Below are 57,671 nucleotides of genomic sequence, written 5' to 3'. Positions count from 1 at the left end.
CCTGGCGCAGATCACCCGCGACCGGTGCCTGCAGGGCCAGGAGTGCGAATGCCCGCTCCTCGGCGAGCGTGATCATCTCGGCGATCCGGTCGGACTCGGTGATCACCTGTTCGGCGAGTGCCAGATCCGCCTGCAGGAGCGACTGCGTCGCCCTGTCCATGGCCGAACCCGCCATACCGGCCATTTCTCCCAGCATGGTGGCGAGTTCGCCCATTTGCTCGTTGTAGATGACACGCATGAAACGAAACACTAGCTCTCGGCGCTGACCAAGTCACGAACGGTGGATGAATCACTGGTGATTCCCGCTGTCATGACATCTGTGCAGGTAGCGGCATCTCAGCGGCAGTTGTCGTCCGCGGCGTTGACGTGTTCGAGATCGCTGGGAAGTGTGACCGAATTCGCCGGGTCGGCACTGTCGGGCGGGGCCGAGGCGATGGTCGGCAGGGGAGTGCCGAACGTCGGCGGGGTGCGCACCCGGCCGGTGAAATCCTTGCCGAGCGCGACCTGGATGATACTGCCCAGATCCGAGGTGACCTGCAGTTTCGCCCCCGGAAGCGTCGCGGCCACCGTCGCGGCCTCGTCCTGGTGGCCGCTCGAATACCGCACCAGCGTCGAGGACAGGGTGCCCTCTGGGTAGGTGTCGACGCTGTAGATCTGGAAACCCGGTGCGGCCAGTTTCCTGGCGGTCGAGCTAGCCGCGCCCGAGAGGCCCGAGGCATTGGACACCTGCACCGATACCGTCGTCGGGTCGACGGCGGTGAGCTGGGGCGGCGCGGGCGCGCCCGAATCGGGGGCCGGATCGGGCGTGTGGTGTTCGCCGGGCAGCGGATCGTCGTCGATGATGGCGCGGAAGATCGACTTGATATCCGATTCTCGGGGGATCTCGTTGCCGTAGGAGGTGGTGCCGGCCGTCGGCACGGTCAGGAACGTGATCGCACCGGCCGCCACCTTCTGCAGCGACCGGCCCAGCATCAGCAGATCCTGGGTGTCCACGTTGTCCATGAAGGCGTGCGAGGTGAACGCCGCGATGAATCTGTTCAGCTTGACCGGGTCGAACAGCACCCGATTCGACAGCGCGCCGCGCAGCAGGGAGGACAGGAACAGCTGCTGCCGATGGATGCGGTCGTAGTCGCTGCGTTCCTCGCCGATGACGTGCCGGGCGCGCACGTAGTCCAGCGCGGTGACGCCGTTGAGGACCTGACGGCCGGGGTTGGCCAGCACGGTGCCCAGTTCGGTGTCCACGAGCGGCGTCGCGGTGCACACCTCCACGCCGCCGACGGTGTCGACCATCGATTCGAATCCGGTGAAGTCCAGCCCGACGAAATGGTTGATCTTCAGCCCGGACAGTTTCTGGATAACCTTGATCAGGCATTTGGGTCCGCCCAGGGCGTAGACGCCGTTGAGCTTGTCGCCCATCGCCGAGGGGTAGTCCGCGTCGGTGTACTTCCCCTGATCGTTGTTCCAGCCCGCGCAGACCGGGCGGGTGATGTCCAGGTCGCGCGGAAACGACACCACGACAACGCGTTTGCGATTCGCCGGGATGTTCACCAGCATGACCGTGTCCGAGCGCGCGCCCTCGGCGTCGGCGGTGGTGCCCGCGCCGACGGTGCTGTTGGCGCCCGCGCGTGAATCGGTGCCCGCGATCAGGAAATTCTCGTCGCCGAACTGGCCGACCGGATCCACGATGTCATGTGATCCGACATCCAGCGCCTGCACCTTGGTGAAGCCTTTGTCGGTGGCGCGCAGGTAGTTCCAGCCCGCCCCGGTGAGCACGAGGGCGGCCACCGAGGCGAGCGCGATGATCGTGCGTCCGGCGACGCGCAACCGGTGTCCACGTCTGCCGCGTCGATCGTCCGTGCGCGGGATCGGGGAAAGTGGTCTGCCGCCAGTGGATTCCGGCGCCGTGAATTCGATCGGGTCGAGATCCGGAGCTTGCGCCGACGTGTCATCGGATTGTGTTCCGGTGGAGGGATTCTCGGTGCTCCGCGACGAAGCGGTCGGCGCATCTCGAGTCGTGTCCCATCGGTCCGTGACCAAGTCCCCGGATGATTCGCCGCGCTCGATGCCGGGACTCGCATCCACAAGTGCGGCGGCGGTGAGACCCCGGCCCTCCGGGGAATCGGCCGATCCCGCCGAATTCGGCAAATATGTCGCATACCAGGTTTCCGCGGTATCTCCGGAACCACCCGAGCGGCCGGCCGCACCTCCCAGCGCACCGGGGCGCTCCCACGGAGCCCGCCCGATCGGAAGCGGCAATTCCCCGCCCTGATCGTCGTCGCCCATCAACGAACCTCACCTCGCCTAGTGCCGACGATGGAACCGCGCCGAGAGCAAAACCGTGTCGATGATAATGACCGACCGCGAAGAAATACCTGAACGCGACCGTTTCAGGCGTGTACGGGCCCTCGTCGGAGACGATTCGGACGAGGAACGGGTCCTTCGCTCAGCCTCCGCTGTGCATGACGTCCGCGGCTTGCGGGACGGTGTCGTCCTCGGGGTCGTCGAGCCAGCCGTCGGGGAGGGAGACCTTGGCCTGGGGGGAGCCCTGGCGGCCGCGGGGGCCGGTGGCGGCCTCGGCGGGGAAGGGGGCGGCCGGGTCGAGCCGGGTTGTCAGATCCCGGATCTGGTCGAGGCTCGAGACGGTGGCGAATTTCCGGCGAAGTTCGGAGCCCACCGGGAAGCCCATGAAATACCAGGCCATGTGTTTGCGGATATCGCGCATGGCTTTGTCGTGGCCGTCGTGTTCGACGAGGAGTTCGGCGTGCCGGATCAGGATCTCCCCGACGCGGCCGAGCGCCGGGCCCTCGGGGACGGGCTCGCCGCGCAACGCGGCGGACAGCTCGGCGAACAGCCAGGGGCGGCCGAGGCAGCCGCGGCCGACAACGACTCCGTCGCAACCGGTTTCGGCCATCATGCGCAGGGCGTCGTCGGCGGTGAAGATATCGCCGTTGCCCAGGACCGGGATGGTGGTGACGGCCTCTTTGAGCCGGGCGATGGCGGTCCAGTCGGCCTTGCCCGAGTACAGCTGGGCGGCCGTGCGCGCGTGCAGCGACACCGCGGCGGCGCCCTCGGCCTCGGCGATGCGGCCGGTGTCGAGATAGGTGTGATGATCCTCATCGATGCCGACGCGGAATTTGAAGGTGACCGGAATCTCGCCGGCGGCGGCGACCATCTCCCGCACGATGTTCGCGAACAGCCGCCGCTTGTACGGCAGCGCCGATCCGCCGCCGAGCCGGGTGACCTTGCGCACCGGGCAGCCCAGATTCATGTCGATGTGATCGGCCCACCCCTCGCCGACGATGATTCGCACCGCTTCGCCGAGGGTTTTCGGGTCGACGCCGTAGAGCTGCATCGAGCGCGGGCTCTCGTCCGGCCCGAACGCCATCATGTGCAGCGTCTTCTCGTTGCGCTCCACCACCGCTCGCGCGGTGATCATCTCGCACACGTAGATCGCTGTGGAACTGCCGAACTCCCGGCACAGCGTGCGGAAGGCGACGTTGGTGATCCCGGCCATCGGAGCGAGCACCACGGGCGGATCGACCGGGTAGGGGCCGATTCGCAGCTGGGGCCTGGCCTCGATCACCGCAGTCATGGAACCCATTCTCGCATCCGCAGGTCAGTGGCCGAGATCACGTGGTCGGCACCGGGCGTGGGGGTTCGGTGTCCGTCGTGGGAGGGACACCGAACCCGTCCTCGGATCGGTTCAGCTCACCGAGACGGTGGCCAGTTCGCGTTCGCGCTTGGCGGCCTCGCGCGCGAGCATGCGGTCGCGCTGCTCCTCGAACTTGATCACATCCTTGGACAGCTTGTCCAGGAAGGCCGCCAAGCGTTCGCGGGTCTGCTCACCGCGGGCGGTGAAGTCCTCGCGCTCGAAGATCCGCCACTTCTTCAGCACCGGCTGCACGACCTCCTCGAGATGCTGACGCAGGTCGTAGATGCCGTGCTTGGCCATCAGCACGCCGTTGCGGCGGAAGTTGGGCATCCCCGCGCCGGGCATCTGGAAGTTCTCCAGGATCAGCGCGATGGCGTCGAGGGCCTGGTCGGGCGCCAGGTCCAGCGCCGCACCGCACATGTTGCGGTAGAAGATCATGTGCAGGTTCTCGTCGGCGGCGACGCGCTGCAGCATGCGGTCGGCGATCGGGTCCTCGCACACCTTGCCCGTATTGCGGTGCGAGACACGGGTTGCCAGCTCCTGGAAGGTCACGTACGCGACCGAGTGCAGGAATCCGGCGTCGACCTCCGCGGGAGAGGCGAAGCCGTTGGTCATGTGGATCATCCGCGCCTGCTCCAGGGCGACGGGGTCGACGCCGCGGGTGACGACGAGGTAGTCGCGGATGACGATGCCGTGGCGGTTCTCCTCGGCGGTCCAGCGGCCGACCCAGGTGCCCCAGGCGCCGTCCTGGGAGAAGTTCTCGGCGATTTCGCGGTGGTAGGAGGGGAGGTTGTCCTCGGTGAGCAGGTTGGTGACCATCGCCGCCTTGGCGACCTCACCGAGCTTCGATTGCTCCGGATCCCAGTCGATACCGCCCATCGCGGCGAAGTTGCGGCCTTCGTCCCACGGCACGTAGTCGTGCGGGTGCCACTCCTTGGCCATCGAGAGGTGACGGTTGACGTTCTCTTCGGCAACCGGCTCCAACTCCTTGAGCAGCTCGAGTTGAGTCAGATCCCTTGCCATACTTACGCCCTTCGGTCTTGTCCTGCCATCGTGCTCGTCGGCCCCCCTCTGGTCCATCGCCTCACGGCTCAGCACTGCGGCCCATACCTTACGGCACCGTAGGTGTGATGCGAAACGCATCGGACGGGGTTTGTCGCCAGGTGGCGGACCCACGGTCCCCCGATTGTGAGCTCGCACAAGTGCGGCCGACGCCTACGAGTGTAAGTGGAGTGAGGCCGCCGTGGGGATCATCGTCCCGAGCGACGTTCTCGTTACCGCTCGGTTGCCGGTGCGTTCCTGTGACCTGCCGAGTGTGGCGTCTGTCGACGCTCACCCGAGGTCCCCATGCGGCGAGAATATTAGCCACACAATCGCTCCTATAGCGGATCAGATACGGCCACAGTGCATCTCGTCACATACGCGACAGGTCCGCCGGAACGTGTGCTCCGGCGGACCCGAGTGCCCCCACCAGGGCTCGAACCTGGGACCTGCGGATTAAAAGTCCGTAGCTCTACCAACTGAGCTATAGGGGCGCGGGTGGCAAGTCTAATGGTCGGCTCGCGGAAGTGGTAACCGGTATCCGTCCCGGGTGTCCGGCGAGTTGATCTGCGCTGGTCGGCGCGGTTGCCGACGGCTTGGGGATCGGTGTGCGCAAATCTCCGGGAGCGCTGTGCGGCCCGGCGGCGTCGCCGATCGGATCCCGGCGGCCCCGTCCGGCGTCCACCCGCGCGGCCGGGTCTGCGCTCAGGCGCGTTCGGGGGTGCGGGGGTAATCCCGTTGACTTCCAATTTGTTTCAGCGGCGAAGTATGTAAACATCAACCAATCACGGTGCGTGGCAAGGAAATTGGTAGTGGAGGTGCGAGTGTCGAGGGATCGGCCCGACAGGTGGCCCGCCGGTGGGGTGGCGCGTCCGGCCAGAGTCGGTTCGCGGCTGCCGGGGTGTGGCGGCGGCGAACTATGCTGTGGGATGGTGGAATTCGCGAAAGGAACGTCGCGAGAAGGCGGTAACCGAAGATTTGCCGCAAACTTCGGAAAGAGGATTGGGCGAACTGACTTTCCGGTAGGTGCTCCGATCGACATCGATACGGAGTACGGTGACCTGTCGGTGAATTCCGAAAGAACCGGGTGCGCCCGGTGGGAGGGGATTCGGCCTATGGTTGATGTGCCCGCTTGCGTCGCGACCGGTCCGGCCGTTCGCGAGGCCCTGGAGATTCCGTCGCAGGAGGCAGACCCGCGAAGAACATTACGCCCGGGTGCGCACCCCCTGCGGCGCACCCGGGCTCGGAGAACTATACCAGCCGGTGTGTTTCAGGTTTTCTCGCGACTTTTCGTACTCAGAGTTTGAAAACAGGGCAGTAGCCCGAATTTCGGTATTAAAAAATCTCATAACTCGCATCGAGGACTGTTCCCAACGGGGGTCCTGCGGCGGTAAGTAGCTTCGGAGGCGTTTCGAGCATGGCACGGCAGCAAGAGCGGGCCCGCCGGACTCGCGCGGCGATCATCAGGTCGGCCGCGGTGGAATTCGGGAAAAGCGGCTATGCCGCTGCATCGTTGAACCGCATTCTGGAAGGATCCCGCGCGACCAAGGGCGCGATGTACTTCCACTTCGACTCCAAGGAGGATCTGGCGCGCGCGGTGCTGGACGCCGCCGTCGAGCGGTATCGGGCCAGCATCGAACGATGGCTCGGCAGAACCGATCTCGGCCCCCTGGACATCTTGCGGGGGATGCTCGACGAGGTCGCGTTGCGCCTGGACAACGACATCATCATCCAGGCGGAGTTCCGGCTGATCATCGAGCCGGAATTCCATCGCGACGTGCAGGCGGGCGGTGGGCGCATCCTGGGCCGCGCCATCCGGATGCTGGCGGTACGCGCGATCGATCAGAAGCAGTTGCGCCAGGACGCCGATCCGGACAAGTTCGCCCGCACCCTCACCGCGGCGCTGGCCGGACAGCGCTACGTCACCGATATGGTCGGCGGCCCGGTCGACATGCGCATGCGGTTCACCGAGGCGCTCGAGATCGTCGTCGAGGCGATGGGCACCCCGGAGTGGCTCGAGGAGTTCCGGGTGGTCGGCTGGCGGGCCAGTGCCCGGCCGGACGATCTCAACGTCGGCTCGGTGACTCCCTGACCAGCCGATTTGGGTTTCACGGCGAAGCTGTCATAAGCTATCCCAGCTCCCAACGGAAGCCGTTGAGGTACGGACCGGAGAGATCCGGCGGGCCCCCTTCGTCTAGCGGCCTAGGACGCCGCCCTTTCAAGGCGGTAGCGCGGGTTCGAATCCCGTAGGGGGTACGACGGTGGCAACACCGTTGAGAGCAGCAGAGCAAGGCCCTGTGGCGCAGTTGGTTAGCGCGCCGCCCTGTCACGGCGGAGGTCGCGGGTTCGAGTCCCGTCAGGGTCGCAAGACTGTATAGGCATTCGTTCGGGTGCCCCCGGCCAGGTAGCTCAGTTGGTACGAGCGTCCGCCTGAAAAGCGGAAGGTCGCCGGTTCGATCCCGGCCTTGGCCACTGAGACCGTCTCTCCTCACGACTTCAACGTCGTCGGGAGGGCGGTCTTTCGTTGTTTTTCGGGGCCTGATCATATTGCTCCGGTTCGAATCATGGCCGACGTCACAATGATCATGTGATGCATTGTTGGGGCAGGCAACAAAATGTGTTGTCGCTGGTTGTCCGTAATTCGGAGAATTGTTGTTGTGTCATTATTTCGCGGGCGAATGTCGGTGAGGTTTTCATTCCGGATGATTCATTGTGCGGTATTTCATATAGCGGATGATGTTCGTAGGCCGGGGTGGAGTGCGGATCTCGTTGCGGGGCACGGGTGTCGGCGGGGTTGCGGGGATGGGATCATGAGGGCATGGGCGACTCCGAATCGGATTGGTACTACTGCCTGAAGCATCGTCGGGCCGAGCAGAGCAAACGATGCTGGTTCGCCGATCGCATGGGGCCCTATCCGGATCGGGCCACTGCTGAACGGGCCCTGGAGATCGTGCGGGCCCGCAACGCCCGCGAGGACGCGCGCGACGAGCGGTGAACAGGCGGACTACACGGCTGAGGGGCGGGGAAGGCGTATGAGCTACGGTCAGGGGGTACACACGCGCGCGTGAACGAGCGGGAGGCTGACCCTTGAAGGTGACCGTTGTGGTGCCGACCTATAACGAGCGGGACAACCTGCCCGTGGCGGTGGAGCGGCTGACCTCGCTGTCGATCTCTGACCTGCATATTCTCGTTGTCGATGACAACTCGCCGGATGGTACCGGTGAGCTCGCGGACAAACTCGCCGTCGAGCTGCCGGATGTGGTCGGGGTGCTGCATCGGACCGAGAAGGACGGGTTGGGGCGCGCGTACATCGCGGGTATCACTCGTGCGCTGGACGAGGGGGCCGAGGTCGTCATCCAGATGGACGCGGACCTGTCGCATCCGGCCGAGGTCATTCCGGCGATGCTCGACAAGCTGGAGACCTCCGGGGCGGGTGTGGTGCTCGGGTCCCGGTACGTTCCGGGCGGTTCCACCGCCGAGGAGTGGAAGTGGTACCGCAAGGCGCTGTCGGCCTGGGCCAACTTCTACGTGAATCTGATCCTGCGGCTGGGCGTGAAGGACGCCACCGCCGGATTCAAGGCGTGGAAGGCCGATACCCTGCGCGCGATCGACGTCGCCTCGATCCGCAGCAACGGATACTCCTTCCAGGTCGAGATGAACCATCGGACCATCAAGAAGGGCATCACCATCGCCGAGGTGCCGATCCGCTTCGAGGAGCGCACCAAGGGCGCGTCCAAGATGAGCCTGAAGGTGCAGCTGGAGTCGGCGGCGATGCCGTGGAAGCTGCTGTTCGGGCGGCAGGTCTAGGGTCCGGCGAGCCCCTGGGCCGGGTGCGCGCGCCGCTCGTCCGGTGCGGGCCAGTCCAGCAGGGTCGCGACGAACAGTTGCCGCACCCGCTCGATCTCAGCGTCCATATCGGCCGGATCCCAGCGGCTCACATCGATCGGCGGCAGCACCGCGACATCCACAGTGCCACCGCGCACCACCGCGGAATTACGCCAGGCGATTTCGCCGGCATTGCGGATCACCACCGGAATGATCGGCACTCCCGCCTGCGCGGCGATATGGAATGCGCCCTTCTTGAACGGGCCCACTCGCGGCGTCAGTGAACGGGTGCCTTCCGGGGCGATGACAATCGACAACCCGGCCTGGAGCGTTTCCACCACGGGGGCCAGCGCCGCACGCGTGCCCGCGGTATCGGAGCGATCGATGAAAGTCGCTCCCGCGAAACGCAACAGCGGCCCGAACACCGGGTTGCTGGTCACTTCTTTCTTCACGATTCCGGTAAAGCCCGCGCCCAGCACCGCGGCCAGGACGACCATGTCGAATTGGCTCTGATGATTGAATACGAATACCGCCGGCCGGGGTGCGCGAGCGTATTCGGCGCCGGTGATCCGCATGTGCACGCCCGTCGCGCCCAGGGTGCCGCTCGCGGCGTGGGTGATCATCGAATCGGCCATCCGCCGCTGGTCGCGGGTGGGTGCCGCGGTGGCCACACCGGCCATCGCACCGCCGAGCAGACCGGCGAAACCTGCTGCGGTGCGGGCGATATCGCGCGCACCGGCCTCGCCCCGGGCGCGGAAGGACAGGACCGGCCAATCCTGTTCGGTGGCCCGCATCGCCATGCGCGGGCCCGGATTCACCGCCGTCGGATGTGCGACGAGTTCGAGCAGGGGGATGTCGGGAGCGGCGTCGGCGTAGGCGTAGCCCCGCGAGAGGTCCAGATCGTGTTCGGCCGCGAACCGCCGCACGGCATCGGCCTTACCGTTGCGCCACAGCGGTTTTCCTTCGACGTGTCCGGTGAGTACCCCGTCCCGCACCGCCATTCGGGTGTACAGGACGTGCTGGAAGCCCAATTCCGTTGCGGCGGGCAGCACTTGGAACGCGGACAGGCAGGTCGCCAGTACTAGCGTGTGCCCGGCGGCCTCGTGTGCGCGGATCAGCCGCCACGCCTCGGGATACAGATGGCCGTGGATGGTGTCGCGGAACAGTTCCGTGCCAAGGTCGGTGAGTTCGGACTCGGGGTGTCCGGCCCACAGGCGCATCACCCGCTGCAGGAACCGCTCGTATTCGCCCTCCGCGCGGGACCCGCGAATATTGTTCAGCAGCGAGGCCGTGAGGTCGGCGCGCACGCCCCGGCGCAGCAGCCGCTGGACCGCCGAATCCGGGGTGAAGCCGTGCACGACAGTGCCGCCGAAATCGAAGACGGCCGGGATCCGCGGGCCCTGCGGCCCGGATCGGACGGCGGCTATCGCCTCGTCGAGCGTGCGCGTCGCGCCGGAATCCGCGGCGCCCGAGGCGGTCACGGCGCCTCCGTGCGATTCGACGGGTCCAGGGCGGCCGCGCGGGAGATGCGTGCCCCGATGACGCGCAGTTCGTCGGCGAAAGCCCTTCTGCGGGCGGGCACATCGACGCCCTCCGGATCCAGCAGGCCGTGGTTGTCGGCGAGTTTCAGCGCGCTGGCGAACAATTCCGAGGACACCGATTCGGGACTGTGCAGGCGCTGCTGCAACAGCATCTGGTGGCCGACCGCGAGACATTCGTCGATGAACTGTTTGCGGTCCAGCGGCGCGGGATCCTGTGCGGCAAGGCGTTCGGCGACTACCAGCTGCGCGTCGAAGAACGAACGCAGGACGCGGTGGGCCATGATGAATCCGGAATCGGACAGGGCGGCCAGGATATCGGTCCCGACCGTCCCGTCGGCCGTGCGATCGCGCCAATTCGGGTCTGCCAGAAGCATTTCCGCGGTCATCTCGGCGGCGAATTCGGTGCGTTCGGGGAAGAAGAATTCGAACTTCAACAGGTCGCGCAGCCGGTAGGCCGAGTCCCATCCGGCGTCGAGCTGCTCGCCCTCGGGCGCTTCGACCGCGGCCAGGACGGACAACTCGACGATGGCGCGGTTGACGAACCAGTGCACGGCGCTGTTGCGATAGAACGCCGCCTCCAGGTGCGCGCCGGTCTGGATCGAGTACACCGGCTCCACACCGCCGCGATAGACGGTCACCACCCGCGCGAGGGACAGTTGCTCGAGCACCGAGGCCAGGCCGAGATCGTCGTCCACCGTGTCGAATTCACCGCTGGGCAGCCCGCGCTGACGGATGTAGCCGCGGACCGGCTCGAGTGCCATGCGGACCTCGCCGAGGGTCAGCGCCCGCTCGTGCACGCCGAGCAGTACCAGGGTGACCAGGGCGTTCACCGTGATCGGGGTGACCGCGTTGATACCTACGGCCACCTCGAAGGCCAACAGCTGCACGGCCTTTCGCTCCTGTGCGGCCACCTCCGGCGTGATCGGTTCGGTCGCGGCCGCGGCGGGCAGCATCGGATCGCCGTACGCGCCCAGGCGTTCTCGGGCGGACAGCGGTGTGCCGAAGCGGATGTACACGTTCCCGGCCGATCGCTGCTGACTGCGGATGTAGCGCGCCAGCCAGGGCAGGCCCTCGGGCTTCTTGACGCCCCCGGCCTGTTCGCTGGCGATCGCGCCCAGCTCGTTCAACCGCTCGTAGGTGATCGATACCGGCACCAGCATCACATCGTCGATCCGGCGCGAACGGATCGCCGCGGCAAGATAATTCAGCAGTCCGTAGCGCGGCGGGCGGAGCTTCCCGGTCCGGGTGCGCCCGCCCTCGAAGTACCACTCCAGGTTGAACCGCTTGCCCAGCAGATAGGCGAAGTACTCCTCGACCACCGCCTTGTACACCTCGTCGTCGCCGAAGCTGCGGCGGATGAACACCGTGCCGGTGCGCCGGGCGATCGGGCCTATCGGCCAGAACCGTAGATTCGCCCCGCCGATCACGTGATTGGGCGGGAAGTCGTTGCGGGCCAGCGCATCACCGAGGACGAACGCGTCGACGTAGGAGCGATGCGAGGGCAGGAACACCAGCGGATACGCCTGGTTGATCCGGCGCAGTTCGGCCAGACCGGACCGGTCGTAGTCGACCTTCCAGGCCGAGGCGTGCACCGGTCGCATGGCCTGGGTGAACAGGTCCGAGACCAGCCGGCTCTGCGCCGCGACGAGTTCGCGCAGCGCCTTCTCCGCACGGCGGTACACATCGCGCGGGTTCGCCCCGATGTGGTCGGCGATGCCGTCGAGGCGGCGCAGGAAGTCCGGGGAGTCCAGGATCTCCTCGGCGACCAGGCGCGGCACCTTGTAGCGATCGCCGATGACGGCCCGTTCGGCGCGTTCGAGCGCGACGACCCCGGCTCGAACGATGGCGCGGGCGAAGGTGTCCGCGGATCCGGCGGTGGCCGGGTTGTTCGCGCGCAGCTCGCTCAGGCGGGCGGGCTGTCCGGTGAGGACCAGGTGGCGATCGGGGGCCCGGTGCACCAGACGTCGTTGCAGCAGCCGGTGCGGACGGCGGGGGTTGCTGAGCGTGACCAGATCGGCGAAGGTGGTGCGGCGCACGCCATCTCGTTCCGCGGGCAGCCACAGCACCCGGATCGGCACCACCAGCGGATCGTCCCGGCGGCCGACCAGGCGCAGGGCCACCGCCTCGGCGTCCAGGTCGAGCTGGGTGACCGGCGCGTCGACGCCGAATTCCGCGTCGATACCGCCCTCGGCCAGCCAACCGCCGATCAGCTCGCGCTCCACCGTGGAACCGGCGTCGACGAGGGCGACCACCGACCGCGGGACGCCGTCCGGTGCGGGCGGCGCCGGAACGTCGGGGCGGTGATCGATCATGGCGGGGGACCTCCTGAATGTGGCGCAAATCCCATTGAAGCCCCGCCGGGGCATTTCGCGCAGGAGGTTCGCAAGGAGTCTTGACCCGGTTCCAGCGTCCCGGACAACGCAACACCGAGATTCGCGGCCTCAGATCCCGTGAAACCGCCGCAGCGAGGTGAAAGCCGAGGCCCACGTTCACCGTGTCGCCGCCCGGTGCGACGTCAATGCCGGAGTTCGCAGCCTCAGGTCCCGTGAATCCGCCGCAGCGAGGCGGAGCCAACGCGCACGCCCACACCTCGTTCCGCCAATCACCCCCAAGTTCGCGGCCCGTCTCGCCGTTTCGGACGCGTGGCGGGTGCGAGGAACGAGTGCCCGACACGGGGCCGAGCGGTGAGACTCCGGGACCGCGAACGCGCCGGAGCGGAGCGGAAGCCAAAGACGCAGAAATTGGTCAGGTAATGCTAACCTCACTCATGTTGTTTAGGTAAGCATAACCTTGGAGGATCGGGTGTCGACCACGGACGACCGCGTGCGGATCGGATATGAAGAGGGTCCGGGGGCGATGATCACCGCGGATCGCGGCGCTGCCGGGGGATTCGATGCGGCCGCGGCGGTGGCCGCGCTGGCTGCCTGTGATCGGTTCGGGGAGTACGTGATGTACGAGCGTCCGGGCGAGTGGGTGTTCGCCGCCGATCCGATCGGCAGCGTCGAACTCGACGCGTCCGAGCTGCGGATCGGTTGGGATGGAAGCAATTCGGCGCAGGCGTGGGAGGGGCGCCCGGCGAACGTGATCGACCGGGCGCTCGCCGCTCTGCCGCTGGCCGGGCGTAATGCCTACGGCTGGATCGGATTCGAGTTCTGCGCTTGGGCGTTGGAGGCGACCGCGCATCTGCCCGAGCGCACTCCGCTGGCCCATCTGATGATCCCCCGCATCGAAGTTCGCATCGATGCCGACGGCGTGCGAGTTTCCGGCGCAACGGATTCCGAGAGCGCCGAGATCCGCGAGCTGATCGAGGCCGCGCAGGACACCGGGCTGCCCCGGGCGCATCCGGTCGACATCTCCGCCGATCCGACCGATTACCGGGACCGGGTGGGCGTGGCGGTGGACGAGATCCGCGGCGGCCGCTATCAGAAGGTGATCCTCTCGCGCCGGGTGGAACTGCCGTTCCCGGTGGACGTTCCCGCCAGCTACCGGCTCGGCCGCGCGCACAACACCCCGGCGAGGTCGTTCCTGCTGCGGCTGGGCGGGCTGGAGGCGGCCGGATACAGTCCGGAACTGGTGGTCTCCGTCGACAGCGAGCGCATGGTCACCACCGAACCACTCGCCGGGACAAGGGCATTCGGCCGCGGCGCGGAGGCCGACGCGGCCGCACGCGCCGAATTGGTGGCCGATCCGAAGGAGATCGTCGAACACGCGATCTCGGTGCAGACCTCCTTCACCGAGATCGCCGCGGTCGCCGAGCCGGACACCACGGTCGTCTCCGACTTCATGGCCGTGCGCGAGCGCGGCAGCGTGCAGCATCTGGCCTCCACCGTGCGCGGTCGCCTGGACGTCGGCCGAAGCCCCTGGGAGGCGCTGGAAATGCTGTTCCCCTCGGTGACCGCGTCGGGAATTCCCAAGCGCGACGGGGTCGATGCGGTATTCCGGCTCGATCACGACTCGCGCGGGCTGTATTCCGGTGCGGTGGTGACGGTTTCGGACACCGGTGCGCTGGAGGCGACGTTGGTGCTGCGGGCGGTCTACCAGACGCCCGATGGCGCGTGGCTGCGCGCCGGAGCCGGAATCGTCTCGCAGTCCACTCCGGCAAGGGAATTCGAGGAGACCTGCGAGAAACTCCGCAGCGTCGCCCCGTACGTGGTCAAGGCGTAGTCGTCGTCGCGATACCCGCCCGCCGCCGTTCTCGCCGTGCGGCCGCGGGCGGGTGTGCGCGTGCGAAACTTCGCTGGTTGCCTGTGGGACAACGGGGTATGGCAATTCGACTGGCTTCTCAGCTGTGTGGATAGGTCGGCAGCGGCCGGTGAGACGCCCGGCACCGCAAGCTCGCCCGAGCGCCGACCATCGCTCTCACAGTGTTGCGCGCAGGGCCTTCTTGTCGATCTTGCCGACGGCCGTGAGCGGTAGTGCGGTGGACAAGTGCAGCAGGTCGGGATGTTTGAACCCGGCCAGCCCTCGGTCGGTGAGGAACTGCTTGAGCTGGGCGAGGCTGGGGGCCTCGCCCTCGGTGACCAGGACGACGCAGACCTTCTCGCCCAGCGCCGGATCGGGCAGGCCGACGGCGGCGGCGTGCCGGATCGCGGGGTGGGCGAGCAGATGTTCCTCGAGTTCGTCGCAGGAGACGTTCTCCCCGCCGCGATTGATCACATCCTTGATCCGGCCGGACACGATGAGATGCCCACTCGGTAACTGCCGCACCAGATCTCCGCTGCGGTAGTAGCCGTCGGGGGTGAAGGAGCGGGCATTGTGTTCCGGCGCACGGTAGTAGCCGCGCAGCGTGTAGGGCCCGCGGGTCAGCAGTTCGCCCTCCGCGCCGGGCGGGACGTCGTTGCCGTCGGCGTCGACGACGCGGATCTCGTCGTCGGGGGACAGCGGGCGGCCCTGGGTGGTGCACGCGATGTCCTCGGAATCGTCCAGGCGGGTGTAGTTGATCAGGCCCTCCGCCATGCCGAACACCTGCTGCACGGCCGCGCCCAGCGCCGGGCGCACGGTGCGGGCGTTCGCCTCGGCGAGTTTGGCCCCGCCGACCTGCAGCAGCCGCAGCGAGGACAGATCGGCGTCCTCCCATTCGGTTGCGGCGCACCATAATTGCGCCAGCGGCGGGACGACCGAGGTCACGGTCACCCGATGCCGTTCGATGGCGGCGAACGCGCATTCCGGACTCGGATCCGAGAGCAGGGCGACCGCCCCGCCGGTCGCGATCGTGCCCAGGATTCCGGGGCAGGACAGCGGAAAGTTGTGCGCCGCCGGCAGAGTCGCGAGATAGACGTCCTGCGGGCCGAATTCGCAGATCTCGGCGCTGGCGCGCGCGTTGTAGCCGTAGTCGTCGTGGGTGCGGGCGATGAGTTTGGGCAGACCGGTCGTTCCGCCGGAGACCAGCATCACCGCGATGGCGCTGGAGGGCACCTCGGGGAGGGAAGCACCTTCGCGGGGAAGCGAATCCAGCGCGGTGAACGGCCCCGGATCGCCGACGACGAATACCTGTCGCAGGCCGGGCACCCGGGTCCGCACCTGCGCAGCCAGTTCTCGATGGTCGAAATCGCCGACCCGATCCGCAGTGAGATATGCCACCGCACCGGACAATTCGGTCAGATGCTCGATCTCCGCACGCCGATGCGCGGGCAGGGTCAGCACCGGGATCGCCCCGGCGCGCAGCAGGCCGAACAGCGTCACCACGAATTCCGGGACGTTGGGCAACTGCACGAGCACCCGGTCGCCGGGTTCGATACCGGTGGCGAGGAACCCGTGCGCCATCCGGTCGGCCTCGGCGTCGAGTTCGCGATAGCTGCGCGGTGCGGCCTCGTCCAGCAGCGCCGGGCGATCCGGCCACCGCCGGGCCGCCTCGCGCAGCAGTTCACCGAGGGATCGGCCGTTCCAGTACCCGGCCGCGCGATATGCCTCGGCGAATTCGGCGGGGATGGGGGTGAATCCGTCGTGTGCGGTCGATGTCGATGTCACGGGTCCTGCCTCACGATCACGATGTAATCAGTGTGCCGATTACACAGGTTAGGCAACCCTATCTCATTGTGCTCGGAATGTGCTGTTCGGCCGTTCCGCGGGATCGTGGGTGGGGACGCGCCCGGGCCGGGCATCTAGACTTTGGAGCGTGAGTGATTGGGATATTGCCGACATCCCCGATCAGAGCGGCCGGACGTTCATCGTCACCGGCGCCAACAGCGGGCTGGGCGCGGTCACCGCGAGAGCCCTGGCCGGTGCGGGTGCGCAAGTGGTCATGGCCTGTCGCGACGAGGTGAAGGCGCGGGCGGTCGCGGACACCATCGGTGAGCGGGCGCAGGTGCGCCGGCTGGATCTGGCCGATCTGGATTCGGTGCGTGAATTCGCCGAATCCGTCGGCCCCACGGACGTGCTGATCAACAACGCCGGGGTGATGGCGCTGCCGCTGCGCCGCACCGCGCAGGGTTTCGAAATGCAGGTCGGCACAAATCATCTCGGTCATTTCGCGCTCGCCGGACTGCTGTTGGACAAGATCTCCGATCGGATCGTCACCGTGTCCAGCGGTGCGCATCTGATCGGGCGGATCGATCTGACCGACCTGAACTGGGAGCATCGCCGGTACGCGCGCTGGAAGGCCTACGGGCAGGCCAAACTGGCCAATCTGATGTTCGCCCGCGAGTTGCAGCGCCGACTGAGCGCACACGGTTCGTCGAAGATCTCCGTCGCCGCCCATCCCGGTTACGCGGCGACCGATCTGCAGTTCCACACCGAATCCCTGATCAGCGTGATCATGCCGCTGGGCAACCGCATCCTGGCGCAGAGTGCGGAGATGGGCGCGCTGCCCAGCCTCTACGCGGCCACCGCCGACGGCGTGGAGCCCGGCGGCTTCTACGGCCCCGACCGCCTGGGCGGACTGCGTGGCCACCCGGCCCTCAGCAGTTCCTCGGCCGCCTCCAAGGACGAGGTCAGCTCGCGCCGCCTGTGGGACCTGTCCGAACAGCTGACGAAGGTCACCTACCACTTCGGCTGACTTGTGAGGCAGGTCACTTTCCGGGCTGTCACACTGTGCTGAGCCGCGACGTCTTCTTGGTGTAGTGCCGCCGATGCGGCGGAAACAGCGAGAGTGAGGACGCAGTCATGGAAGCTCGCCTGAACGCATTCGAAATCGATGTCGTCTCGAAGGTCATCAAGCGGCTGGGCGCCGTCGGGCAGGTGCTCGACCAGTCCACGCTGCCCAAGCGCACCCAGGAATTGGTGAAGTTGCGGGCCAGCCAGATCAACGGTTGTGGGTTCTGCACCGATATGCACGCCAAGGACGCGGTGGCGGACGGGGAGGACTGGGTGCGGCTCAACCTGGTCGCGGCGTGGCGGGAGGCCACCGTATTCACCGAGCCCGAGCGGGCCGCGCTCGCGCTTGCCGAGGAGGGCACCCGGATCGCCGACGAGCAGACCGGCGTCAGTGACGAGGTCTGGGAGCAGGTGCGCAAGCACTACGACGACGAGCAGATCGGTGCGTTGATCTCGGTCATCGCGGTGATCAACGCCTACAACCGGTTCAACGTCATCGCGCAGACCCCCGCGGGCGGGTACGAGCCGGGCATGTTCGGCTGAGATTCGCCTCCCCCGCCCGGCGATGTCAACGTGTCGTCAGGTGCGGGGGACGATCGGGGGACACGACCGCCTCGTCCACGACGTCCCGCTGTGCGCCGGCGATGCCGTCGGCTCGATGAGCAGCCTCGCCGAGCACGGCGCGGAAGCCACCGGCGAGACACTCCCGCAGGACATCCGGGTCGGGCACAGCGGCGGTGTCGGCGTTGATCCCCACGCAGCAGGTCCCCGCATGGGAGATCAGGATCACGTTGAATGCCGTGCCGATCGTGGGGCCGAATGCGTACATCCGCTCGATTTCCGCACCGGCGATGTACATCGGCACGGGGGAGCCCGGGACGTTCGACGCGACGAAGTCCACATGCTTCAACATGGCGCCGACCATGCCGACGGGTAACCGATTCAGGGCGGCCGCCGCGGCTGCCGAATACGGCATAGCCGGTTCGCGACGGCACTTCACCACCACTGTGTGCAAGGCGCGCATCAGATCCGCGGGGTTCGAGGTGTCGGCGGGGAGGGCGAGCCTGGCCAACGTGAGTCGATTACCGCCGACCGGGTCGCCGGCCTTGCGCAGACTGATCGGCATTGTCACGCGAAGCCGCTCGATATCCGCGCCGTGACGTGCGTGGTAGGCGCGCGAACCCAGCACGATCGCGGCCAGGAAGGCGTCGTTGATCGTGCAGCCCGTGCCGTGCGCCGCCTCGCGCAATTGCGCGACCGGCACATCGAGCGTCGCGAACCGCCGTCCGAGACCACGCTTCGTCATCACCGGGGACCAGGTATCGGTCACGGGCCACACCAGATGTGCGAAAGATACGGCCATGGCCGCGCTGTCCCGGATGGTTCGCAACGGATCGCGCACCGCTCGCCGGGCCAGGGGCAGCAGGCGCGCCAGACCGCCGCGCGCCAGCGCCGAACCGACGGCCCGGTTCCAGGCCAGGATGTCGGCTAACTCGCCGGGTCGCGCGCGGGGCCGCTCGGGCGCCGGGCCGCGATCACTGGCGGACCGGGTGAAATCGACGATCTCGTTCGCCAGCTGGATGCCGCCCAGACCGTCGCTGAGCGAATGATGAAACTTGAGAACCAGCGCTGCCTTACCGCCGGTCAGGCCGGTCAGCAGGGTCAGCTGCCACAGCGGCCGCACCGGATCGAAGGCGGTCATCGCCTCGTAGCGCGCGAACTCCAGTACCGACGAAACCTCCGTCGACGCGGGCAGCGCGATGTGCCGCACATGCCAGGACAGGTCGAAATCGGTGTCGGGTGTCCACCGCGGCGGAGCCAAGCCGATCGGCAACGCGACCAGTCTGTCCCGGAATTTCGGTGCCACTCGCGATGCGCGATCCACCGTCCGCAGCAACCGACTCACCTCCGGGGCGGCGTCCAGGATCAGGATCGACACGACCGTCGAGCGCAGGATCGCATCACGCTCCATGGTCCAGGAGAACAGGTCCGACTGGCTCAAATGGTATTCGCGTGGGTCGGTCATCGGCTTGCCTTCGAATGCCTGACGCCGGATGCGCACCGTCGACCGGGGGCCCTGCGTCAGATCTCTCTACCGCTGAGAAAGCGAGCCTATCCGGCCCAGCTGGTACGCCGGTAGAGACCGAACGCCTACCCGGCCACGCCCTAAGGCCCTAATAGCCCTACCGTCCGTGCAATTGCGCTGTGCTACAGTCGCCGACGTGCAGCGCGTGTATTTCTGGTTTATCTCCCCGGCCCCGGGTGGGCCGGTCGGTGAACCGCGCTGACCTAATCCACCCCGAGCCGGACTGCCGGCTCGACGGGTACTTCCTCTCGGTGGGCCGGACCGGAGATCAGGATCCACACGATGACAACCGCAGCCGATGCCGCCGCGAACCCCCTCGCCGATCTGGACGACCGTCGCACCCTGAGCGTGAGCCCGCTGCTCTCGCCCGCCGACGTGCGACGTGCGCACCCCATCGATAACGCCCTCGCCGATGTCGTCCGGGCCGGCCGCAAGGCCACCGTCGACGTGCTGAACGGCACCGACGAACGCCTGATGGTCGTCGTCGGGCCGTGTTCGGTGCACGATCCCGCGGCGGCGATGGACTACGCGCGGCGGCTGGCCGCCAAGGCCGCCGAACTGTCCGACCGGCTGCACGTGGTGATGCGGGTGTACTTCGAGAAGCCGCGCACCACGCTCGGCTGGAAGGGCCTGATCAACGATCCGCATCTTGACGGATCGTTCGACGTCAACACCGGTCTGGGGCTGGGACGCCGGCTGCTGGTCGACATCACCGCGCTCGGTCTGCCGGTCGCCTGTGAATTCCTCGATCCGATCACCCCGCAGTACATCGCCGATCTGGTCTCCTACGGCGCGATCGGCGCGCGCACCGCGGCCAGCCAGGTGCATCGGCAGCTGTCGAGTGCGCTGTCCATGCCGGTCGGCATCAAGAACGGCACCGACGGTGATGTGCAGGTCGCCGTGGACGGTGTGCGTGCGGCCGGGGCCAGCCACGTTTTCCCGGGGACCGATCTGGACGGTCGTTCCGCGCTGATCCGCACGTCCGGAAATCCGGACTGCCACGTCATCCTGCGCGGCGGCAGCAACGGCACCAACTACGACGCCGCCTCCGTCGCCGAGGCATGCCTGCGGTTGGAGAAGGCGCAGCTGCCCCAGCGAGTCGTGGTCGACGCCAGCCACGGCAACAGCAACAAGGACCACAACCGTCAGGTCGACGTCGTCACCGATATCGCCGAACGTCTCGCCGCGGGCGACCGCCGCGTCGTCGGGCTGATGATGGAGAGCTTCCTGGTCGCGGGCCGCCAGGACCTGACCCTCGGCCGCGCCGCCGACCTCACCTACGGCCAGTCCATCACCGACGCCTGCCTCGACTGGAACATCACCGCAGCCCAATTGGACCGCCTCGCGGCTGCCGTCACCCCTCGGTGAGTTCTGGCGCAGTCCGATCCGCACCCACCGACCTTTCCGATGTCCTGACAGGCAACAGGGAGACGAGTGGGTTCGGACCGGACCGCGACAGTGCCTCGGTGGGGTGCAGATTGTCGTCGCGGTGAGCGTGGGGGTACGCCGAGGTCACGGGGAGGCGGGGTGAGCGTGCAGGCGGCGGATGCCCTCTGTGATGGTTTCCTCCTTCTTGCAGAAGGTGAAGCGCACCAGGCGATTCCAGGATTCGGCGTCGTCGGCGAAGACCGACAGGGGCACGGCGGCCACGCCGAGGCGCTCGGGCAGTTCGCGGCAGAAGGTCATCGCGTCGTCGGCGGTGAGAGGGGTGATGTCGGCGCAGACGAAATAGGTTCCGTCGCTGCGTTTGACGCCGAATCCGGCCTCGGCGAGGGCCTTGGACAGGCGGACGCGCTTGTCCGACAACGTATCCCGCAACGTCGCCACCCAGGGCAGTTCGTGTTCGAGGGCGTACGCGACCGCGGGCTGGAACGGGCCGCCGCCGACGAAGGTGAGGAACTGTTTGGCCGCCAGGACGCCGTCCAGCAGCGGCGCGGGTGCGCAGGCCCAGCCGATCTTCCAGCCGGTGACGCTGAAAGTCTTTGCGGCACTGGATATCACGACGGTTCGCTCGAACATTCCGGGCAGGGTGGAGATGCTGATGTGCTCGTGCCCGTCGAAGGTGAGGTGTTCGTACACCTCGTCGGTCACCACGATGAGGTCGTGTTCGCGGGCCAGCTCGGCGATGGCCAGCAGATCCGCGCGGCCCAGCACCGTCCCGGTCGGGTTGTGTGGCGAATTCAACAGCAGCAGACGGGTTTTCGCGGTGATCGCGGCACGCAGGCTGTCCAGGTCCAGGGCGAAACCGTCGCCGTCGGGCACCAGCCGGGCGGTGCGCCGGGTGGCGCCGGCCAATGCGACCGCCGCGGCGTAGGAGTCGTAGTACGGCTCGATCAGCACCACTTCCATGCCGGGCTCGACCAGACCGAGCACCGCGGCGCTGATCGCCTCGGTGGCCCCGACCGTGACCAGGATCTCGCTGTCCGGGTCGTACCGGGTGCCGTACCGCTCGCCGCGATCCCGTGCGATCGCCTGCCGCAGGGCCGGCACCCCGCGACCGGGCGGGTACTGGTTGAACCCGTCGGCGATGGCGCGCTCGGCCGCCTCGAGCATGGCTGCCGGACCGTTCGAGTCCGGGAATCCCTGCCCGAGATTGACCGCGCCGTGACGCACGGCGAGTTCGGTCATCTCGGCGAAGATCGTCGAGGCGAACGGGCGCAGGCGGGTGACCGTGGGCGGGTTCTGCATGCTCACAACGTAGCGCGCGGGATCCGGGGCGATGCCGGGCGCCGCGGCCACGGCTCGTATATCGAGCCCGGCGGATGGGAAGATCACCCGAGGGTGCGGCGTTGCAGCAGGGGATGGGCACCCGGTCGGGCGGTGCAGTTCGCGCGAACGCGTCGTATCAACCTTCTGAGCGGGTACATTGCGTGCTCACCCCCGGTGGCGGCGGTCGTGTCGGTCCCATCGGCAACAATGGACCCCGGCCCGCGAACCGCAGGAGGCGCCGTGACAGATGGACCACTCATCGTTCAGAGCGACAAGACCCTCTTGCTCGAAGTCGAGCACGAGCAGGCCGATGCCGCGCGTCAGGCGATCGCGCCGTTCGCCGAACTCGAGCGCGCGCCCGAACATGTGCACACCTATCGGGTGACCCCGCTCGCGCTGTGGAATGCGCGCGCGGCCGGGCACGATGCCGAGCAGGTCGTCGACGCGCTGGTGAAGTACTCCCGATACGCGGTGCCGCAGCCGCTGCTGGTCGATGTCGTGGACACCATGGCCCGGTACGGGCGGCTGCAACTGATGAAACATCCCGCGCACGGGCTGGTGCTGATCAGCCTCGATCGCGCGGTGCTGGAAGAGATCCTGCGGCACAAGAAGATCCAGCCCATGCTCGGCGCGCGCATCGATGACGACACGGTCGTGGTGCACCCGTCCGAACGCGGCCGGATCAAGCAGATGCTGCTCAAGGTGGGCTGGCCCGCCGAGGATCTGGCCGGATACGTCGACGGCGAGGCGCACGCGATCGACCTGGACTTCGGCACCCACGCATGGCACCTGCGCGACTATCAGGAACTGGCCGCGGATTCGTTCTGGGCGGGCGGTTCGGGTGTGGTGGTGTTGCCCTGCGGCGCGGGTAAGACCATGGTCGGCGCGGCCGCGATGGCCAAGGCCCAGGCCACCACGCTGATCCTGGTGACCAATACGGTCGCGGGCCGGCAGTGGCGGCGCGAGCTGCTGGCGCGCACCTCGCTCACCGAGGACGAGATCGGTGAATACTCCGGCGAGCGCAAGGAGATCCGCCCGGTCACCATCGCGACATACCAGGTCATCACCCGTAAGACCAAGGGCGAGTACCGGCATCTGGAACTGTTCGACAGCCGCGACTGGGGACTGGTCATCTACGACGAGGTGCATCTGCTGCCCGCCCCGGTCTTCCGGATGACGGCCGATCTGCAATCGCGCCGCCGCCTCGGTCTCACCGCGACCCTGGTCCGCGAGGACGGCCGCGAGGGCGATGTGTTCTCGCTGATCGGCCCCAAGCGGTACGACGCGCCCTGGAAGGATATCGAGGCGCAGGGCTGGATCGCCCCGGCCGACTGCATCGAGGTGCGGGTGACGCTCACCGACGCCGAACGCATGGCCTACGCGACCGCCGAACCCGAGGAACGCTACAAGCTGTGCTCCACCGCGCGCACCAAACTTCCCGTGGTGGAGTCGATCCTCGCGCGGCACAAGGACGCTCCGAGCCTGGTCATCGGCGCCTATCTGGATCAGCTGGACGAACTGGGCGAACATCTGAACGCCCCGGTGATCCAGGGCTCGACCCGCACCAGGGAGCGCGAGGCGCTGTTCGACGCGTTCCGCAACGGCGAAATTCCGGTGCTGGTGGTGAGCAAGGTGGCCAACTTCTCCATCGATCTTCCCGAAGCGTCTGTGGCAGTACAGGTTTCGGGCACCTTCGGCTCCCGCCAGGAGGAGGCTCAGCGGCTCGGCCGATTGCTGCGCCCGAAACACGATGGCGGGCAGGCGCACTTCTATTCTGTGGTGTCCCGCGACACGCTGGATGCAGAATATGCTGCGCACAGGCAGCGTTTCCTGGCCGAACAGGGGTATGCCTACCGGATCACCGACGCCGACGACCTGTTGGGCCCCGCGATCGGCTAGGCCAGTCGATCAACCGGACGGAGGAACCTGGTAATGGCTGAACCCGTGCGAGGTTTGCAGTTCGTGGTTGATCGCGAACATGCGCGCGCGGTGAATGAGGTCGTCGCGGATACTCGCAGGCTTCGATTCCTGGCGTTCACCGCGACCGTCGTGCTCGGGCTCGGCACCGCCGGGCTGATCTGGTTGAACCATCCGTATTCGTTCCTGCTGGCCGTCGCCTTCGCACTGGGCACCGTTACCTCGTTGTTCGTGGCGCTGTGGTCCCCGCATCGCGCCCGGATCGAAAAGCTGTATGCCGAGGGCGAACTCGTCCCGGCGATCGTCTCGGATCGGCAGCCGCGCGGTGCGCTGCTGCTGGCCCTGGTCAACGTGGCCAAATCCGATGCCGCGCCGCGCTATGCGCTGATCACCCGCACCGTGCGATCGCTACCCGGACATCGCTCCTGGCCCGGTGAGCGGATCCCCTCGGTGACCGTGCGGGCCGATCGCGCACCGCTGTCCGTCGGCGGGCTGCGGCAGTCGATCGGCGCGATGCCGATCGCCTGGGGCACCCGCGATCCGGAGGTCATCGAGCGTGCCCGCGAAGCCATTTCCGAGGCCGAGTGGAAACTGCTGGCCGACAACCGATCCCTGGCCGAGAAGGTGCGCACCGCCGATTTCGGCCGCCTCCTGCTCGATCCGCACCAGCTGCCCGAGGAACTGCGCGGATAGCCAAAAGCCCTTGCGCGCCTTCGTATGATCGAAAGATGGTGCCCGCCGCAAATCTGCTCGCATTCATCGTGGCCGGAACGATCATCATCGTGATTCCCGGACCGGGCGTCCTGTTCACCATCGGTCGCGCGCTGACCGACGGCAAACGGGCAGCGCTGGTTTCGGTGCTGGGGCATGCCCTCGGCGTGCAGGCCATGCTGGCGCTGGTCGCGGCCGGGCTCGGCACGCTGGTCGCGGCCTCGGCGATCGCGTTGACGATCGTCAAGATCGGCGGCGGGCTGTATCTGATCTACATCGGCGCGCAGGCGATCCGGCAGCGGCGTTCGCTGCGGACGGCGCTGGCCGCCTCGACCTCCGCGCAACCGGCGGCGCATCGGCGGGTGTTCCGGCAGGGATTCATCGTCGGGGTGACCAATCCGAAGGCGATCATCTTCTTCTCCGCGATGCTGCCGCAGTTCGTGGATCGCGCGCACGGCTCGGTGCCGTTGCAGATGCTGATTCTGGGCTGGATATTCCTGTTCATCGCGTTGGTTTCGGACAGTGCCTGGGCGTTGCTGGCCGGTACCGCCCGCGACTGGTTCGCGCGGTCGCCGCGGCGTCTGGAGGCCGTCGGCGGGGCCGGGGGTGTGATGATCATGGGTCTGGGGGCGAGTGTGGCGGTCTCGGGCACGGGCGGCTGATCGCGGACGATCGGCCTGGTGCGCCGCTCCGGCCTGGGCTTTCGCGTGGGTTAGCATCGACCGTCGCCGGAACCCGTGTGCCGAGAAGGGGTGGAGAGTCCGCATGACATCGTGCAAATGGCTGTGCGCAGTCCTGGCCGGTGCGCTGCTGGCGGTCGGGGCGTCGCTGCCCGCGCAGGCGCAGCCGCCTGCCGATCCGTTGGTCGGCGCGCCGGGTCTCGGCGATCCCTACTATCCCGACGACGGAAACGGCGGCTATCACGTCGGCCATTACGCCGTCGCCATCGATTACGATCCGCCGACACACAAGCTGACCGGGAACGCACGGCTGGACGCGGTCTCTACCCAGCCGCTGCGGATGTTCGACCTGGACTTCAACGGCCCTGCCGTGCAACAGGTTTCGGTGAACAACCTGCCCGCCGGATTCGCGCGCATCGGCGACCACAAGCTGAACATCACACCGGCCCTGCCGATTCTGCCCGGACTTCCGTTCACGGTGACCGTCCGCTACTCCGGTATCGAGGCGAACAGTTCCGACCACGGCTGGACCATCTCACCCAGCGGCGGGGCGTTCGCCGCGGGTGAGCCGCATTCGGCGGCGACCTGGTATCCGCTCAACGACACTCCGCTGGACAAGGCCACCTTCGACCTGACCGTGACGGTCCCGCAGGAGTGGCAGGTCATCTCGAACGGGCTGCGCGTGCGCGACGAGGTGCACGGACCGCAGCGGACCGTGCAGTGGGCGACGCAGCATCCGGTGCTCGGGTATCTGACCACCGTCGCGATCGATCACCTGGATTTCCTGAATCAGCGTCGCGCGAACGGGATGCCGCTGATCAGCGCCTTCGCCGCGCGAGCGGTGGCGCGCAAGGACATCGAGCGGCGGCTGCCGGAGGTGCTGGATTTCCTCGAATCCCTGTACGGCCCATACCCGTTCGAGAGTGGCGGCGGCATCTACGTCGACACCGATCTGCCGTTCTCATTGGAGACCCAGACCCGGCCGATCTACGCCCCCTGGGCGACTCTGCACACGGTCGTCCATGAGAACACGCACCAGTGGTGGGGCGATTCGATGTCGGTGAAGAACTGGTCCGACGTCTGCCTGAACGAATGTTTCGCCAGCTACACCGCGGACTACCTGTGGCCGGAACGCAAGGAGGGCAAGGACGTCGACGCGCAGTACCGCAGCACGCTCACCCGGGAGCGCAACCGGCCCGAATACTGGCAGACGCGGCTGCAGAATCCCGGCGCCGGAAAGGAATTCACCTCGGTCTACTCCCGCGGCCCGCTTTTCCTGCACGCGTTGCGGCGTCTGATCGGCGACGGGGTCTTCTTCCCGTCGGTCGCCCAATTCGTGCGATCACACGCCTACGGTAACGCCTCGATGCCCGAGTTTCGCCAATACATGCAGTCCCGGACCCCGGTCGACCTGTCCGGCTTCTTCGCCGACTGGCTCGACGGCGCCACCCGCCCCGCCGACCGGTACCTCTATCCCGGGTCCCTGCACACCTGATCCGTTCGCTGACGCGGAGTCCGAACCCCCGGCACGTGGAATCGGCTGTCTGCCCGGCTGCTTCGGGCATCGAGGTCCTTGCGTCATCGCTCTCGGGGTAACGTGCGCGGCGCGCCGGGCGACAGTGACGGCACGTGTGTATCGCCCGAACGGTCTGTTGTGAGACGTGACGGTACGACACCGCTGACAATTGTGCTTACAATCTGTGCCGCAGGAATTTTCGAGGAAGGCCGGACAAATGAATATCTACGGACTCATGCTGCTGAGCAGCACTCTGGGCCGCTCCCTCGGATACCTCATGCTCGGCATAGAGGGTCTGTCGCATCAGTACCCGACGGATTATTGATCCACCAGCGCCACGGACGCGATCCGGTGCAGCGTGAAATTGCGTACCGCACCGGTTACCGGGTCCAGGGCATTCAATTGGCCGCCGGAGACCTGAAGCGGTTCGACGATGCGCTGGGTGGCAACCCCCTGGGCGTCGACATATCCGATGTGCACCGGGCGGCGCACCCGCACGGCCAGCTGTAGCAGGGCCATGGTGGCCGCGGTACTGGTGCGGGAACCGTCGGCGCGGACCGCCTGACCCGATTTCGCCTGTGCCGCACGCTCTCCGGCGCGTAGTTCGGCCACCAGCTGTCCGAGCTGTTCGCTACTGGGCAGGGTGGGCCGCCAGGCGTTGCGGGTATTCGGGCGGGCGGGAATCCGCGCACCGTGCGGACGCAGATCGACTATCGCGCCCGAGGAATCCTCACCCGCCGGACTGAATCCCGCTGCCCGCAGTTCGTCGAGCACCTCGGCGAGCGTGGCCTGCGAGATCGCCACCGTCGGCGCGACCGCCCGCAGCGCCAGTTGCTCGGCGACCGGTGCGGCCAGCACCTCGGCCAGCAGCGTGGGATCCTCACTGCGGACGAACGATTGCGCGATACCGGCCCGCAACCGGCCGTGCCGGCGGGCGACGTCATCGATCAGATAGGTCAGTGACTGCGGGACCGGGGTGCGCGAACGCGCGGTGAACAGCTGATGCAACTCGGCCGCGGTCATCCCGGCGTCCAGGGCGCGCCGCACCGATGTCTCGCCGATCCGGTAAACGGTTGCCGCACCGGCCGATTCGATATCGGCGACCAGTGCGATCCGGCCCTGCAGATCCGGGACCAGCGGTCCGGGCGCGATCACCGTCAGATCCGCCTGCACCAGCACGTGATCGACCGGATCCGGTAGCGCGGAATCCATTTCGGCCTCGGCATTGCGCAGCGCCTCCTCGGGAACGGCCGGATCGCCGGAGGTGGCCGGGCCGTGCAGCAACGCGCGTCCCGCGGAGGTCAGCGCACCACGCCCGGTCAGGCCCAGCGTCGCGGCCTCGGCGAGGGTGCGCTCGACCGCCTCGGTGTGAAAGTGCCTGCGCAGGCGGGGTTGCCGCCAGGCCAGCACCCGGGCCAGATCGGCGGCGGACACCGCGGAACCGGGCGCGGATTCGGCCAGCAGGCTCAGAATCGCCCGGCGATCCCGGATCGCGTGCATATTGCGCAGTTCCATCGACAATGCCGCGAGCGGTTTGTCATTGGCGTCGCGCAGACCGATCATCCAGGGAAAGCGATCCAATTCCAGCCAGGCGTGCGCGAGCGTCACCCAGCGGCGGGCCGGGGAATGTTCGCGCCAGCCATCGGCGGTGGTCGTGGGCGCCCAGCAGTCGTCGAGCGAGTCGTCCGGCGGCGGTGGTTCGGGAATTCCCTTGTCCAGCAGGCGCGCTGCCGCGAGCACCTCGGCGAGCAGGCCGACGCGGGTCTCCTCCACGCCGGTCTGTTTGGCGATGCGGCGCAACTCCCGCACCCCCAGTCCGCCGGAGCGCAGCGCGGGCGCGGGCGCGGTGCCCAGCACCTCGAGCATGTCCCCGCAGTGCCGCAGCAGCTCACCTACCTCGCCCGCCGCCGCGGCGTTGACATCGGCCGCGGTGTGTTTGACCGGGGTGGGACGCGGCGGCACGAGCGCATGCGGATCGGTCACCGGCTCGCGGCGCAGCACCTGCCCGACCGCGGGCGGGAGTTCGACGGTCTCCGCGTCGACCCAGTTCAGCAGGCGATGTGCGAGCAGACGCTGAATCGGGCGGTCCGGTGCGGTGCCGGGGGCCGCGTCGCGGGTGCGTCCGCGCGGACCGGTGGCGGCGAGTTTGTCCAGCAGGGCGCGTTCGGGGGGACCGATCTCGGTCAGCGCCTCGACGATCTCCGATTCGGTCAGCGCGTCGGGGAGTTCGGTGGTGCTGCCCAGCTGCCAGGGCAGCGCATCCTTCGCGGCCGCGACCACATGCAATTCCTTGGTGCCCCAGACCAGGGCGCGGGCGGTGAGGCGGGCCACGGCTGCGTCGACGGTCTTGGCGGGCACGCGATCTCCGAGAAGTTTGTGCAACTGCTTGCGCGGCAGCGGGGCGGCCGTGCGGCTCGGAAAGGCCGCACCGTGCACGGCCAGCGTCTCGATGATCGCGAAATCGAGCGTGTCGAGGTCGTCGCAGGCCCGCAGGACCGATGCACGCTGTTCGGCCCGCGCGGCCAGGACGGTCATCGACGCGGGCAGCGGTACGGCCAGGTCCGGGCGCAGTTCCAGCAGGGTGACCAGATCGTCGTCACCGCGGGCGGACAACCAGTCGGCCAGCGGCGCGGCACCGGCAGAGCCTCGGGTGGCGGGAGCGGCTCCCGTGGGACGGTCGTCCCCGGTCCGGGGCGTGCGGTCGGTCGTGGTCATCCTGTCCAGCGTACGGCGACGCGCCGGTGGGCGCTGGGGGGAGCCGTCCTGGTCGCCGAGTGCCCATGCGAGCGTGTACTGATCGGGGCGGTCGTGCCAGAATGATGCCGTGGTGAACAAATCGAAGAAACCCTACGTCGACAACGGCTGGCCCCAGCTTGCCAACGGTGACCACGCGGTCACCGAACTTTCGTCGACCCGTTCCGGTGGCCTTTCGCCGTTCGGTGAGGACATCGAGTTTCCGGTGCCGGCGGAAGAGATTCCCTATGTGCACCCGCACACGGTGATCAACCGCTGACCACGTAGCAGAGAAGGCCCCACATCCTCTCGGATGTGGGGCCTTCTCTTATTTCCCGATAAGAAAGCTGAAACGTGCCTCAGGCAGACCGAATCAGTTGGGCAGGAAGCTCTTGTTCGCCTCGAAGAAGTTGACCACGCTGGGATCGAGCTTGACGCCGCTGGCCTTGGCTGCCTTGTAAGCATCCATGGCCTGCTGCGGCAGCTGAATGCCGTGCTGCTGGGCGATCGTGATGCCCTTGTCGACAGTCTGGAAGACCTGCTGGGAGCCGTCCGGCGCGGCCTGCTGCTGCTGCACGGGGGCCTGCGAGTGAGTCGCGAGTTCCGGCTGAGCCTGCATGCGCGGAGTCGCCTGCTCGTTGGCGCTGGTAGCGGGAGCGGTGCGCTGCGTCGCGCCGCTGTGCAGACCGAGGTGCGACGAGCAGGAGGGCCAAGCGCCCCAGCCCTGGGTCGCGAGAACCTTCTCGGCGACCGCGATCTGCTGGTCCTTGCTGGCGTGCTCGGGGCTGGAGGCGTACTGCGTGCCGCCGTAGGAGGCCCAGGTGCTGGGCGTGAACTGCAGACCGCCGTGGAATCCGTTGCCGGTGTTGATGCCCCAGTTACCGCCGGACTCACACTGCGCGAGCTTGTCCCAGTCGGCGTCGGGAGCCGCGGCGGCGTGACCGGCGAGGGCAACGCCCGCACCACCCATCATCGCGCTCGTGACGGCGACCTTGGCGACGGTACGGCCGGTGTTGGTCGGCTTGCGATGGCGTCCACTCATATCGGGTGTCTTCCTCTCGTACGCGCCTGCGAGGTGAGCTGTCGGGTTCGGACTGAGAGGCCGTCCGGCCCTGGCACACCGGGTGGTGCACCGGGGCTTCACCCCAAGGAATCGGTCGTTGCCGGCCGGTTCCGCTTCCCTGCCTGTAAGGGAACGTGGGTTCCCCGCCCTCGCCCCTGTCTCCTTGGGGTCCGGTACCCGCGGGGCGAGGTTCGGTGCGGCGGGCCGGTGGTGTCGGGACTGCTCCCGACTGCGTTAGACGGTACGACGATCGCCGCGAAAAATCACTATTTGGTAACCGGCGTGTGCGGGCGGGTCGCGCTCGCGCCCAACGACTTCCGCGCGGCTTCTGTGCAGGTAAGTGGGTTGTCACGTATGCAAGTACGGTCCGTGACCACCCTGTGACCTCATCGTGATGTGACGAAGATCACATGTGTAGACCGATAGTGAACAGGGCATACCTGGTGTCGGCTGAACGGATTCGTCGAGCGGCCTCAGCGTGCCCGGCGGCCGGACCACAGCGCGAACGCGATCGCCAGCAGAAGTCCGCCCGGAGTCGCCACCATCGCGACAAGATACAGCCACAATCCCGGATGAGCGTCGGAGACCGCCGGAGTCAGGAATATAGCGATGATCGCCACCACTCCGATCGCGAACAGGCCCACGGCGACGGGCAGCAGCCGATCCGCGGCGCGGCGCGGCGGACGGTCAGAAGATGAATCCGGCATTGCTGCACCGTAAAACTGATGTGCTTCGGGAATGGTCACCGGGGTAGACTCGACGACATTCGCGTCCTGCATAGCTGTGTGGGGCGCGTTCTTTTCGCGAATGCAAGGGCGCCGGATGCATCTTCGGCGCCGATGACCGTGTCCGGGCCGTCCGGGCATTCGAAGACGAACGGGTGAGCGCAGTGCCGACCGGCAAGGTGAAGTGGTACGACGTCGAAAAGGGCTTTGGCTTCCTTTCCCAGGATGAGGGGGAGGACGTCTATGTTCGGTCGTCTGCGTTGCCCAAGGGTGTCGAGGGGTTGAAGCCCGGGCAACGGGTTGAGTTCGGGATGGCCGCCGGGCGCCGCGGACCGCAGGCGCTGAGCCTCAAACTGCTCGAGCCGCCGCCGTCCGTGCGCGGCGGACAAGGCCAGGGGCACAAGGAATCCGCGCCGCAGCATCCCCGCAAGGGGCCCGACGACCTGCACGGGATGATCGAGGACATGATCACCCTGCTGGAGGCGAAGGTGCAGCCGGATCTGCGCAAGGGCAAGTACCCGGACCGCAAGACCGCTCAGCGCATCGCCGAGGTCGTCCGCGGCGTCGCGCGCGAATTGGATCACTGAGCAGATCGTTTCCGTAGCCCCGGCGCACGATGTGTGCCGGGGCTACCGCGTGTCTCGGCATCGGACGCCGGTGGTGCGATCGTCCACCGCGAAACCTCGCCGCTGCGCGATGTTTTTGCGGGTGGTGTCCCGGAACGTATTCCGGCCGACGGCGATTCGCCTCAGGCGGTCTTGATCGACCAGGCCTGGTACGGGGTGAAGAACTCGTGCCCGGTCTCGTCGCGCGCGGGCAGGACCAGCTGGAGTTCGATTCCGGCGAGCCGCAGATTCGGGTCCGGACGGGACGGGACGGTCAGCGCGAGGGTGCCGGGTTCGAAGTCGCGGTACGTCTTGACGTCGCGGACCGCGGTCCGATTGTCGGGAAGGACGTACTCGCGCACCATGATCCACGGCGCGTCGGCCAGCTTCTTCGGCAGCGAGATCTGCACCGGGCCACCGGCGGGATCCAGCGGCACGGTGATATCGCTCTCCCGGCAGTTCAGGTTCAGCCGTCCGGAATCGGCGACCCCGGCCACCGTGCAGTAGCGGTAGGGGGCGACGGTGGCGGATTTGCCGTGCGCGTACACCGTCAGCACCGGATCCGGTGTGGTCGCGTTCCGTACGGCCACCGTGACGACGGCGGCTACGGCGACGATCACAACGAGCACGCCGGCCGCTGCCAGCGCGACGATCGTGCGGGTGCTGGGCTTGGTCACGGATTTCCTGTCGCTGGTCGGGATGCGGCGCCGGGCGGAGCGTCCACGTGGACCTCCTGCTTGGCGTGCTGTGGTCGGTTGCCGCCCAGACCGGGCAGCAGCGAATGCCCACGGTAGCTCACGAAGGTTTGCACCAATCCCAGTGCCAGCACCGCGGCTACCACGGCGAAGCCCTCCCACCACGTCGTGGGCAGCAGGACGCCGCCCGCGCCGCCGACCACCCAGGACAGTTGCAGCACCGTCTCCGATCGGCCGAAGCCCGACGCGATCGATTCCGGCGGCAGATCGTCCTGGATCGAGGCGTCCAGCGACACCTTCGCCAGGGCGCTGGCGCATGCGGCGACCAGGGTTGCCAGCGCCGCGCCCAGCAGATTGTCGGTCAGCGCCGCGACCACGGCGACGGCCGTGCAGGCGGCCGTGCAGAGCAGCACGATCAGGGCCGGACGTCCGAGTTTCATGCGCGCGCCGGTCGCATTGCCCGCGAAGTTCCCGATCGCCGCGGCCGCGCCGACCGCGCCCAGCATCGCGGCCTGGTGCACCGGACGGTGCTCGGTCGATTTCGCGACGAAGGCGACATAGAAGGTCAGGAATCCGGTGAGCACCCGGATGGCGCTGTTCCCCCACAGGCCGGTCACCACCGACCGGCCCAGTGGCTGACGGCGTTTGCTCGGCTTGATCGTGGAGGTCGCGTCGTCCTTGTCGAGAACCTCGCTGTCGCGGTGGTAGCCGAGCGTCGCGGGGACCTCGCCCTCGGTGACCTCGACCCAGGACGGAATGCGCAGGCTCAGATACGCTCCCGCGCCGGCGATCAGCGCGGCGAAGATCAGTGCGCCCGGCGATCCGGCGACCGCGGCGACCGCACCGGCCAGACCGCCCGCGCCCAGCGTGCCGCCGACCAGGCCGAAGACCGTGAGCCGGGAATTGGTGCGGACCAGATCGATATCCGGTGGCAGGACGCGCGGGGTCACCGCGCTCTTGAGCACCGCGAACGATTTGCTCAGAATCATCATCACCAGGGCCAGCGGATACAGCGCCCACCCGTTGAAATTGAAGATCAGCACGATCGCGACGACCGCGCGCACGGCGAACGACCCGGACAGCGCCAGTCTGCGGCCGCGTTGCAGCCGGTCCAGCATCGGCCCGATGAGCGGGGCGATCACCGCGAACGGCGCGATCGTGATCAGCAGATACAGCGCCACCTTGCTCTTGGACTCCGCGGTCTGCGCGGCGAAGAACAGGGTGTTGGCCAGGGATACGGCGATGGCCGCGTCCAGGGCGAAGTTGGCCATCGTCGCGTAAACCAGTGCGGTGAGCCCGGATTCGCCCGCGCCGTCGGCCTCGGCCGCGCGCTGGAACGTGCGCAAGCCGCGTCCGGTGAGTTCCACGCTGCGCATCGCCACGACCCGGGTGACGGTCAGCTTGCGCGGAGTCTTCGGCGGGTCGCCGGGATCGGTGCTGTCGGCGGGCGGGCCGGCTTGCGGCGGGGTGTCCCCTCGCGAGGCTTCCTCCAGCGGCCGGGTCGGCGGAGTCTCGGGTGACGTGCTGTCCCGCGACGACCGCGAGTGGCGCCAGGACAGGCGACGGGTCACGAATTCGGGCACATCCGGCTCGCCGCCGCGCCGCGGCAGGGGTGGCAGTCGATCGCGGGACGCGGTATGCGGCGGGGGGTACCGGTCGTAACCGGGATGTCGCTGGGTGAGCGGGGATTCCTCGCCGTCCCGCCGCCCCGGATCGGTACCGGAGGGGTCACGGGAGGCAGTCACAACGTAGATTCTCCCGCACTCGCGACGGATGTGCGGTCGGGGCCGGGTGTGATGCTGCCGTGTGGAAGTTCATCGAGGGATGAATCGCCCTGCGAGCAGGGCGGGCCGGTACTTGCCGCGATCAGGAGATGGTGGGAGGTCGGCGACACGTTCAGTGGGGCGCGAATCGCACCTCGAACGTGGTGGGCCAGTTCTTGCCGGTGATCAGGAAGTGATCGGTGCCGGGGAGGTCAGCGATGCCGTTGAGGACGTCCGTTCCGGCTCGTTGGGTGGGGGTGAGCAGGTTCGATGCGTCGATGTCGCCGAGGACCCGGCCGGAGGCGGGATCGATGTGCAGGATGTGGTCGGTCGGCCAGTCGTTGGCGTAGACGGTGCCGTCGGGGGCGCAGTCGAGTTCGTTGAGGCGGGCGCCGGTGTGGCTGCTCAGCCGGATCGAGCCGGTCGGGGCGAAGCTGACCGGGTCGCGGAAGGTGAGTGTGCTGGTGCCGTTGCTCATGACCAGGCTTTTCCCGCGGGTGCACAGTCCCCAGCCCTCGCCGTCGAAGTGCACCCGCCGGCGTTCGGCGAGGGTGACCGGGTCGCGGTCGAAGGCGATGCCGTTCCGCCAGGTCAGCTGCCACAGCGTGTCGCCCGCGCGGGTGACGCCCTCGCCGAAGTATCGCGGGTCCAGGTCGATGCGGGCCAGTTGTGCGCCGGTGATGAGATTCGTCGCGCGCAGACCGGACTTGCCGTCGAGGCCGGTGCTCTCGTAGAGGACGTCGCCGTCGATCTCGAGGCCCTCGGTGAACGCGGTGTGGTCGTGCGGGCGGGTTGCCAGCACCTTCACCCCCAGGTCCGGGGTGCCGGCGAGCACGTCACATCCGGTCGTCGCGAGCAGCGCCACTGCCAGCGCGATCAGCCCTGTTGCGGCCAACGCACGGGGTTTGCGTTCCATACGGCAAAATGTAGGGCGTGAGCGCAGTTTCTGTTTCGGAGCCCGGTGTGCGACCGATCCTGGCGGAGGCGGTCGACGTGGCTCGCCGTGCGCTCCTGGAGCTGCAGCCCGAAGGCGTGGGCGAGCATCTGGGTGTGACCGCCGAGGACGAGTACGCGGCCACCCATCATTTCGCGACGACCCTGCCCGGTTATCGCGGCTGGCAGTGGGCGGTCGTGGTGGCCGCACCGCCGGAGGCCGACCGGGCCACGGTCAGCGAGTCGGCGCTGCTGCCCGGCCCCGACGCCCTGGTCGCCCCCAACTTCGTGCCGTGGGATCAGCGGGTGCGCCCCGGTGATCTCGCGCCCGGCGATCTGCTGGCCCCCCTGCCGGACGATCCGCGTCTGGTGCCCGGCTATCTCGTGACCGGCGACCCGGTCGTCGACGACGTCTGCGAGGAACTCGGCCAGGGCCGTCCGCAGGTGTTGAGCCGTGAGGGCCGCGAGGAGGCCGCCGAACGCTGGTTCACCGAATACGGCCCCGACACCGACATGGCCCGGGCCGCCCCGTCGACCTGTCGCCTCTGCGGTTTCTACGTCCCGCTGGCCGGCGCCCTGCGCGCCTCCTATGGCGTATGCGCCAATGCGCTCGGCGCCGACGGCCACGTCGTCCACGCCGAATACGGCTGCGGAGCCCACTCCGACACCGAACTCCCCACCGGCAGCGGCTCCCCCCTCTACGAGGCATACGACGACGCCGCCGTCGAACTCGTCTCCCCCGAGGACCTGCGCAAGCCGTCGCCCGCCGCACCGGGCGATGCGGCCGAGCAGGACGCACCCGCGGACGCCGTCGCCGAAACAGGCGACCTCGCACCGACGAATGAGTCCGCGCAGGAGAGCGCTTCCACGCACGCGGTCGTATCGAGTAGTGCGCCCGCCCCGGCCGATGCCGTTGCGCGAGACGGCGGCGATGCGGTTGCGCACGAGAGTGCCGCTGCGTCAGCGGGAGTCGTCGCGCAGGAGAGCGCGGTCGCGTCGGCCGATGCGGTTGTGCAAGAGGACGCCCCGGCCGATGCGGCTGCAAAGGGTGATGCTTCCGCATCGGCGGAAGCCGTTGCGCCGGGCAGCGCGGTCGAGTCGACGGAAGCCGTCGGGCTGGGCAGCGTGGTCGAGTCGGCGGATGCTGCTGTGCATGAGGACGCGCTGGCGGATGCGGCTGTGCAGGGTGATGCTTCCGCATCGGCGGGTGCCGTTGCGCATGAGGATGCCCCGGCGGATGCGGCTGTGCAGGGTGATGCTCCTGTGTCGGCGGATGCCGTCGGGCCGGGCAGCGTGGTCGAGTCGGCGGATGCGGTTGTGCATGAGGATGCGTCGGCGGATGCGGCTGTGCAGGGTGATGCTTCCGCATCGGCGGATGCTGTCGGGCCGGGCAGCGTGGTCGAGTCGGCGGATGCTGTTGCGCATGAGGATGCCCCGGCCGATGCGGCTGGACAGGGTGACGCTTTTGCATCGGCGGACGCCGTCGGGCAAGAGAGTTCGGTAACAGCGTCGGATGCCGTCGCGCGGGAGAGCGCGGTCGGGTCGGCGGATGCGGTTGCGCAGCAGGATGCTCCCGGAGCAGCGGGTGTTGCTGCGTCGGAGGCCTCGGGTACGTCGTCGGCTGTTGTCGGGCCGGAGACCGAAGTCGCGTCAGCCGATGTCGCGGCGGATGTCGATGTGCGACAGGACGTTTCCGCGCCGACGGATGTGCGGGGCGAGGTTTCCGGGTCGGCGGCAGTCGTCGAGGAAACGAGCTCGGTGGCGCCGTCGGATGTTGTTGCGCGGGAGGATGTCTCCGCGGCGGCGAGCGGTGATGCCGATGCCGTGACCGTCGTCTCAGGGCCGGGTGAGTCGGCGTCGGCTGCTGAAACTTCCGCCTCGGCAGCGGGCCCGTCCGAGTATTCGGCAACCGTTGACGCCGAATCGGATATCGGTACGCCGGGTGCGGCAGACGAACTGTCCACGGGATCCGTTGCTGGGCCGGATGAATCGGCGCAGCCTGCCGAGGCATTCGCCCCGGCAGCGGAGCCGTCTCGGCAAGAGACGGCCCCAGCCGCTGAGCGGTCCCGGGAGGAGTCGATCTCAGCCGCTGAGCCTTTCGAGGAGGAGGCGACCCCAGCCGCTGAGCCTTCGCAGGAGGAGGCGACCTCAGCGCCCGAATCGTCCGCCGAGATGGCGGGCAGAAGCGTGGAGTCTGCCGACGTGGATGCCTCGGCCCCGAGCGTTTCGACCTCGTCCGACACCGCGAACCCTGCCTCGACCGGGCAGCGGTTCGGAGAGTCGGCGCCCGACGAGCCGCCGACGGGTATCACCACGGGTTCCGCCGATGCGGTTGTCTCGGGCTATTCGGCATCGGCAGTGGCGCGGGAGTCCGTGGAATCGGCCACCGCCGCGACGGGCTCGGTGGACCCTGTTGCCGCCGAGGCGGCTTCGATCGGCGATGCCGATGCGGTCGCTGAGCATCATGCCGCCGATTCCGTGGCGGGTGTCGGCACCGAAGCCGCGGGTACCGCGAACGACGATCCCGATGACCGCCCGGCGGCCGACGACGATGCCGTCGGTGACACGGATTCGCGGTCCGCTGCCGAGGCCGAAGGGCTGGTGGATTCCGCTGCGTCCGAAGATGTTTCCGGTTCCGGGGGCACGGACAAGACGCAGTATCACGATGCCTGGGCGGTATCGGCGGTGCGTGTGCGGCACGATGCCGAGGGCGCTTCCGGGACGGCGGAGTCGAGCTGAGCGATATCGTGGGGGATCCATTCGGGTCGGCGGGCCTTCGGGCGGGGGTGCTCGATGCGTGGCGTGGGTCGCCGACCCGGCTGCGTGAGGACGCGGCCACCGAGGCCGATCTGGTGCGTGCGGGATACCGTGATCGGCTGCTGACCGAGCTGGCGCAGAACGCCGCCGATGCCGCGGCTCGGGCGGGTGTGCCGGGACGGCTGGCCGCGTGGTTCGAGGGCCGGGCTCTTCATGTTGCCAATACCGGTGTGCCGCTGGATATTTCGGGTGTGCACGCGCTGACCGCGCTGCGGGCGTCGGCGAAGCCCGCCGCGGAGTCCTCGGTCGGCCGGTTCGGTGTGGGTTTCACCGCCGTGCTCAGCGTCGGCGACGAGATCGAATTCCGTTCCCGCACCGGCGCTCTGCTGTTCTCCCGCGAACGAACGCGGGACGAGTTGCGCCGCAACGAGATTGCCCTGCCCGAGGATTCGGAGTTCGAGCCGCCCGCGCTGCGGCTGACCTGGCCGCTCGAAGTGGCCCCCGCCGACGGATTCGACAGCGAGGTCGTCGTTCACCTGCGCGCGGACGTCGATATCGCGGCTCTGTCGGCCGCCATGCGCACCGAGTCCACCGATCTGCTCCTGGAACTGCCCGCCCTGCGTTCCATCCGGATCGATGAGGACGAAATACGCAGTGAATCAATCGAACTCGGCGGCGGTCTGCGACAGCTGACACTGTCGGGCCCGGCATTCGGCGAACGGATCTGGTGGCAGTTCGAGACCGCCCGCGCCCGGTGGCTGCTGCCGATCGCCGACGGCCGCCCGGCCCCCGCCGGACACGATGTACTGCGCGCCCCCACTCGCTCGGACGAGGAACTGTCCCTCCCCGCCCTGCTCATCGCGCAGATCGCCATGCAACCCGACCGCCGCCGCCTGCTGCCCGGCGCTCGGATAACCGAATTGGCCTCCGGCTACGCCGATTTCGCCCGAGCCCTCCCGCCCCGAGACCGATTGGTCCTGGTCCCCGCCCCGGGATTCGCCCGCAGCGAGACCGACGCCCTGCTGCGCGAAGCCCTCGTCACCGAACTGCGCACCGAACCCTGGCTCCCCGTGGTACCGGCCCACCCCACCGGCACCCAACGACCTGATCCGTACCTCGCGCCCGATGACGTCACCAGGGTCGATCCAGTCGTCCCCCGGTTCGAAAGCGACTCCGTCACCGCCGCGCACGACCCGGCCGAACCCGAATCCACGACCGACGCCGTGGATTCGAATGCCGCTGTGGACGACTCGGCGTCGCCTGCCGGGCCGCACATCCAGCAGTACATGGCCGACACCGCCGCGGAGTACACCGACTCCACGACGGACATCGCCACTGCCCCGGAAGACCTGATCGATCCTGGCGCGGAATCGGACACCGTTGCCGGAGGCTCGGCTGGTCATCGCCCGGAAGCGCTCGCAGCTGCGAGCACGGTGAAGTCCGCTGCCGCCGTGGCTGATTCGATCGGCGGGACGGTGGAACCTGATGCCGCCGCGACGCGGTATCCGGGAGTTGCGCTCGCCTCGCCCGCGCGAGCGAGTCTATTCCCCGGCGTGACAACGGAATTGGCCGAACTTCTGGCCGATATGCTGGGCCCGCTGGTGATTCCCGAACTTTCGGACCGCGCGGGGTCCGACGCGCTGACAGTGCTGGACGTACACCGGATCGGTCTGGCGCGGATCGCCGAGCTGTCCTCGAGCCTGGAACGTCCACCGCAGTGGTGGTATTCGCTCTACGACGCGCTCGAGCCGTTCGTGGTGGACCCGCTGACCGCGGAGGAACTCGGTGCCCTCGCGGTGCCGCTGGCCGACGGCCGTCGCGTGACGGGGCCGCGCACGGTGGTGCTGGGCGACGCGCTCGAGCTCGTGGACGTCCCCTACGGTGACGATCTCACCGCGGAGATCGCGCTGCCGGTGCACTGGGCGCGGCTGGTGCATCCGGAGGCGGCGCACGATCTGCTGGGCCGCCTGGGCGCGCGGCAGGCCACCATCGAGGATCTGCTCGCGGATCCGGCGCTGGAGGCGACATTGCAGGACGATCCGGCCGATCCGGATACCGTCGAGGCGGTGCTGCGCCTGGCCGCGCAGGTGACCGATCCGTCCGCGCTCCCGGCCTGGCTGGGCACGCTGGAACTGCCCGGCGAGGACGGTGAGCTGCTGCCCGCCGACGAGCTGTTGCTGCCGGGTGCGCCACTGGCCGGGGTGCTCGCACCCGATGCCCCGCTCGGCACGGTCGATTCCGCCACGCTCGATCGTTACGGCGAGCACGCGCTGCGCGCGATCGGCGTGGGCTGGGAATTCTCGGTGGTCACCGAGCTCGACCCGACCGGTCCGGATCATCATCTGGACGATGAAGAGACCTGGTGGGAGACCCTCGCGGAGGATCCACCCGAGCTGATCGCCGTCCGCGATCTGGATCTGGTCGACGACGACGCCTGGCCGAATGCGTTGCGGCTGTTGCTGTCCGAGCCTCGCGCGCGACGCTGCCTGGCCGATCGCGACGGCTACACCGCCTGGTGGTTGCGTCACCACGCGCGGATCGGCGGCACGCCGCTGGGCCTGTTCCGCGCGCCGGGCGACGAGGTGTTCGCCGGTCTGCTGGCCGCACCGGCCGATCTCGACCCCGCCGACATCGCCGCCCTGCACGCGGTGCTGGCGGATCCGCAGGTCATCACCCGGGAATTGGCCGCCGCCCTGCTCGACGCACTGGCCGATCCCACGAAAACCCCTTCCCCGGAAGCGATTTCGCAGACACATCGCAGGCTCGCGGCCGATCTGGACCTGCTCGATCTGGACGAGCTGGCCGTGCCCGAGCGGGTGCGCGCACTCTCGGGCGCGGTGATCGACCCCGCCGACGCCCTGATCCTCGACGAACCCTGCTACGGCCTGGCGGTTCCCCCGGATCGGCTGGTCGTGGGCGATCGCGGCACCGCGCGAGCCCTGTCCACCCTGCTCGATCTACCGCTGGTCTCCGAGGCGGTCACCGCCGAGGTGCTCGGCGCGGGCCGGGTGAGCAGCTGGCGGGAAGAACCGCTGGGCGTGGTCCTGCGGCTGCAATTCGGGTCGGCCCCGGCGGGCGCGCCGTTGATCCTGCACGAGGATCTGCGCGTACGCCTGAGCGGCGCGTACGAGGCGACCGTCGAGGTGCCGTGGTGGCGCGAGGGCGAGGTGACTCACGTTCGCGCGCAATCTATTGCGCGTACGTCGTGATCATCTCCGCGAGGACGTCCAGCTGCGCCCGGACCGCCTCGCTGTCGTTGTCCACCAGCCAGCGCAGCACGATGCCGTCGATGACGGCGAGGGTGAATCGGCTCAGCGTGGTGACCGGCACCGACCACCGGGTGCCGGTGGCGTCGCGGGCGTGTTCGAGGACATCGCCGACGGTGGAGTCGTTGAATGTGTATTGTTCGCGCGCGATCGCCAGTTTTGCCGGAGTTTGTTCACTTTCCCGCAGTGCATACGTTGTGGTTTCGTAGGTGAGCAACTGTCGTTCGGGTGTGGCTTCGATGTTCAGCCACAGGAGTTCCAGACTCGCGCGCACCAGATTTTGAAGCGATTCTTTTCCACTTCCGACGCCCTGCCAGACCGTTTCGTTGGTCTCGACGGAATCACGTAATTCCATCGATAGCGCCTTGACCAGTTCGGTCATCAGCGCGTCCTTGTTTTCGAAACAGTAATGCACCACACCGAGCGAAACTCCGGCGGCTTGCGCCACGTCACGGGTGGTTACCCCGGCCACGCCCTTTTTTTCGGCCAGGCCGATAGCGGCCTCGATAAGGTGGGCGCGGCGTTCTTCGACGCTCAAACGGGAGGACACCCACGCAGTTAAGCGGGAAGGACGCGAACAGTCAATTCGCGAGCGCGAAAAAGTCCGCCTCAGAGGCCTTTCTGCGCACCCTTGTCACCGCGCCGCGCACCGCGACGTTGAATCATGAAGATTATGTAGCCGAGCAATCCCACGGCCAAGCCCATCAGACAGATCGGCCGCGCGGGCGCCCAGCTGTCGTTCACCCAGACCGCGATCGTCGCGATCGCCCAGAGGATGCTGCCGAGGGCCAGTACCGGACGCGGATCGGTCAGGCGCGGCGGAATCTCGGGCACGTCGGAGGTCACGATGCCAACGATACCGTCGCGATCGAACAGCTCCCGTCCGGCGTGTCACGTATCGTTCAGCTCTGTGACAACGGCTTCCGATATACGAGCCCTAGCCGCCGATCTCTCCCTGGCGGTGGTTCGGCTGACCCGACATCTGCGGGGTCGCCGCGCCGAGGCTCAGATTTCGCTGACCCAGCTCTCGGCCCTGGCGACCCTCAATCGCGACGGCTCCATGACTCCGGGCGCCCTGGCGTCCAAGGAAAGAGTGCAACCACCCTCGATGACGCGCGTGATCGCGTCGTTGTCGGAAATGCAGTTGGTCGACCGCGCTCCGCACCCCACCGATGGCCGCCAGATCATCGTCTCGCTCTCCGACGCGGGCCGGGCGTTGATCGCCGACGAGGCCAATGCCCGCGAGGAGTGGATGACCGCCCAGCTCTCCGGCCTGAGCGCCGCTCAGCTCGACGTGCTGCGCGAGGCGGTCGGGATCATGACCCAGATCGTGGACGAATCGGAATAGCGGCGCGCCGCGCGGGTGGCCTCAGCGCCCGAAAGCGCTTTCACTCGGCACGATTTCGCGGCCCAGCGGCATCAGCGACACCGGGATGAGCTTCAAATTGGCCCAGCCGAACGGTATTCCGACGATCGAGATGAACAGCGGAATACTGGTGAGCAGATGCCCCAGGGCCAGCCACCATCCGGCGAAGATCAACCAGATGACGTTTCCGACCATCGACGGAGCGCCCGAACCCGGCCGCGCGACGACCTCGCGCCCGAACGGCCACAGCACGTAGTTCGCGATCCGGAACGAGGCCACGCCGAACGGGAAGGTGACGATCAGTATGCAGCAGATCACCCCCGCGAGCAGATACCCCAGCGCCATCCAGAAACCGGCCAGCACCAGCCAGATCACATTCAGCACGAACCGAATCGTCTCCACGATTTCCAGCATGCCAGTGCGCACCCGGGCAGGCCACTCCGGCGGGCCCGCACCTGAACGAGCCGCCGCGGCGAGACGTGCCGGGTTCCGGTGGAGCAGGGCGAGAGGGTGAGCCGGCCGGGTCGGTGGCGCGGTCAGAAACTCCAGCCGAGAACCGGCTCGCGGTCGGTCTGGAAGGCCAGGTCCAGCGCCCGCAGTACCGCCTCGTCCTTGGCTCGGATGCGGTGTGCCGCAGCCATTCTCCGGATTCGGTGTGCGCCGAGATAGACCGAGCCCAGGACGTCGATGCCGAGTTCGACGTCGGCCTCGCGGGTGGTCGGCGCGCATTCGGCGCGGCCCTCGCGCACCCGCAGCTCGAAGACGCCGCCCGCCGCGCGGAACGGGTCGTGCACCGCGACGACGATATCCAGATCCGCCAGGTACGAGCGGGCGGTCAGCGCGGCCGGTACGTCCATCAGCCGCGACCACAGCGCATCGCGCAGGCTCGTGGTGTGGACCAGGCGCGGATCGGTGAACAGGTGCGGGAGCGGGTCGTCCGGGGCGATCGTCGCCTCGATCCGATCGAACAGTTCGAGTGCGCACAGCGCCCGCCAGAGCGCGGCGTGCGCGTCCGTGGTGACCGCGCGCAGTTCCACCACCTCGATCGCGGCGCCGGATTCGCGCCGGTGGTAGCGGTACAGCGCATAACCGTCGGGGTGGGTGAAGGCGAACAACTCGGTCCCGCCGCCGCGGAAGCGCGGATGATCGGCGAACAGCGCGTCCCAGGCGGGCTCCGGGCGCGACTGCGCACCGGGCCGCACCCGCCGCCAGCGGTCGTAGATCGCGGGTACGACGCGCCGGGCCTCGGCGATCGCGGTCATTTCGACACCGTCCGGATCCGGTGTGCCGGAATGGAATTGCGCGAACCGGCGATCGAATCGGATACGCTGCTCGCAGATCGACGGGCCGTATCCGAAGCGGCCGTAGATGCCGCCCTGACTGGCCGTGAAGACGGTCAGCGGCAGTCCGCGTTCCTCGGTGCGCCGATGCTGTTCGGTGTACATCGCGCGCAGGATGCCGCGACGCCGATGTGTCGGTGCGACAGTGACATTCGCGAGCGACTCCACCTTGACCGGATGTCCGCCCGGCACGGTCAGCGTCTGCGGATACGCACTGGTGAACCCGACTACCCGATCACCCTCCAACGCCACGATGCCGTTCTCGAGCGAGAACAGGCGACGAGTCCGTTCGTTTTCGACCGGATCGCTCACCACACCGAAACCGGTATCGCCCAGCAGCCGGACCGCATCGCCATCGGCCGCGGTACCGGAGCGCAGAGTTATCCCCGACGTCTGTGTCATACCTGCACCTTTGCACGTATCGGGACGACTCCGCACGCCGATTTCGCCCCGTCCCCCTCGCCCGCGCGGTGTTGCCGAGGTGGATCCGGTCCGTCACCCGGCCGTCCTGCCATCCCCTCCGAGGCAGGCCGAGCCGGTGACCGGATCGTGAGGTCCGCCGAACCTCACATCGGAGACGATCCCGCAGCCGACTCGACAAGCGCTTAACAAGACCTTGCAGCGTCGAGGCCGTGCCGGACTACTTCCGCGAACGTCGCCACAGCCGCCGATAACGGGAGGTCGTGCGTTCGATCCGCGGATCCTCGGCGACCTCGTACCGCCTGACGTATTCGCTCAGGAACGCCTGCACCGTCGCGGTGGCCGGAATCGCCAGCAGCGCGCCGACCGCGCCCAGCAGGGCGCCGCCCGCCAGTACCGCGAGCAGTGCCACCGCCGCGTTCACATCGACGGTGCGGGCGGTGATGCGCGGTTGCAGCAGATAGTCCTGGAACCACTGGTAGACGACCGAGAACACGATGATCCACACCGCATCGATCGGCCGGATGGTCAGGGCCACCAGCACCGGCAGGGTGCCCGCGAGATAGGTGCCGACGGTCGGGACGAACGAGGCCACCACACCGAACCACACGCCGAGCGCGACTGCGTTGGGCAACCCGAGGATCTCGAGGAACACCCCGTGCGCGAGTGCGGAGATCACCGCCAGCAGGGCCCGGGAGTACAGGTATCCGCCGGTTTTGGAGATGGCCAGATCCCAGGCGTGCAACACCTCGCGCTGGCGGGCCGGCGGCAGCAGCGAGCACACCGTGCGGCGCAGCTTGGGGCCGTCGGCGGTGAGGTAGATGCTGAACAGCGCGATCGTCAGTACCTGGGCCAATCCGCCGAGCACCGTGCTGGACAGGCCCCACGCGTTGTTCGCCGCGGTCTGGGCGTAGTTGTTGAGCACATTGGAGTCGTGCAGTAGGCGGTCACGCAGCTGATCCACCGTGAAGTGCTGGTGGAAGGTGTGATTGATCCATTCGACGAGTCGGTTGATCAGCCCGGGCAGTTCGTGCAGCAGGTTGCTGACCGTCTCCACCAGCAGCGTCACCAATGCCGCGAGAAACCCTGCGACACTGGCGAAGAGCGCCACGAACACCACCGTGGTGGCCAGACCGCGATGCACTCCCCGCGCGGAGAGCATATTCACCGCCGGTTCGGTCGCCAGCGAGACGAAGAACGCGACCAGCATGATCGTGAAGATCCCCAGCAGCTTGTGCGCCGCCCAGTCGGTGATCTGATAGACGCCCAGCAGCGCGAAGGCCAGCAGCATCGCCCGCGGCAGCCAGACCGGCATCCGGCGTGTTCCGTTCGAGGAGGGTTCGCTCGGTGCGTCGGCACCCTGCTCGGCCCGCTCGTCGGGATGGTCGGTCATTTCATCCAGTGTGCCCGCTCGCGCCCGGTTTTCCCGGCTGCGACCCGCCCTGCCACGTCCCGCCCGATCCCCGCGGAGCTGCCGATCATTGTCCGGCGACTTTCTGGTAGCCGTAACCGGTCTGGTGATCGTGCTCGGCCGCGAATGCGGATCCGCCCAGCTCCGCGCGGGCCGAAGCGCGCAAGAATTCCGTCGCCGCGACGTTGGCGGTGGGATCGGCGTGCCGGATCGCGGTGGTGAGGCGGCTGCCGCGATAGAGCAGGCTGGGATCGCGTTCGGCAGAACACCATTCGGCCGCGTCGTCCTCGATTCGCTGGCGCCACAGCAGGAATGCGCGATTCTCCGCGATCCAGCCGCGCAGGCGGTCCCAGCTCAGCAGGGTGTCGTGCAGCAGATCGGCGTGCCGGACCTCCACCACGATCAGCCGCGTTCGGATCAGGCGATCGACCAGATCGCGGCCCGATCCGGTCCGGGCGGCGATGCGCAGCAGATCGGCGGTCGGTATGCGCCGCCGGGAATAGCTGCCGTCGCGGTGCACGGCGATCAGGGCCAGCAGGAGTTGGCGGGCGTCGACCTGTTCGTCCGGAGTCAGCTCGGCCCAGCGGTGTTCGGCGATCCGCGCGATCTCCCCGGCCGGCCCGCCGACCTTCCGATATGCGGCGACATCGATGCGCTCGCCGGTGTGCGCGGCCCACAGCGACCGCATGGTGGCGGACAGGACGGCCAGCTCGCCGGGGCTCGAGACCGTCCTGTCCAGGCTCGGCCGATCCGGGTCCAGCGCGGTGAGCAGCAGATCGACCACCCCCGGATCGACCGCGGCGCCGCAGCTGCGCACGGGGCCGACGATGACCGAGGTGAGTTCGGGCCGCAGCATCGGATTCAGCGTGAAACTGTTGTGCTGCACCGCATCCGCGAGCCACGGGTACTGCGCGCAGGAGACCAGATCGTCGGATCGGATGGAGATCAGCACGGTGCCGATGGTGGACACCTGTTTGAGCCAGATCAGCAAGGCCGCGCGTTCGGTGGGGTCGATCTCGGGACGGTAGAGCTGTTCGAACTGGTCCACGATCAGCACCGGCCTGGCCTCGCCCGCCCATTGCCGCACCACCTCGAGATCCGGCCCGCCGACGGCGAGATCCGCTGTGTCGCCGAAGGTTCGGGCCGATGTGGCGAGCGGGTCGCGGCCCGCGGTGAGGATCGTGACCGCCCATCTGCCGCCCTCCGAGCGCAGCGCCGGAACGAGTGCGGCGCGCAGCAGCGAGGTCTTGCCCACGCCCGACGCGCCGGTCAGCACGATCACATCGGCCCGGCGCTGGGGCGTCGCCGACATCCGGACCATGGTCAGCAGCGTGGTGAGCGCGCGCCGCCGCCCGAAGAAGATCGCCTCGTGCTGCTCGGTGTAATCGCCGACCGGATACGGCCGCTGCGTCGTCGCGCCGGTGGCGTCGGCCGGACTCGACCGCGCCGCCGTCCACAGCATCCGCCACGCCCGGGTGTTGACGGCCTCGCCCGCATTCCCGGTCCGGCGCTTGGCCCGCGCGCCCAGCACCTGTAGCACCGGCAGCAGCGATTCGAATCGCGCGGGCACATTGCGCCCGCTGAGCCAATCGCTGATGCGCTGCGCCGAGGCCAGCGCCGATCGGGTCTCCCCGGCCTCCTTGGCCCGCAACTGGGCCAGCATCGCGACATTGCGTAACGAGGGCGCCCCCGCGGCCCGATGCAGCGCCGAGAGCCGCCGCGCGAACTCGCTGCGCGCCGACCCACCGTGAACCTGCCGATCGTGACCGGTATCTTCGGTTGTCATATAGCCCCCCAACGGACTTGGGTATCCGCCCGACGATGGGCGGATCGTTCATGCTCTCGATTCGATTAGACGGGGCGCGCCTCGATTCGGTTCCCGGGATATCCGCTCGATCCGGCCCGCACGGTGCCGGACCACCGGATGCGGCGGTTCTCCGGGCACGCCAGGGCCCGTGATGTAGCAGAGTCCGCGTCGCCGGACCGTACATCGCCGCCGGTACGGCTGACCTGGATTGCTGTCGATGACGGCGAAATTCCCTGTTACTCGGGCAGTTTCGGGACTCACCGTGGGGCATCGTACGGAGTCCGCGAACCGGGTGCCGCCGCTGAACGGAGCTGAGCTCGAAAGCGGCTCGGCCAGTTATGAATTGAGGAGATCAACGCTATGACGACGCCCGCCTCCGATCATCGGAGGCGGGCGTCGTGTCGAATTCGTCTCAGCGGCCGGAGATCCCGGTGAAGTCGCGGGCGCCGTAGCCGGTGTAGATCTGGCGGGGGCGGCCGATCTTCATGGGCTCGCCGTGCATCTCACGCCAGTGGGCGATCCAGCCGGGGAGGCGGCCCATGGCGAACAGCACGGTGAACATACGGGTGGGGAAGCCCATCGCCCGGTAGATGACGCCGGTGTAGAAGTCGACGTTCGGGTACAGGCGGCGCTCGACGAAGTAGTCGTCGGTCAGCGCGGCCTCCTCGAGCGCCTTGGCGATGTCCAGCAACGGATCCTGCACACCGAGCTTGGTGAGGATCGAGTCCGCCGTCTTCTTGACGATGGTCGCGCGCGGATCGTAGTTGCGGTAGACGCGGTGCCCGAAGCCCATCAGCTTCACGCCGTCTTCCTTGTTCTTGACCTTGCGCACGAACTCCTTGACGTCGCCGCCGGAATCCTTGATGCCGTCCAGCATTTCCAGCACGGCCTGGTTGGCGCCGCCGTGCAGCGGGCCCCACAGCGCGTTGATGCCGCCGGAGACCGAGGTGAACAGGTTCGCGTCCGAGGAGCCGACCAGGCGCACGGTGGAGGTCGAGCAGTTCTGCTCGTGGTCCGCGTGCAGGATCAGCAGCATGTCCAGGGCCGCGGCGACATCCGGGTCGACCTCGTAGGGCTCGGCCGGGAAGCCGAAGGTCATCCGCAGGAAGTTCTCCACCAGCGACAGCGAGTTGTCCGGGTAGAGGAACGGCTGGCCGACCGACTTCTTGTACGCGTAGGCCGCGATGGTCGGCAGCTTGGCCAGCAGGCGGATGGTGGACAGCTCGACCTGCTCGGGATCGCGCGGGTCCAGCGAGTCCTGGTAGTACGCCGAGAGGGCGTTCACCGCGCTGGAGAGCACCGGCATCGGGTGCGCGTTGCGGGGGAAGCCGTCGAAGAAGCGCTTGAGGTCCTCGTGCAGCAGGGTGTGCCGGCGGATCCGGTCGGTGAAGTCCTCGAGCTGGGCCGCGGTCGGCAGCTCACCGTAGATCAGCAGATAGCTGACCTCGATGAAATTGGACTGCCCGGCGAGCTGTTCGATCGGGTACCCGCGGTAGCGCAGGATGCCGGCCTCGCCGTCGATGTAGGTGATCGCCGACTTGGTCGGCGCCGTGTTCACGAAACCGGGGTCGTAGGTGACGTACCCGGTGCTGGCCAGCAGCTTTCCGAGGTCGATCCCGTCGTTACCCTCGGCGGCCTTGGTGACGGTCATCGGATACTCGCCACCGGGGTAGGACAATACCGGCTTGGCGTCGTCGTCGACGTTGATGATGTTCTCAGCGGGCACGGAAGGATCCCTCTCAGGCTAGAACCGGTAGGCATCGGGCACGGTCGGTGTCCGATGCGCTTCCTTCAACGCTAGCCGCTGGCCGATAGCGGTGGATCGTGAGGGTCTGGTTAACTACCTCACGGTCACCTCTGTTCGAGATGAGCTCCGAGGGGGTCTCGTGGTAGTGGGACACGATGGTCACACCACCGGAATTTCGGCATGTGCGCGGGCCACTCGGTACCGTACGAAGGCCGGAAAGACCAGGGCCGCGAGCACCATTCCGACCACCACGAGGGCGCCACCCCCCGCCGCCGCGACCGCGGTACCCAGGGCCGCGGCCGCAAAACCGTGGGCAACATCACCCAGGCGCGGGCCGCCCGCGACCACCACCGTGAACACGCCCTGCAGTCGGCCGCGCATCTCGTCGGTGGCCACCTGCTGCAACATGGTGGTGCGCAACGTCGCGGAGAACATGTCCACCGCGCCGCCGAATGCCAAGCAGCCCACCGCGATCCAGAGTCCGACGGTGGTGCTCAGCAGATGTCCGGTGACGCCGACCGCGACCCCGAAGCCGACCATGGCCGCACCCCACAGCGCGATGCACACCACCACCGCCAGACCCTGCCGCCGTAGATGCGAGAGCCAGCCGGAGAAGATGCCGCCCGCCACCGCGCCGGCGGACAGCGCGGCGAACAGCAGGCCCAGCGCGGTGCCGCCGGTGATCGGATCGCCGAAGGTGTCGTGGGCCAGTTCCGGGAACAGCGCGCGCGGCATGCCGAACACCATCGCGATGATGTCGACGGCGAAGGAGGCGAGCAGGATCCGCTGAGTGGTGAGGTAGGCGAATCCGTCTGCGACAGTGCGCAATCCGGCCCGCCGGGCGTCGCCGGTAGGCGGCACTTCGGGCAGCCGCCACACCGCCCACAGCGTGGCCAGCAGGGCCACCGAATCGATCAGGTACAGCGTCGACAGGCCCACGACCGGGATCAGCGTTCCCGCCAGCACCGGCCCGGCGATCGCGCCGAACTGCATGACCGTCGCGTTGAGCGAATTGGCGGCGGGCAGCAGATGGCCGGGCAGCAGCCGCGGATAGATCGCGCTGCGGGTGGGCTGATTCACTCCGAAGAACCCCTGCTGCACCGCGAACAGGCCCAGCACCAGCCAGACGTTGTTCACCCCCGCCAGCGCCTGCACCCAGAACAGCACCGAGGTCAGACCCGTCCCGACAGTGGTGATCATCAGCAGTTTGCGCCGGTCCATCACGTCGGCCAGCGCACCGCCCCACAGCCCGAACACGATCAGCGGCACGAGCCCGAACAGACCCGACAGCCCGACATACCCGGAACTGTGCGTGATCTGGAAGATCTGCTGCGGCACCGCGACGACGGTCAGCTGCGCCCCGACCACCGTGACGATATTGGTCGTCCACAGGCGGCGAAAGTCCTGGTTGCGCAGCGGGGTGATGTCGGCGAGCAATTTCACTGACGGAACATTAACGCCTCCGAAACGTCGGCGAACACCAATTTCGAGTGATTCATCCCATGATTGCAAGTCTGGCGGCATCACGGGATCGCCGGTCTTCCGCCCACCCCCGATAACGCCGACACCAAGGCCGCGGCCCGGGTCGGTTCGGTCTGCCGGAGCCGGGAGCGCAGCCCCTGAACCGTGGAGGCGAAGTCCAGGGACACCCCTGTTCCGTCCGCCCCGGATAACGCCAACACCAAAGGCGTCCCGGGTCGATTCTGGACTGACGGAGCGGGGGAGCGAAGCGGAGGAGGGAAGAATCGGCCCTTGGGGGGTCGCGGCCCGCCGGAGCGAAGCGGAGGCCAAAAACACAGCTTACGGCTGTAGGCGCTCGACTTTCATGGCGGAGACGTCGGGGTTGCCGACCTCGAGCGTGACGCGGATGCGGTTGTGCAGGCGGCTGCGGCGGCCCTGCCAGAACTCGACCGTTTCCGGGGTGAGCTGGTAACCGCCCCAGTTCGCGGGGACCGGGAGGTGTTCGACGCCCTCGAATCGGCTGATCACGCTGTCCAGGGCCCGGTCGAGATCGGCGCGGGAGGCGACCGGGCGGGACTGCTGCGAGGCCCAGGCGCCTAGCTGGGAATTGCGCGGCCGCGAGCGCCAGTACACCGCCGTCGTCTCCGGGCCGACCTGTTTCACCGGTCCGCGCAGGGTTACCTGCCTGCCCAGCGCGGGCCAGGCGAATGTGATCGAGCCGTAGGGGATCGCGGCGAGCTGATTTCCCTTGGCCGAATCGTAATTCGTGTAAAAAGTCACACCCGCCTGGGACAGGCCCTTGCACAGCACCGTGCGCGAGGCGGGGCGCGGGCCCGCGCCGGTCATCTCCACGGTGGCCAGGACCATCGCATTCGGCTCGGCGATACCGGCCCGGGTAGCCTGTTCGATCCAATTGCGCAGCAACGGTTCCCAGCCGTCCGAGAGCCAGGATTCGTCGAGATCGGGATCGCCGCCGTATTCCGCGCGCATGGCGGCGATATCCATTTCCGCACGCATCGCCGCACCCACATCGGGGTATGCGGGGGTCGAATTTCCAGTGGGAAATCCCACTCGGGCTTCCGCGGAACCGGGTGAATTCTCCTCGTCGCGCATGGACCAGAGGTTACTCCGCAGTAAGAGAAGGACTAAGGTTCTTATCGGTCGACGCGCGTGGCGCAACGTCCGAGTGAACCTTCGGCTACCTCGCGCGTCGCAGTGAGACACCGTGGCCGCCCAGGGATCGTGCGGCCCGAATCGCAAGGAGAGTCACCGCATGACTACCAGCGCTGCGGCATCCACCGGCCCCGCCGTACCCCCCGATTTCGTCAGCGGACTGGAAGGCGTGGTGGCATTCACCACCGATATCGCCGAACCCGACAAGGACGGCGGTGCGCTGCGATACCGCGGCGTCGACATCGAGGATCTGGTCGCCAATCGGGTGACCTTCGGCGATGTGTGGGCGCTGCTCGTGGACGGTGAATTCGGTCACGGCCTGCCCCCGGCCGAGCCGTTCCCGCTGCCGATCCACACCGGTGACGTGCGCGTCGACGTGCAGGCCGGGCTGGCCATGCTCGCCCCGATCTGGGGTTATCAGCCGCTGCTGGACATCGACGACCGGACCGCGCGGGAGAATCTGGCGCGCGCCTCGGTGATGGCGCTGTCCTACGTCGCGCAGTCCGCTCGCGGCATCTCTCAGCCCGCCGTGCCGCAGAAGAAGATCGACGAGTGCACGACGGTCACCGAGCGGTTCATGACGCGCTGGAAGGGCGACCCGGATCCCCGGCACACCCAGGCCATCGACGCCTACTGGGTCTCCGCGGCCGAGCACGGCATGAACGCGTCCACCTTCACCGCCCGGGTGATCGCGTCGACCGGCGCGGATGTGGCCGCCTCGCTCTCCGGCGCGATCGGCGCGATGTCCGGTCCGCTGCACGGCGGCGCGCCCGCCCGCGTGCTGCCGATGATCGAGGAGGTCGAGCGCACCGGTGATGCTCGTGCGCTGGTCAAGGGCATTCTGGATCGCAAGGAGAAGTTGATGGGCTTCGGCCACCGGGTGTACCGGGCCGAGGATCCCCGCGCGCGGGTGCTGCGCGCGACCGCCAAGCGGCTGGATGCGCCGCGATACGAGGTGGCCTTCGCGCTGGAGCAGGCGGCCCTGGCCGAATTGCGGGAGCGTCGTCCCGATCGCGCCATCGAGACAAATGTCGAATTCTGGGCCGCGGTCATTCTCGACTTCGCCGAGGTGCCCGCGCACATGATGCCCGCGATGTTCACCTGCGGCCGCACCGCGGGCTGGTGCGCGCACATCCTGGAGCAGAAACAGCTCGGCAAACTGGTGCGCCCGGCGGCGATATACACCGGGCCCGCGCCGCGCAGCCCGGAGTCGGTTGCCGGTTGGGCGTCGGTCGCCGGGAATTAGACCGCTACGAGGTCTTTCGGTCGCCCGTTCTCATCGATGGATGGGCGGCCGGGTGCGGTAGATGAATTCGCGAGGAACGACCGGGTGCCGCCGATTCTCGACACGTTTCAATGAAAGCAATTGCTTACCGGGACTTCCCGTACGATCCGTGCCGTGTTCGATCGAGTTCTCTCCAGACGCGGTCTGCTGGCCGCGGGAGCGATGGCTGCCGCGGGTCTCGCGGCCTGCGCCGAGGCCTGGGGTTCCTCGCCGACGTCCGCGACGTTGCCGGCCGCGACGGGACAGCCGCTACCCGTCACCGCCGCGCGCGACCCCGCGGCCATATTCGCGGCTAGGACGAATACGGCCGCGGCCGTGCCCGTGGACGCGCCCGCGGCACAGTCTGCTTCGGGAACGCAGCCCGCCGCGGTCGCCGCCGCGCACCACGGGCAGCGGCCCACGAAATGGGGGATGGCCCTGCCGGGCATCATCACCACATTCGCCCCGGCGGGCAAACAGATGGCGCTCACCTTCGACGCCTGCGGTGGTCCCGGTAACGACGAGATGAATGAAGTTCTGATGAACTTCCTGATATCCCAACGCATTCCGGCGACATTGTTTCTGAACGAGCGCTGGATCGACGCCGATCCCGCCCGCGCGGAATCGCTGGCGAACAATCCACTGTTCGAAATCGGCAATCACGGCACCCGGCACTGTCCGCTGTCGGTGACCGGACGTTCGGCGTACGGCATCGCCGGAACCTCCTCCCCGCAGCAGGCGGTGGACGAGGTGTGGGGCAATCACGAACGGCTGATCCGGCTGACCGGCCGCGCACCGCGATTCTTCCGCACCGGAACCGCTCACTACGACGAAATCGCCGTCGAGATCGTGCACGAACTCGGTGAAACCCCAGTGGGATTCAGCATCAACGCCGACGCCGGAGCCACCTTCAGCAGTGCCCGGATCCAGCACGAGATGGCCACCGCCGTCCCCGGCGCGATCTCCATCGCCCACATGCACCGCCCGAAATCCGGCACGGCCCCGGGCATGATGGCCGCCATCCCCCGATTACGTTCCGCCGGTTACGAATTCGTGCGGCTGTAATTTTGGCCTCCGCTTCGCTCCCCCGCTCCGTCAGTCCAGAATCGACCCGGGCCGCGGCCTCGGAGCTGGTGTTTTCGAGGGTGGGCGGAACTCGGGTGACTCGGGGGTGGTGTTGTCGAGGGTGAGCGGAACTCAGGTGACTCGGGCTTGACGTTTTCGCTCCGGCGGGCCGCCGCCCCTGAGGGGCGATTCTTCCGCTCCTCCGCTTCGGCCAGTCCGGAATCGACCCGGGTCGCGGCCTTTGGTGTCGGCGTTGTCGGGAGTGAGCGTTACTCGGGTGACTCGGGGTTGGCGTTGATCGGGGTGATCTGTGGGGGCGCAGCGGAGGCTAGGTGGAGGCGGCCCAGTCGACGGCTACCGATTCCCCTCGGTCGACGGTGAAGAAGGCGACCTCCAGATGTCTTCCCAGATCGACCAGTTCGATGGCGGACAGGGGGACGGGCTGGATGATGCGGACCGACCATGGGTGGGGTTCGTCCCAGGCGTGCAGTTCCAGGTCCAGGCGTAGGACCGGATCGTCGCGGCCGGTGTAGTCGGCGGCGACGGGACTGGCCGCGAGCACCGTGGCGTCGGCGCGACGACCGTTGGCGAGAATCTTGGCGATGCCGACCCGGGCGTTCTCCTCGGGCCCGGGGACGTACAGCACCACGCGGTCGCGATCGCCCGGATCCACGCGACAGCCGACGACGTCGCCGGGCTGCATCGCATCCAGATCGGACTCGCCGACGCGCTGGCGGATCCGCGTCTCGTAGGGCTGGAGATCCTCGATCTGGATGCGTATCCAGAACCGATGGCCCGGTTCGGTCCGGCTGCCCGCCGCGCCGCGCACGCCGTCCCGCATCACCACCGACGGCCCGGCTAACGGCGGCATCCGGCACGGCCGCACCCCGAGGATCCTCGCGGTGCCCGCGAGCCCGCGCATCAGCACCTCACGCTGAGCCGGTTCGGACAGCGCGCCGTGCCGCATCGCGAAGCCGGGCGACCCCCAGTGCGCCGACCACCGGCCGAACAGGCCGGAACGAGTGCTCGAGATCACCGGTGCTGGTCGTTCGCTCGCGCGCTCCCGCATGGCTCCACGGTAGCTGGAATATCAGACGCATCATGGCATTTCGGCTATTCGTGCGGAGGGCCGCCGGAATAGCTCCGTAACGAGCGCGACATACCGCTCGCGGTGGGTACCCACCTGCGCCGGAACGGGCGGCGGGTCGATAGGCTTGGGGCCATGACCGTTGCCTTGCCGAGCATCCCCGCCGAACTCAAACCAGCCGACGGACGATTCGGCTGTGGCCCGTCCAAGGTCCGCCCGGAACAGCTGAGCGCCCTGGTCGAGGTCGGCGCCTCGGTGTTCGGCACCAGCCATCGGCAGAAGCCGGTCAAGGATGTCGTCGCGCGGGTGCGCGCGGGTCTGCGCGATCTGTTCTCGCTGCCCGAGGGCTACGAGGTCGTGCTCGGCAACGGCGGCACCACCGCGTTCTGGGATGCGGCCGCGTTCGGCCTGATCCGGGAGCGTTCGCTGCACCTGACCTACGGCGAGTTCAGCTCGAAGTTCGCCACGGTGGCCAAGAAGAACCCGTTCATCGGCGATCCGATCGTCGTCTCGAGCGATCCGGGCACCGCCCCCGCGCCGGTCGCCGATCCGCAGGCCGACGTGATCGCCTGGGCGCACAACGAGACCTCGACCGGCGTCGCGGTGCCCGTGCAGCGTCCGGCGGGTTCGGAGAACGCGCTGATCGCCATCGACGCCACCTCGGGTGCGGGCGGTTTGCCGGTGAACATCGCCGACGCCGACGTCTACTACTTCGCCCCGCAGAAGTGCTTCGCCGCCGACGGCGGGCTGTGGATCGCGCTGATGAGCCCCAAGGCGCTCGAGCGGGTCGCGGAGATCAAGGAGTCGGGCCGGTTCACCCCCGAATTCCTGTCCCTGCCGATCGCGGTCGACAACAGCTCCAAGGATCAGACCTACAACACCCCGGCGCTGGGCACTCTGCTGCTGCTGGCCGATCAGATCGAGTGGATGAACGCCAACGGCGGTCTGGACTGGACGGTCAAGCGCACGCTCGATTCCTCCTCGCGGCTGTACGCCTGGGCCGAATCGAGCGAATTCGCCACCCCGTTCGTGACCGATCCGGCGCATCGCTCGCAGGTCGTCGGCACCGTCGATTTCGTCGATTCGGTCGATGCCGCGCAGGTGGCGAAGATCCTGCGCGCCAACGGAATCGTCGACACCGAGCCGTATCGCAAGCTGGGCCGCAACCAGTTGCGCGTCGGAATGTTCCCGGCGATCGATCCCGAGGACATCACGCGACTGACGCGTAGTATCGACTGGGTCGTCCAGGAAATCGCCAAGTAGGCGAATTCGGCAGGGGGTTCGGATGTTTCAGCGGATTTCGGCCATTGAATGGCGATCCGGCCGGGTCGCGGACATGCTGCTCGAAGCGAGCTGAATTGAACACGATAGCGCGCGCGGAAGTCTCCCGAGAGATTTCCGCGCGCGTGTCTTGCCACATGAATCTCAGAAGTGCACTACTGTTCCAGAACGTGGGCGGTGTCGCGAGCCTTGCTGTGATCGACGCGGCGATAAGGAGGTAACGGTGCGTGAGCTTCGAGTGATCGGTCTGACGCCCGATTCCGCGCACATCGTGTGCATCGATCCCGAGTCCGGACAGAAGTACCGGCTCGCCGCCGACGAGAAACTGCGTGCTGCCGCCCGAGGAGACCTTGCCCGATTCGGCCAGATCGAGATCGAAACGGAAGCGACTATGCGTCCTCGCGATATCCAGGCCCGTATCCGTGCCGGTGCGTCGGTGGAGCAGGTGACCGAGGAATCCGGAATGCCGCTGAGCCGCGTGGAGCGGTTCGCCTATCCGGTCCTGCTCGAGCGCGCGCGGGCCGCGGAGTTGGCACAGAAGGCGCATCCGGTCCGCAAGGACGGCCCGGCCGTGGAAACTCTCATCGATGTGGTCTCGGCCGCCTTCGCCGAGCGCGGCCACAACATCGATATCGCCGAATGGGACGCCTGGAAGGACGAGAAGGGCTACTGGGTCGCTCAATTGCAGTGGCAGGCAGGGCGTTCGGTGATCGCCGCGCACTGGCGTTTCCAGCCCGACGCGCACGGCGGTTCGGTGACGCCGCTGGACGATCCGGCCAATGACCTGGTAGATCCCGATTTCGGCCGGGCGCTGCGGGGCCTGGCGACGATACTGCCCGAGCCCGCCAGCGAACAGCCCGCACCGGTCGAACCGGTCACGCCGGTCGCGCCGACGCCGCCGCCGCTCGAGGAGCCCGCGGCGGTGGCCGAGCGGGAGGCGAACACCGAGGAGTACTTCGAGAAACGCGCCGTCGGCGGCAGTTCGGTGCCGGTGGCGGC

45 protein-coding genes, 4 tRNA genes and 1 riboswitch (1 of these 50 running past the window's edge) are annotated in these 57,671 nt (G+C 67.9%); of the genes, 23 read left to right on the top strand and 26 right to left on the bottom strand.

What is annotated here, in order from left to right:
• From phoU to NM2_RS18070, 5 genes are all read right to left on the bottom strand, one after another.
• Nucleotides 1-238, bottom strand: partial view of a phosphate signaling complex protein PhoU gene (phoU, locus tag NM2_RS18090; protein WP_067670075.1) — the 5' end (the start) only. Its footprint begins 428 nt before the window's first position; the window shows 238 of its 666 coding nt (coding positions 1-238); its start codon is at nt 236-238; its stop codon lies beyond the left edge, outside the window.
• Between the two features lie 98 nt (nt 239-336).
• Entirely contained in the window at nt 337-2,283 is a 1,947-nt protein-coding gene (locus NM2_RS18085; RefSeq protein ID WP_067670073.1) for an LCP family protein, read from the bottom strand.
• A 160-nt stretch (nt 2,284-2,443) separates the two neighbouring features.
• Nucleotides 2,444-3,562 (bottom strand): tRNA dihydrouridine synthase DusB, encoded by a 1,119-nt coding sequence (gene dusB, locus NM2_RS18080; protein ID WP_218025947.1) that lies wholly within the window; start codon nt 3,560-3,562, stop codon nt 2,444-2,446.
• A gap of 141 nt (nt 3,563-3,703) precedes the next feature.
• Nucleotides 3,704-4,675 (bottom strand): acyl-ACP desaturase, encoded by a 972-nt coding sequence (locus NM2_RS18075; RefSeq protein WP_067670069.1) that lies wholly within the window; start codon nt 4,673-4,675, stop codon nt 3,704-3,706.
• Nucleotides 4,676-5,114: 439 nt separating this feature from the next.
• Nucleotides 5,115-5,187: transfer RNA gene (locus NM2_RS18070), tRNA-Lys, on the bottom strand.
• Between the two features lie 923 nt (nt 5,188-6,110).
• Between NM2_RS18070 and NM2_RS18065 the strand changes: the two genes are divergently transcribed.
• The 6 genes from NM2_RS18065 (at nt 6,111) to NM2_RS18045 (ending at nt 8,500) form a co-directional block, all read left to right on the top strand.
• On the top strand, nt 6,111-6,785 hold the full coding sequence (locus tag NM2_RS18065; protein ID WP_067670067.1) for a TetR family transcriptional regulator: 675 nt from the start codon (nt 6,111-6,113) through the stop codon (nt 6,783-6,785).
• Between the two features lie 91 nt (nt 6,786-6,876).
• Nucleotides 6,877-6,949, top strand: a tRNA-Glu gene (locus NM2_RS18060).
• Between the two features lie 35 nt (nt 6,950-6,984).
• Nucleotides 6,985-7,058: transfer RNA gene (locus NM2_RS18055), tRNA-Asp, on the top strand.
• A 33-nt stretch (nt 7,059-7,091) separates the two neighbouring features.
• Nucleotides 7,092-7,165 (top strand) — tRNA-Phe (locus NM2_RS18050).
• A 346-nt stretch (nt 7,166-7,511) separates the two neighbouring features.
• Nucleotides 7,512-7,688 carry a hypothetical protein gene (locus NM2_RS50215; protein WP_169816186.1) on the top strand — a complete coding sequence of 59 codons (177 nt, stop codon included), beginning with the start codon at nt 7,512-7,514 and terminating at the stop codon, nt 7,686-7,688.
• 110 nt (nt 7,689-7,798) lie between these two features.
• The gene (locus NM2_RS18045; RefSeq protein ID WP_067670105.1) at nt 7,799-8,500 is read left to right on the top strand and encodes a polyprenol monophosphomannose synthase; all 702 of its coding nucleotides are present in this window, start codon (nt 7,799-7,801) and stop codon (nt 8,498-8,500) included.
• Here the strand turns inward: NM2_RS18045 and NM2_RS18040 are convergent.
• Together NM2_RS18040 and NM2_RS18035 are read right to left on the bottom strand one after the other, a co-directional pair.
• Entirely contained in the window at nt 8,497-9,999 is a 1,503-nt protein-coding gene (locus NM2_RS18040; RefSeq protein WP_067670065.1) for an HAD-IB family hydrolase, read from the bottom strand. The two genes, NM2_RS18045 and NM2_RS18040, sit on opposite strands and share 4 nt — an antisense overlap.
• A complete protein-coding gene (locus NM2_RS18035) occupies nt 9,996-12,371 on the bottom strand; it encodes a glycerol-3-phosphate 1-O-acyltransferase (RefSeq protein WP_084531196.1) in 2,376 nt (791 codons plus the stop codon). Before NM2_RS18035 ends, NM2_RS18040 begins: the two co-directional genes overlap by 4 nt.
• A gap of 490 nt (nt 12,372-12,861) precedes the next feature.
• Between NM2_RS18035 and NM2_RS18030 the strand changes: the two genes are divergently transcribed.
• Nucleotides 12,862-14,223 carry a salicylate synthase gene (locus NM2_RS18030; RefSeq protein WP_067670063.1) on the top strand — a complete coding sequence of 454 codons (1,362 nt, stop codon included), beginning with the start codon at nt 12,862-12,864 and terminating at the stop codon, nt 14,221-14,223.
• Between the two features lie 195 nt (nt 14,224-14,418).
• Here NM2_RS18030 and NM2_RS18025 read toward each other — a convergent pair whose 3' ends face one another.
• Nucleotides 14,419-16,026: a (2,3-dihydroxybenzoyl)adenylate synthase gene (locus tag NM2_RS18025; RefSeq protein WP_067670060.1), complete on the bottom strand. Its 1,608-nt coding sequence runs from the start codon at nt 16,024-16,026 to the stop codon at nt 14,419-14,421.
• Nucleotides 16,027-16,174: 148 nt separating this feature from the next.
• Between NM2_RS18025 and NM2_RS18020 the strand changes: the two genes are divergently transcribed.
• Nucleotides 16,175-17,053, top strand: a complete 879-nt coding sequence (locus NM2_RS18020; protein WP_067670058.1) for an oxidoreductase — start codon at nt 16,175-16,177, stop codon at nt 17,051-17,053.
• A gap of 107 nt (nt 17,054-17,160) precedes the next feature.
• On the top strand, nt 17,161-17,634 hold the full coding sequence (locus NM2_RS18015) for a carboxymuconolactone decarboxylase family protein (RefSeq protein WP_067670056.1): 474 nt from the start codon (nt 17,161-17,163) through the stop codon (nt 17,632-17,634).
• Between the two features lie 25 nt (nt 17,635-17,659).
• Here NM2_RS18015 and NM2_RS18010 read toward each other — a convergent pair whose 3' ends face one another.
• Nucleotides 17,660-19,117: a wax ester/triacylglycerol synthase domain-containing protein gene (locus NM2_RS18010; protein ID WP_067670054.1), complete on the bottom strand. Its 1,458-nt coding sequence runs from the start codon at nt 19,115-19,117 to the stop codon at nt 17,660-17,662.
• A 342-nt stretch (nt 19,118-19,459) separates the two neighbouring features.
• Here NM2_RS18010 and NM2_RS18005 point away from each other — a divergent pair, with 342 nt between their 5' ends.
• A complete protein-coding gene (locus tag NM2_RS18005) occupies nt 19,460-20,545 on the top strand; it encodes a 3-deoxy-7-phosphoheptulonate synthase (protein ID WP_067670052.1) in 1,086 nt (361 codons plus the stop codon).
• 144 nt (nt 20,546-20,689) lie between these two features.
• On the opposite strand, the gene NM2_RS18000 is transcribed toward NM2_RS18005, so the two are convergent.
• Nucleotides 20,690-21,865: a pyridoxal phosphate-dependent aminotransferase gene (locus tag NM2_RS18000; RefSeq protein WP_067670101.1), complete on the bottom strand. Its 1,176-nt coding sequence runs from the start codon at nt 21,863-21,865 to the stop codon at nt 20,690-20,692.
• Nucleotides 21,866-22,126: 261 nt separating this feature from the next.
• Here NM2_RS18000 and NM2_RS17995 point away from each other — a divergent pair, with 261 nt between their 5' ends.
• From NM2_RS17995 to NM2_RS17980, 4 genes are all read left to right on the top strand, one after another.
• Nucleotides 22,127-23,785 carry a DNA repair helicase XPB gene (locus NM2_RS17995; RefSeq protein WP_067670099.1) on the top strand — a complete coding sequence of 553 codons (1,659 nt, stop codon included), beginning with the start codon at nt 22,127-22,129 and terminating at the stop codon, nt 23,783-23,785.
• Nucleotides 23,786-23,818: 33 nt separating this feature from the next.
• Nucleotides 23,819-24,496, top strand: coding sequence for a DUF3239 domain-containing protein (locus tag NM2_RS17990; RefSeq protein ID WP_245718093.1), 678 nt, complete (start codon nt 23,819-23,821; stop codon nt 24,494-24,496).
• Nucleotides 24,497-24,531: 35 nt separating this feature from the next.
• On the top strand, nt 24,532-25,176 hold the full coding sequence (locus tag NM2_RS17985) for a LysE family translocator (RefSeq protein ID WP_067670050.1): 645 nt from the start codon (nt 24,532-24,534) through the stop codon (nt 25,174-25,176).
• A gap of 103 nt (nt 25,177-25,279) precedes the next feature.
• Nucleotides 25,280-26,689, top strand: coding sequence for a M1 family metallopeptidase (locus tag NM2_RS17980; protein WP_067670048.1), 1,410 nt, complete (start codon nt 25,280-25,282; stop codon nt 26,687-26,689).
• A 339-nt stretch (nt 26,690-27,028) separates the two neighbouring features.
• Here NM2_RS17980 and NM2_RS17975 read toward each other — a convergent pair whose 3' ends face one another.
• A complete protein-coding gene (locus NM2_RS17975) occupies nt 27,029-29,425 on the bottom strand; it encodes a helicase-associated domain-containing protein (RefSeq protein ID WP_084531202.1) in 2,397 nt (798 codons plus the stop codon).
• A gap of 109 nt (nt 29,426-29,534) precedes the next feature.
• On the opposite strand from NM2_RS17975, the gene NM2_RS17970 reads away from it, so the two are divergent.
• Nucleotides 29,535-29,723: a hypothetical protein gene (locus NM2_RS17970; RefSeq protein ID WP_067670046.1), complete on the top strand. Its 189-nt coding sequence runs from the start codon at nt 29,535-29,537 to the stop codon at nt 29,721-29,723.
• 93 nt (nt 29,724-29,816) lie between these two features.
• On the opposite strand, the gene NM2_RS17965 is transcribed toward NM2_RS17970, so the two are convergent.
• Nucleotides 29,817-30,485: a transglycosylase family protein gene (locus NM2_RS17965; RefSeq protein ID WP_067670044.1), complete on the bottom strand. Its 669-nt coding sequence runs from the start codon at nt 30,483-30,485 to the stop codon at nt 29,817-29,819.
• Nucleotides 30,486-30,493: 8 nt separating this feature from the next.
• A riboswitch (cyclic di-AMP (ydaO/yuaA leader) is annotated at nt 30,494-30,692 on the bottom strand.
• Nucleotides 30,693-30,979: 287 nt separating this feature from the next.
• Nucleotides 30,980-31,213 carry a hypothetical protein gene (locus NM2_RS17960; protein WP_067670093.1) on the bottom strand — a complete coding sequence of 78 codons (234 nt, stop codon included), beginning with the start codon at nt 31,211-31,213 and terminating at the stop codon, nt 30,980-30,982.
• A 182-nt stretch (nt 31,214-31,395) separates the two neighbouring features.
• On the opposite strand from NM2_RS17960, the gene NM2_RS17955 reads away from it, so the two are divergent.
• Entirely contained in the window at nt 31,396-31,818 is a 423-nt protein-coding gene (locus tag NM2_RS17955; protein WP_174557411.1) for a cold-shock protein, read from the top strand.
• A 161-nt stretch (nt 31,819-31,979) separates the two neighbouring features.
• Here NM2_RS17955 and NM2_RS17950 read toward each other — a convergent pair whose 3' ends face one another.
• The 3 genes from NM2_RS17950 to NM2_RS17940 form a co-directional block, all read right to left on the bottom strand.
• A complete protein-coding gene (locus tag NM2_RS17950) occupies nt 31,980-32,513 on the bottom strand; it encodes a DUF2771 domain-containing protein (protein ID WP_067670040.1) in 534 nt (177 codons plus the stop codon).
• The gene (locus tag NM2_RS17945) at nt 32,510-34,276 is read right to left on the bottom strand and encodes an MFS transporter (RefSeq protein WP_218025945.1); all 1,767 of its coding nucleotides are present in this window, start codon (nt 34,274-34,276) and stop codon (nt 32,510-32,512) included. The genes NM2_RS17950 and NM2_RS17945 overlap by 4 nt, the downstream gene beginning before the upstream one ends.
• A gap of 151 nt (nt 34,277-34,427) precedes the next feature.
• Nucleotides 34,428-35,210: a glutaminyl-peptide cyclotransferase gene (locus tag NM2_RS17940; protein ID WP_067670036.1), complete on the bottom strand. Its 783-nt coding sequence runs from the start codon at nt 35,208-35,210 to the stop codon at nt 34,428-34,430.
• Nucleotides 35,211-35,227: 17 nt separating this feature from the next.
• Between NM2_RS17940 and NM2_RS53420 the strand changes: the two genes are divergently transcribed.
• Together NM2_RS53420 and NM2_RS50665 are read left to right on the top strand one after the other, a co-directional pair.
• Nucleotides 35,228-37,966, top strand: a complete 2,739-nt coding sequence (locus NM2_RS53420; protein ID WP_439956887.1) for a DUF3027 domain-containing protein — start codon at nt 35,228-35,230, stop codon at nt 37,964-37,966.
• An 8-nt stretch (nt 37,967-37,974) separates the two neighbouring features.
• The gene (locus NM2_RS50665) at nt 37,975-41,193 is read left to right on the top strand and encodes a sacsin N-terminal ATP-binding-like domain-containing protein (RefSeq protein WP_174575646.1); all 3,219 of its coding nucleotides are present in this window, start codon (nt 37,975-37,977) and stop codon (nt 41,191-41,193) included.
• On the opposite strand, the gene NM2_RS17925 is transcribed toward NM2_RS50665, so the two are convergent.
• Nucleotides 41,174-41,800, bottom strand: coding sequence for a TetR/AcrR family transcriptional regulator (locus NM2_RS17925; RefSeq protein ID WP_067670032.1), 627 nt, complete (start codon nt 41,798-41,800; stop codon nt 41,174-41,176). The genes NM2_RS50665 and NM2_RS17925 overlap by 20 nt on opposite strands.
• 59 nt (nt 41,801-41,859) lie before the next feature.
• Nucleotides 41,860-42,096: a DUF2530 domain-containing protein gene (locus NM2_RS17920; RefSeq protein WP_067670030.1), complete on the bottom strand. Its 237-nt coding sequence runs from the start codon at nt 42,094-42,096 to the stop codon at nt 41,860-41,862.
• A 64-nt stretch (nt 42,097-42,160) separates the two neighbouring features.
• On the opposite strand from NM2_RS17920, the gene NM2_RS17915 reads away from it, so the two are divergent.
• Complete coding sequence (locus tag NM2_RS17915) at nt 42,161-42,598, top strand: MarR family winged helix-turn-helix transcriptional regulator (protein ID WP_067670028.1); 438 nt, start codon at nt 42,161-42,163, stop codon at nt 42,596-42,598.
• A gap of 21 nt (nt 42,599-42,619) precedes the next feature.
• Here the strand turns inward: NM2_RS17915 and NM2_RS17910 are convergent, their stop codons facing one another.
• The 7 genes from NM2_RS17910 to pdxH all read right to left on the bottom strand — a co-directional run bounded on the left by NM2_RS17910 (nt 42,620) and on the right by pdxH (nt 51,819).
• Nucleotides 42,620-43,009, bottom strand: a complete 390-nt coding sequence (locus tag NM2_RS17910) for a YccF domain-containing protein (protein WP_305781657.1) — start codon at nt 43,007-43,009, stop codon at nt 42,620-42,622.
• A gap of 143 nt (nt 43,010-43,152) precedes the next feature.
• Complete coding sequence (locus tag NM2_RS17905) at nt 43,153-44,358, bottom strand: GNAT family N-acetyltransferase (protein WP_067670023.1); 1,206 nt, start codon at nt 44,356-44,358, stop codon at nt 43,153-43,155.
• Nucleotides 44,359-44,596: 238 nt separating this feature from the next.
• Nucleotides 44,597-45,769, bottom strand: a complete 1,173-nt coding sequence (locus NM2_RS17900) for an AI-2E family transporter (RefSeq protein WP_084531192.1) — start codon at nt 45,767-45,769, stop codon at nt 44,597-44,599.
• An 85-nt stretch (nt 45,770-45,854) separates the two neighbouring features.
• The gene (locus tag NM2_RS17895; RefSeq protein ID WP_067670021.1) at nt 45,855-47,573 is read right to left on the bottom strand and encodes an ATP-binding protein; all 1,719 of its coding nucleotides are present in this window, start codon (nt 47,571-47,573) and stop codon (nt 45,855-45,857) included.
• 433 nt (nt 47,574-48,006) lie between these two features.
• Nucleotides 48,007-49,320: a citrate synthase gene (locus tag NM2_RS17890; protein WP_084531190.1), complete on the bottom strand. Its 1,314-nt coding sequence runs from the start codon at nt 49,318-49,320 to the stop codon at nt 48,007-48,009.
• 180 nt (nt 49,321-49,500) lie between these two features.
• Entirely contained in the window at nt 49,501-50,784 is a 1,284-nt protein-coding gene (locus NM2_RS17885) for an MFS transporter (protein WP_067670019.1), read from the bottom strand.
• 357 nt (nt 50,785-51,141) lie between these two features.
• Nucleotides 51,142-51,819, bottom strand: coding sequence for a pyridoxamine 5'-phosphate oxidase (pdxH, locus tag NM2_RS17880; RefSeq protein WP_084531198.1), 678 nt, complete (start codon nt 51,817-51,819; stop codon nt 51,142-51,144).
• A 256-nt stretch (nt 51,820-52,075) separates the two neighbouring features.
• On the opposite strand from pdxH, the gene NM2_RS17875 reads away from it, so the two are divergent.
• Together NM2_RS17875 and NM2_RS17870 are read left to right on the top strand one after the other, a co-directional pair.
• On the top strand, nt 52,076-53,221 hold the full coding sequence (locus NM2_RS17875) for a citrate synthase 2 (RefSeq protein ID WP_067670017.1): 1,146 nt from the start codon (nt 52,076-52,078) through the stop codon (nt 53,219-53,221).
• A 153-nt stretch (nt 53,222-53,374) separates the two neighbouring features.
• Nucleotides 53,375-54,304, top strand: coding sequence for a polysaccharide deacetylase family protein (locus tag NM2_RS17870; RefSeq protein ID WP_245718091.1), 930 nt, complete (start codon nt 53,375-53,377; stop codon nt 54,302-54,304).
• Nucleotides 54,305-54,632: 328 nt separating this feature from the next.
• On the opposite strand, the gene NM2_RS17865 is transcribed toward NM2_RS17870, so the two are convergent.
• Nucleotides 54,633-55,373 (bottom strand): hypothetical protein, encoded by a 741-nt coding sequence (locus NM2_RS17865; RefSeq protein ID WP_245718090.1) that lies wholly within the window; start codon nt 55,371-55,373, stop codon nt 54,633-54,635.
• A 153-nt stretch (nt 55,374-55,526) separates the two neighbouring features.
• Between NM2_RS17865 and serC the strand changes: the two genes are divergently transcribed.
• Both serC and sepH read left to right on the top strand, forming a co-directional pair.
• Entirely contained in the window at nt 55,527-56,654 is a 1,128-nt protein-coding gene (gene serC / locus NM2_RS17860) for a phosphoserine transaminase (RefSeq protein ID WP_067670014.1), read from the top strand.
• Nucleotides 56,655-56,895: 241 nt separating this feature from the next.
• A partial coding sequence (sepH, locus tag NM2_RS17855) for a septation protein SepH (protein WP_218025944.1) occupies nt 56,896-57,671 on the top strand: 776 nt, incomplete at its 3' end.

The sequence above is a fragment of the Nocardia miyunensis NBRC 108239 genome (genome assembly GCF_001613065.1).
In the GTDB taxonomy this organism is placed as follows: Bacteria; Actinomycetota; Actinomycetes; order Mycobacteriales; family Mycobacteriaceae; genus Nocardia; species Nocardia miyunensis.
Note: the sequence above shows the minus strand (reverse complement) of the source record. Positions and strands in the feature narration are given on the sequence as shown.

Coding starts and splice junctions, on each gene's coding strand:
- NM2_RS17900 (WP_084531192.1), bottom strand. CDS start 45,769: ATGACCGACCATCCCGACGAGCGGGCCGAGCAGGGTGCCGACGCACCG.
- NM2_RS18010 (WP_067670054.1), bottom strand. CDS start 19,117: ATGACCGACCCACGCGAATACCATTTGAGCCAGTCGGACCTGTTCTCC.
- NM2_RS17960 (WP_067670093.1), bottom strand. CDS start 31,213: ATGCCGGATTCATCTTCTGACCGTCCGCCGCGCCGCGCCGCGGATCGG.
- NM2_RS18075 (WP_067670069.1), bottom strand. CDS start 4,675: ATGGCAAGGGATCTGACTCAACTCGAGCTGCTCAAGGAGTTGGAGCCG.
- NM2_RS17875 (WP_067670017.1), top strand. CDS start 52,076: ATGACTACCAGCGCTGCGGCATCCACCGGCCCCGCCGTACCCCCCGAT.
- NM2_RS17975 (WP_084531202.1), bottom strand. CDS start 29,425: ATGACCACGACCGACCGCACGCCCCGGACCGGGGACGACCGTCCCACG.
- NM2_RS18015 (WP_067670056.1), top strand. CDS start 17,161: ATGGAAGCTCGCCTGAACGCATTCGAAATCGATGTCGTCTCGAAGGTC.
- NM2_RS17985 (WP_067670050.1), top strand. CDS start 24,532: ATGGTGCCCGCCGCAAATCTGCTCGCATTCATCGTGGCCGGAACGATC.
- pdxH (WP_084531198.1), bottom strand. CDS start 51,819: ATGCGTGCGGAAATGGATATCGCCGCCATGCGCGCGGAATACGGCGGC.
- NM2_RS17990 (WP_245718093.1), top strand. CDS start 23,819: ATGGCTGAACCCGTGCGAGGTTTGCAGTTCGTGGTTGATCGCGAACAT.
- NM2_RS18005 (WP_067670052.1), top strand. CDS start 19,460: ATGACAACCGCAGCCGATGCCGCCGCGAACCCCCTCGCCGATCTGGAC.
- NM2_RS18065 (WP_067670067.1), top strand. CDS start 6,111: ATGGCACGGCAGCAAGAGCGGGCCCGCCGGACTCGCGCGGCGATCATC.
- NM2_RS17980 (WP_067670048.1), top strand. CDS start 25,280: ATGACATCGTGCAAATGGCTGTGCGCAGTCCTGGCCGGTGCGCTGCTG.
- NM2_RS18035 (WP_084531196.1), bottom strand. CDS start 12,371: ATGATCGATCACCGCCCCGACGTTCCGGCGCCGCCCGCACCGGACGGC.
- NM2_RS50215 (WP_169816186.1), top strand. CDS start 7,512: ATGGGCGACTCCGAATCGGATTGGTACTACTGCCTGAAGCATCGTCGG.
- NM2_RS18085 (WP_067670073.1), bottom strand. CDS start 2,283: ATGGGCGACGACGATCAGGGCGGGGAATTGCCGCTTCCGATCGGGCGG.
- NM2_RS18000 (WP_067670101.1), bottom strand. CDS start 21,865: ATGCAGAACCCGCCCACGGTCACCCGCCTGCGCCCGTTCGCCTCGACG.
- NM2_RS17865 (WP_245718090.1), bottom strand. CDS start 55,373: ATGCGGGAGCGCGCGAGCGAACGACCAGCACCGGTGATCTCGAGCACT.
- NM2_RS17905 (WP_067670023.1), bottom strand. CDS start 44,358: ATGACACAGACGTCGGGGATAACTCTGCGCTCCGGTACCGCGGCCGAT.
- NM2_RS17895 (WP_067670021.1), bottom strand. CDS start 47,573: ATGACAACCGAAGATACCGGTCACGATCGGCAGGTTCACGGTGGGTCG.
- serC (WP_067670014.1), top strand. CDS start 55,527: ATGACCGTTGCCTTGCCGAGCATCCCCGCCGAACTCAAACCAGCCGAC.
- NM2_RS17940 (WP_067670036.1), bottom strand. CDS start 35,210: ATGGAACGCAAACCCCGTGCGTTGGCCGCAACAGGGCTGATCGCGCTG.
- NM2_RS17965 (WP_067670044.1), bottom strand. CDS start 30,485: ATGAGTGGACGCCATCGCAAGCCGACCAACACCGGCCGTACCGTCGCC.